The sequence below is a fragment of the Sphingomonas astragali genome, from assembly GCF_051400615.1.
In the GTDB taxonomy this organism is placed as follows: domain Bacteria; phylum Pseudomonadota; class Alphaproteobacteria; order Sphingomonadales; family Sphingomonadaceae; genus Sphingomonas.
Genome location: NZ_JBLFFH010000002.1, coordinates 451,931 through 507,434 on the forward strand (window position 1 = coordinate 451,931; position 55,504 = coordinate 507,434).

The 55,504-nt window shown below is 68.2% G+C and carries 58 protein-coding genes and 1 tRNA gene (2 of these 59 cut by a window edge); 16 read left to right on the forward strand and 43 right to left on the reverse strand.

The annotated features are described in order from the left end of the window. The 24 genes from ACMGER_RS10450 to thiE form a co-directional block, all read right to left on the reverse strand. Positions 1-478 carry the 5' end (the start) of a ribonuclease J gene (locus ACMGER_RS10450; protein WP_436812858.1) on the reverse strand. 1,106 nt of this gene lie to the left of the window's left edge, so only the first 478 of its 1,584 coding nucleotides appear in the window; the start codon lies at positions 476-478; its stop codon lies off the left edge, out of view. A gap of 201 nt (positions 479-679) precedes the next feature. Continuing rightward, entirely contained in the window at positions 680-1,474 is a 795-nt protein-coding gene (locus ACMGER_RS10455) for a type III pantothenate kinase (RefSeq protein WP_436812089.1), read from the reverse strand. A gap of 13 nt (positions 1,475-1,487) precedes the next feature. Then, positions 1,488-2,273, reverse strand: coding sequence for a biotin--[acetyl-CoA-carboxylase] ligase (locus ACMGER_RS10460; protein WP_436812859.1), 786 nt, complete (start codon positions 2,271-2,273; stop codon positions 1,488-1,490). 8 nt (positions 2,274-2,281) lie between these two features. Then, positions 2,282-3,724: an NADH-quinone oxidoreductase subunit NuoN gene (nuoN, locus tag ACMGER_RS10465; RefSeq protein WP_436812090.1), complete on the reverse strand. Its 1,443-nt coding sequence runs from the start codon at positions 3,722-3,724 to the stop codon at positions 2,282-2,284. Then, positions 3,724-5,280 (reverse strand): NADH-quinone oxidoreductase subunit M, encoded by a 1,557-nt coding sequence (locus ACMGER_RS10470; RefSeq protein WP_436812091.1) that lies wholly within the window; start codon positions 5,278-5,280, stop codon positions 3,724-3,726. Before ACMGER_RS10470 ends, nuoN begins: the two co-directional genes overlap by 1 nt. Continuing rightward, positions 5,277-7,352 carry an NADH-quinone oxidoreductase subunit L gene (nuoL, locus tag ACMGER_RS10475; RefSeq protein ID WP_436812092.1) on the reverse strand — a complete coding sequence of 692 codons (2,076 nt, stop codon included), beginning with the start codon at positions 7,350-7,352 and terminating at the stop codon, positions 5,277-5,279. The genes ACMGER_RS10470 and nuoL overlap by 4 nt, the downstream gene beginning before the upstream one ends. 103 nt (positions 7,353-7,455) lie before the next feature. Then, the gene (gene nuoK / locus ACMGER_RS10480; RefSeq protein ID WP_233782712.1) at positions 7,456-7,761 is read right to left on the reverse strand and encodes an NADH-quinone oxidoreductase subunit NuoK; all 306 of its coding nucleotides are present in this window, start codon (positions 7,759-7,761) and stop codon (positions 7,456-7,458) included. After that, positions 7,758-8,369: an NADH-quinone oxidoreductase subunit J gene (locus ACMGER_RS10485; protein WP_436812093.1), complete on the reverse strand. Its 612-nt coding sequence runs from the start codon at positions 8,367-8,369 to the stop codon at positions 7,758-7,760. Before ACMGER_RS10485 ends, nuoK begins: the two co-directional genes overlap by 4 nt. A 147-nt stretch (positions 8,370-8,516) precedes the next feature. Then, the gene (gene nuoI / locus ACMGER_RS10490; RefSeq protein ID WP_436812094.1) at positions 8,517-9,002 is read right to left on the reverse strand and encodes an NADH-quinone oxidoreductase subunit NuoI; all 486 of its coding nucleotides are present in this window, start codon (positions 9,000-9,002) and stop codon (positions 8,517-8,519) included. Further along, entirely contained in the window at positions 8,999-10,051 is a 1,053-nt protein-coding gene (gene nuoH / locus ACMGER_RS10495) for an NADH-quinone oxidoreductase subunit NuoH (protein ID WP_436812860.1), read from the reverse strand. The genes nuoI and nuoH overlap by 4 nt, the downstream gene beginning before the upstream one ends. 106 nt (positions 10,052-10,157) lie before the next feature. Further along, entirely contained in the window at positions 10,158-12,173 is a 2,016-nt protein-coding gene (gene nuoG / locus ACMGER_RS10500) for an NADH-quinone oxidoreductase subunit NuoG (protein WP_436812095.1), read from the reverse strand. After that, positions 12,173-13,477 (reverse strand): NADH-quinone oxidoreductase subunit NuoF, encoded by a 1,305-nt coding sequence (gene nuoF / locus ACMGER_RS10505; protein ID WP_436812096.1) that lies wholly within the window; start codon positions 13,475-13,477, stop codon positions 12,173-12,175. The genes nuoG and nuoF overlap by 1 nt, the downstream gene beginning before the upstream one ends. A gap of 3 nt (positions 13,478-13,480) precedes the next feature. Beyond that, positions 13,481-13,630 (reverse strand): hypothetical protein, encoded by a 150-nt coding sequence (locus tag ACMGER_RS10510; RefSeq protein WP_233782719.1) that lies wholly within the window; start codon positions 13,628-13,630, stop codon positions 13,481-13,483. Next, entirely contained in the window at positions 13,630-14,298 is a 669-nt protein-coding gene (locus tag ACMGER_RS10515) for a complex I 24 kDa subunit family protein (protein ID WP_436812097.1), read from the reverse strand. The genes ACMGER_RS10510 and ACMGER_RS10515 overlap by 1 nt, the downstream gene beginning before the upstream one ends. Next, positions 14,298-14,753, reverse strand: coding sequence for a hypothetical protein (locus ACMGER_RS10520; RefSeq protein ID WP_436812098.1), 456 nt, complete (start codon positions 14,751-14,753; stop codon positions 14,298-14,300). The genes ACMGER_RS10515 and ACMGER_RS10520 overlap by 1 nt, the downstream gene beginning before the upstream one ends. Then, positions 14,750-15,970 carry an NADH-quinone oxidoreductase subunit D gene (locus tag ACMGER_RS10525; protein ID WP_436812861.1) on the reverse strand — a complete coding sequence of 407 codons (1,221 nt, stop codon included), beginning with the start codon at positions 15,968-15,970 and terminating at the stop codon, positions 14,750-14,752. Before ACMGER_RS10525 ends, ACMGER_RS10520 begins: the two co-directional genes overlap by 4 nt. Before the next feature lie 33 nt (positions 15,971-16,003). Then, complete coding sequence (locus tag ACMGER_RS10530) at positions 16,004-16,903, reverse strand: NADH-quinone oxidoreductase subunit C (RefSeq protein ID WP_436812099.1); 900 nt, start codon at positions 16,901-16,903, stop codon at positions 16,004-16,006. Further along, complete coding sequence (locus tag ACMGER_RS10535; RefSeq protein ID WP_436812100.1) at positions 16,900-17,451, reverse strand: NuoB/complex I 20 kDa subunit family protein; 552 nt, start codon at positions 17,449-17,451, stop codon at positions 16,900-16,902. The genes ACMGER_RS10530 and ACMGER_RS10535 overlap by 4 nt, the downstream gene beginning before the upstream one ends. After that, entirely contained in the window at positions 17,442-17,816 is a 375-nt protein-coding gene (locus ACMGER_RS10540) for an NADH-quinone oxidoreductase subunit A (protein ID WP_436812101.1), read from the reverse strand. Before ACMGER_RS10540 ends, ACMGER_RS10535 begins: the two co-directional genes overlap by 10 nt. A 243-nt stretch (positions 17,817-18,059) precedes the next feature. Further along, the gene (locus ACMGER_RS10545; protein WP_436812102.1) at positions 18,060-18,875 is read right to left on the reverse strand and encodes an inositol monophosphatase family protein; all 816 of its coding nucleotides are present in this window, start codon (positions 18,873-18,875) and stop codon (positions 18,060-18,062) included. 128 nt (positions 18,876-19,003) lie between these two features. Then, complete coding sequence (gene efp, locus ACMGER_RS10550; RefSeq protein ID WP_436812103.1) at positions 19,004-19,567, reverse strand: elongation factor P; 564 nt, start codon at positions 19,565-19,567, stop codon at positions 19,004-19,006. Between the two features lie 55 nt (positions 19,568-19,622). Further along, positions 19,623-20,156, reverse strand: a complete 534-nt coding sequence (locus ACMGER_RS10555; RefSeq protein ID WP_436812862.1) for a M23 family metallopeptidase — start codon at positions 20,154-20,156, stop codon at positions 19,623-19,625. An 80-nt stretch (positions 20,157-20,236) separates the two neighbouring features. Next, on the reverse strand, positions 20,237-21,217 hold the full coding sequence (locus tag ACMGER_RS10560; RefSeq protein WP_436812104.1) for a L,D-transpeptidase family protein: 981 nt from the start codon (positions 21,215-21,217) through the stop codon (positions 20,237-20,239). 59 nt (positions 21,218-21,276) lie between these two features. Continuing rightward, positions 21,277-21,978, reverse strand: a complete 702-nt coding sequence (gene thiE / locus ACMGER_RS10565; RefSeq protein ID WP_436812105.1) for a thiamine phosphate synthase — start codon at positions 21,976-21,978, stop codon at positions 21,277-21,279. Here thiE and ACMGER_RS10570 point away from each other — a divergent pair. Continuing rightward, the gene (locus ACMGER_RS10570) at positions 21,977-22,720 is read left to right on the forward strand and encodes a DUF72 domain-containing protein (RefSeq protein WP_436812106.1); all 744 of its coding nucleotides are present in this window, start codon (positions 21,977-21,979) and stop codon (positions 22,718-22,720) included. The genes thiE and ACMGER_RS10570 overlap by 2 nt on opposite strands. A 16-nt stretch (positions 22,721-22,736) precedes the next feature. Here the strand turns inward: ACMGER_RS10570 and ACMGER_RS10575 are convergent, their stop codons facing one another. Then, on the reverse strand, positions 22,737-23,390 hold the full coding sequence (locus tag ACMGER_RS10575) for an O-methyltransferase (protein ID WP_436812107.1): 654 nt from the start codon (positions 23,388-23,390) through the stop codon (positions 22,737-22,739). A 7-nt stretch (positions 23,391-23,397) separates the two neighbouring features. Continuing rightward, the gene (locus tag ACMGER_RS10580) at positions 23,398-24,306 is read right to left on the reverse strand and encodes a class I fructose-bisphosphate aldolase (protein ID WP_436812108.1); all 909 of its coding nucleotides are present in this window, start codon (positions 24,304-24,306) and stop codon (positions 23,398-23,400) included. A 136-nt stretch (positions 24,307-24,442) separates the two neighbouring features. Between ACMGER_RS10580 and ACMGER_RS10585 the strand changes: the two genes are divergently transcribed. Together ACMGER_RS10585 and ACMGER_RS10590 are read left to right on the forward strand one after the other, a co-directional pair. Beyond that, positions 24,443-25,624, forward strand: a complete 1,182-nt coding sequence (locus tag ACMGER_RS10585; RefSeq protein WP_436812109.1) for an MFS transporter — start codon at positions 24,443-24,445, stop codon at positions 25,622-25,624. A 45-nt stretch (positions 25,625-25,669) separates the two neighbouring features. Then, positions 25,670-26,182, forward strand: a complete 513-nt coding sequence (locus ACMGER_RS10590) for a TlpA family protein disulfide reductase (protein WP_436812110.1) — start codon at positions 25,670-25,672, stop codon at positions 26,180-26,182. A gap of 13 nt (positions 26,183-26,195) precedes the next feature. On the opposite strand, the gene ACMGER_RS10595 is transcribed toward ACMGER_RS10590, so the two are convergent. The 6 genes from ACMGER_RS10595 to tkt are packed head-to-tail and all read right to left on the reverse strand — an operon-like array spanning position 26,196 to position 31,460. Then, a complete protein-coding gene (locus tag ACMGER_RS10595; RefSeq protein ID WP_436812111.1) occupies positions 26,196-26,522 on the reverse strand; it encodes a type II toxin-antitoxin system PemK/MazF family toxin in 327 nt (108 codons plus the stop codon). Then, complete coding sequence (locus ACMGER_RS10600; RefSeq protein ID WP_436812112.1) at positions 26,519-26,797, reverse strand: hypothetical protein; 279 nt, start codon at positions 26,795-26,797, stop codon at positions 26,519-26,521. Before ACMGER_RS10600 ends, ACMGER_RS10595 begins: the two co-directional genes overlap by 4 nt. A 40-nt stretch (positions 26,798-26,837) precedes the next feature. Further along, positions 26,838-28,028 (reverse strand): phosphoglycerate kinase, encoded by a 1,191-nt coding sequence (locus tag ACMGER_RS10605; RefSeq protein ID WP_436812113.1) that lies wholly within the window; start codon positions 28,026-28,028, stop codon positions 26,838-26,840. Next, positions 28,025-28,480: an MOSC domain-containing protein gene (locus ACMGER_RS10610; protein ID WP_436812114.1), complete on the reverse strand. Its 456-nt coding sequence runs from the start codon at positions 28,478-28,480 to the stop codon at positions 28,025-28,027. The genes ACMGER_RS10605 and ACMGER_RS10610 overlap by 4 nt, the downstream gene beginning before the upstream one ends. Beyond that, the gene (gap, locus tag ACMGER_RS10615) at positions 28,480-29,490 is read right to left on the reverse strand and encodes a type I glyceraldehyde-3-phosphate dehydrogenase (RefSeq protein ID WP_436812115.1); all 1,011 of its coding nucleotides are present in this window, start codon (positions 29,488-29,490) and stop codon (positions 28,480-28,482) included. Before gap ends, ACMGER_RS10610 begins: the two co-directional genes overlap by 1 nt. Further along, positions 29,487-31,460, reverse strand: coding sequence for a transketolase (gene tkt, locus ACMGER_RS10620; protein ID WP_436812116.1), 1,974 nt, complete (start codon positions 31,458-31,460; stop codon positions 29,487-29,489). The genes gap and tkt overlap by 4 nt, the downstream gene beginning before the upstream one ends. A gap of 124 nt (positions 31,461-31,584) precedes the next feature. On the opposite strand from tkt, the gene ACMGER_RS10625 reads away from it, so the two are divergent. The 4 genes from ACMGER_RS10625 to ACMGER_RS10640 all read left to right on the forward strand — a co-directional run bounded on the left by ACMGER_RS10625 (position 31,585) and on the right by ACMGER_RS10640 (position 33,032). Continuing rightward, the gene (locus ACMGER_RS10625) at positions 31,585-31,773 is read left to right on the forward strand and encodes a hypothetical protein (protein ID WP_436812117.1); all 189 of its coding nucleotides are present in this window, start codon (positions 31,585-31,587) and stop codon (positions 31,771-31,773) included. Further along, complete coding sequence (locus ACMGER_RS10630; RefSeq protein WP_436812118.1) at positions 31,773-32,081, forward strand: cell division protein ZapA; 309 nt, start codon at positions 31,773-31,775, stop codon at positions 32,079-32,081. Before ACMGER_RS10625 ends, ACMGER_RS10630 begins: the two co-directional genes overlap by 1 nt. A 190-nt stretch (positions 32,082-32,271) precedes the next feature. Continuing rightward, complete coding sequence (locus tag ACMGER_RS10635; RefSeq protein ID WP_436812119.1) at positions 32,272-32,814, forward strand: 5-formyltetrahydrofolate cyclo-ligase; 543 nt, start codon at positions 32,272-32,274, stop codon at positions 32,812-32,814. Then, positions 32,811-33,032, forward strand: a complete 222-nt coding sequence (locus tag ACMGER_RS10640; RefSeq protein WP_436812120.1) for a DUF2842 domain-containing protein — start codon at positions 32,811-32,813, stop codon at positions 33,030-33,032. The genes ACMGER_RS10635 and ACMGER_RS10640 overlap by 4 nt, the downstream gene beginning before the upstream one ends. A gap of 23 nt (positions 33,033-33,055) precedes the next feature. Here the strand turns inward: ACMGER_RS10640 and ACMGER_RS10645 are convergent. Together ACMGER_RS10645 and ACMGER_RS10650 are read right to left on the reverse strand one after the other, a co-directional pair. Then, positions 33,056-33,132: transfer RNA gene (locus ACMGER_RS10645), tRNA-Asp, on the reverse strand. A gap of 23 nt (positions 33,133-33,155) precedes the next feature. Beyond that, positions 33,156-34,304 carry an AI-2E family transporter gene (locus ACMGER_RS10650; RefSeq protein WP_436812863.1) on the reverse strand — a complete coding sequence of 383 codons (1,149 nt, stop codon included), beginning with the start codon at positions 34,302-34,304 and terminating at the stop codon, positions 33,156-33,158. Positions 34,305-34,489: 185 nt separating this feature from the next. Between ACMGER_RS10650 and ACMGER_RS10655 the strand changes: the two genes are divergently transcribed. Further along, positions 34,490-35,959, forward strand: a complete 1,470-nt coding sequence (locus ACMGER_RS10655) for an FGGY family carbohydrate kinase (protein ID WP_436812121.1) — start codon at positions 34,490-34,492, stop codon at positions 35,957-35,959. Between the two features lie 63 nt (positions 35,960-36,022). Then, complete coding sequence (locus tag ACMGER_RS10660; RefSeq protein ID WP_436812122.1) at positions 36,023-36,274, forward strand: hypothetical protein; 252 nt, start codon at positions 36,023-36,025, stop codon at positions 36,272-36,274. Positions 36,275-36,477: 203 nt separating this feature from the next. Here the strand turns inward: ACMGER_RS10660 and ACMGER_RS10665 are convergent, their stop codons facing one another. Beyond that, a complete protein-coding gene (locus ACMGER_RS10665; protein WP_436812864.1) occupies positions 36,478-38,184 on the reverse strand; it encodes a class I adenylate-forming enzyme family protein in 1,707 nt (568 codons plus the stop codon). 194 nt (positions 38,185-38,378) lie between these two features. Between ACMGER_RS10665 and ACMGER_RS10670 the strand changes: the two genes are divergently transcribed. From ACMGER_RS10670 to ACMGER_RS10695, 6 genes are all read left to right on the forward strand, one after another. Continuing rightward, on the forward strand, positions 38,379-39,599 hold the full coding sequence (locus ACMGER_RS10670) for a serine hydrolase domain-containing protein (protein ID WP_436812123.1): 1,221 nt from the start codon (positions 38,379-38,381) through the stop codon (positions 39,597-39,599). A 22-nt stretch (positions 39,600-39,621) separates the two neighbouring features. Next, on the forward strand, positions 39,622-41,649 hold the full coding sequence (locus ACMGER_RS10675; RefSeq protein ID WP_436812124.1) for a 3-hydroxyacyl-CoA dehydrogenase NAD-binding domain-containing protein: 2,028 nt from the start codon (positions 39,622-39,624) through the stop codon (positions 41,647-41,649). 41 nt (positions 41,650-41,690) lie between these two features. Continuing rightward, entirely contained in the window at positions 41,691-43,004 is a 1,314-nt protein-coding gene (locus tag ACMGER_RS10680) for an amidase family protein (protein ID WP_436812125.1), read from the forward strand. Positions 43,005-43,007: 3 nt separating this feature from the next. Further along, the gene (locus tag ACMGER_RS10685; RefSeq protein ID WP_436812126.1) at positions 43,008-44,195 is read left to right on the forward strand and encodes an acyl-CoA dehydrogenase family protein; all 1,188 of its coding nucleotides are present in this window, start codon (positions 43,008-43,010) and stop codon (positions 44,193-44,195) included. Between the two features lie 130 nt (positions 44,196-44,325). Further along, entirely contained in the window at positions 44,326-45,453 is a 1,128-nt protein-coding gene (locus ACMGER_RS10690; RefSeq protein WP_436812127.1) for an acyl-CoA dehydrogenase family protein, read from the forward strand. 101 nt (positions 45,454-45,554) lie between these two features. Continuing rightward, a complete protein-coding gene (locus ACMGER_RS10695; protein WP_436812128.1) occupies positions 45,555-46,463 on the forward strand; it encodes an acyl-CoA thioesterase in 909 nt (302 codons plus the stop codon). Between the two features lie 328 nt (positions 46,464-46,791). Here the strand turns inward: ACMGER_RS10695 and ACMGER_RS10700 are convergent, their stop codons facing one another. The 7 genes from ACMGER_RS10700 to ACMGER_RS10730 form a co-directional block, all read right to left on the reverse strand. Beyond that, a complete protein-coding gene (locus ACMGER_RS10700; RefSeq protein WP_436812129.1) occupies positions 46,792-47,037 on the reverse strand; it encodes a hypothetical protein in 246 nt (81 codons plus the stop codon). 251 nt (positions 47,038-47,288) lie between these two features. After that, a complete protein-coding gene (locus ACMGER_RS10705) occupies positions 47,289-47,489 on the reverse strand; it encodes a hypothetical protein (protein WP_436812130.1) in 201 nt (66 codons plus the stop codon). Between the two features lie 356 nt (positions 47,490-47,845). Continuing rightward, positions 47,846-48,646 carry an SDR family NAD(P)-dependent oxidoreductase gene (locus ACMGER_RS10710; RefSeq protein ID WP_436812131.1) on the reverse strand — a complete coding sequence of 267 codons (801 nt, stop codon included), beginning with the start codon at positions 48,644-48,646 and terminating at the stop codon, positions 47,846-47,848. Further along, positions 48,646-49,410: an SDR family oxidoreductase gene (locus tag ACMGER_RS10715; RefSeq protein WP_436812132.1), complete on the reverse strand. Its 765-nt coding sequence runs from the start codon at positions 49,408-49,410 to the stop codon at positions 48,646-48,648. Before ACMGER_RS10715 ends, ACMGER_RS10710 begins: the two co-directional genes overlap by 1 nt. 66 nt (positions 49,411-49,476) lie before the next feature. Next, entirely contained in the window at positions 49,477-50,523 is a 1,047-nt protein-coding gene (locus ACMGER_RS10720) for a phosphotransferase family protein (protein ID WP_436812133.1), read from the reverse strand. Then, positions 50,523-51,608: a Zn-dependent alcohol dehydrogenase gene (locus ACMGER_RS10725; RefSeq protein WP_436812134.1), complete on the reverse strand. Its 1,086-nt coding sequence runs from the start codon at positions 51,606-51,608 to the stop codon at positions 50,523-50,525. The genes ACMGER_RS10720 and ACMGER_RS10725 overlap by 1 nt, the downstream gene beginning before the upstream one ends. Before the next feature lie 71 nt (positions 51,609-51,679). After that, entirely contained in the window at positions 51,680-52,963 is a 1,284-nt protein-coding gene (locus ACMGER_RS10730; RefSeq protein ID WP_436812135.1) for an acyl-CoA dehydrogenase family protein, read from the reverse strand. 134 nt (positions 52,964-53,097) lie between these two features. Between ACMGER_RS10730 and ACMGER_RS10735 the strand changes: the two genes are divergently transcribed. Next, positions 53,098-54,339, forward strand: coding sequence for a TetR/AcrR family transcriptional regulator (locus ACMGER_RS10735; protein WP_436812136.1), 1,242 nt, complete (start codon positions 53,098-53,100; stop codon positions 54,337-54,339). Between the two features lie 157 nt (positions 54,340-54,496). Here ACMGER_RS10735 and ACMGER_RS10740 read toward each other — a convergent pair whose 3' ends face one another. After that, a protein-coding gene (locus ACMGER_RS10740; RefSeq protein ID WP_436812137.1) for a spinster family MFS transporter crosses the window boundary here: on the reverse strand, positions 54,497-55,504 show its 3' portion. It continues 297 nt past the right edge of the window; 1,008 of the gene's 1,305 nt are visible here — the last part of the coding sequence; its start codon lies off the right edge, out of view; it ends in the stop codon at positions 54,497-54,499.

Below are 55,504 nucleotides of genomic sequence, written 5' to 3' on the forward strand. Positions count from 1 at the left end.
CCTCCGCGGTCGAGGGCGAGCCGAGCAGCGGCGTCTCGTCGATCTTCCAGTCGCCGGTGTGGAAGATGCGGCCGTGCGGCGTCTCGATCAGCAGCGCGTTGCCTTCTGGGATCGAGTGCGCGAGCGGGACGTAGGTCACCGCGAACGGGCCGAGCTGAACCTTGCCGTCCTCGCGGACGACGTGGAGCTTGACCTGGTCGGAGATGCCCTCCTCATCGAGCTTCTCGCGGATCAGGCCGGCGGTGAACGGGGAGGCGTAGAGCGGAACGCCGAGGTCGGCGGCGAAATAGGGCAGCGCGCCGATATGATCCTCATGCCCGTGGGTCAGGAAGATGCCGACGAGGTCGTCGAGCCGCTCCTCGATGAAGCTGAGGTCGGGCAGTAGCACGTCGATGCCGGGATAGTCGGGGTCGGCGAAGGTCACGCCGCAATCGACCATCAGCCACTTGCCGTTACAGCCGTAGAGATTGACGTTCATGCCGATCTCGCCGGACCCGCCGAGCGCGACGAAGAGGAGTTCGTTGTTGGGATTGGTCACTGATATCCTTTTGGAATGTCGTCGCCCCGGCGCAGGCCGGGGTCGCTAAGTAATGCGCGAATACGCTGAAATCTGGCGGCCCCGGCCTCGGGTCCCATCAAAGTAGTACCTTGATGGGTGCCCTGCGCCGGGGCGACGGTGCTACTTCATATGGGCCCGCTGCCACACCAGCGCCAGCCCCTGGAGCGTGAGGTCGGGCTCGTAGACGTCGAACACGTCGATATGCTTCTCGAACAATATCGCGAGGCCGCCGGTGCTGATCACCTTGGCGGGGCGGCCGATCTCCGCCTTGGTGCGGGCGACCAGCCCCTCGATCATCGCGACATAGCCCCAGTAGATGCCGATGTTCATCTGGTCGACGGTGTTGCGGCCGATCACGGAAAGATTGCCCTTCGGCGCCTCGATCGCGATGCGGGGGAGCTTGGCAGCGGCGTTGACCAGCGCGTCGAGCGACAGGTTGATGCCCGGCGCGATGATCCCGCCCTTGTAGGCGCCCGAATAGTCGACCACGTCGAAGGTGGTGGCGGTGCCGAAGTCGATGATGATCGCATCGCCCGGATGGTGCCGGTGCGCGGCGATGCAGTTGAGCGCACGGTCGGCGCCGAGGTTCTGCGGCTCGTCGACGTCGAGCGCGAAGCCCCAGCCGCCCTCCCCCGCGATCATCGCCTCGCCGCCGAAATATTTGCTGGCGAGCATCTGGAGGTTGTGGAGCGCGCGCGGGACCACGGTGCCGATGATGACGCCGGTCACCGCCGACCGGTCGAGCCCCTCGAGCGCGAGGAGCTGGCTCAGCCACACGGCATATTCGTCGAAGGTGCGGCGCGGATCGGTGGCGATGCGCCAGCGCGCCCGGATCGCGTCCGGCCCCGGCGGCGCGTCGAGGTCGATCAGCGCGAAGACGACGTTGGTGTTGCCGGCATCGATCGCGAGCAGCATCTGGACCCTCTCGTCAAAGCAGGAAGACGTCGCCTGCGTGCATGACATGCCGGGCGCCGTCGGCCAAGCGCAGGATGAGCGCGCCCTGGCTGTCGAGCCCGTCGAACAGGCCGTCGACGGCGGTGCCGTCGGGCAGGCGCGCGGTGAGAGCGGTGCCGGCCGGATGGGCGCGCTCCAGCCAGCGCTGGCGGATCGGGGCGAGCCCCTCCCCCCGCCAGCGCGCGAGCCAGCGGGCGAAGGATTCGGCGAGCGTCTCGGCGAAGACGGCGGGGTCGACGGTGGTGCCGTGGTCGGCGAGGCTGGTGGTCGCCCGTTCGGCGAGGCCGGGGTGATGCGCGAGGTTGACGCCGCAGCCGATCACGACGGTGTCGCCGGCGCGCTCCAGCAGGATGCCTGCGAGCTTGGCGCCGTCGAGGAGCAGGTCGTTGGGCCATTTGAGATTCAGGCCACCCTCACCCTTCGCGCTCGGCTGCGCCGAGCGGGCCCCTTCCCTCTCCCAACGGGAGAGGGAGGAAGCGGCGAAGCCGCGGAAGGGTGAGGGTGATATGTGCGTCGAAACCGCCTCCTCCACCGCCACGCCTGCGACCAGCGCCAGCGTCGGAGGCGGCGGATCGGCGGGGCGCAGGCGGACCAGCGTGCTGCCGTAGAAATTGCCGGGTTCCGACACCCACGCCCGGCCCTGCCGCCCGCGTCCGGCGGTCTGGCGCTCGGCGCGGAGCCACCAGCCCTCCTCCGCCCCGCCGGTGGCGAGCGCGAGGAGGTCGGCGTTGGTCGATCCCGTCTCGGCGACGGTGCGGATCGTCGGCGTCAGAACAGCGAGCTCGCGGCCGCGCTCGTCCAGTGGCCGAGCGGCGCCAGCAGGAACCAGCCCACCGGCGACACCAGCACCGCCGCGACCACGATCAGCCCGCCCTCGATCACGCTGCCGCGCGGGAAGGCCTCGGCCGGCGCGTCGAAATACATGACCTTGACGATGCGCAGATAGTAATAGGCGCCGATCACCGAGGCGACGAAGCCGGCGACCGCGAGCGGGAACAGCCCCGCGCCGACCGCGGCGTCGAACACCGCCAGCTTGGCGTTGAACCCGAGCAGCGGCGGGATGCCGGCCAGGCTGAACATGAAGATCGCCATCGCCAGCGCCAGCCCCGGCCGCGTGCGCGACAGGCCGGCGAGGCTGTCGATCGCCTCGACCTGCTGCCCCTCGGCGTCGCGCATCTGCAGCACGACGATGAAGCTGCCGAGCGTCATGGTGATGTAGACCGTGAGGTAGAACAGCACCGCGGCGACGCCCTGCGGCGTGCCGGCGGCGAGCCCGACCAGCACGAAGCCGACGTTGTTGATCGACGAATAGGCGAGCAGCCGCTTGACGTTGCGCTGCCCGATCGCGGCGACCGCGCCGAAGATGATCGAGGCGAGCGCGGCGAAGATCACGATCTGGCGCCACTGGCTCTCGGCCGGGCCCATCGCCTCGATCGCGACGCGCACGCTGAGCGCCATCGCCGCCACCTTGGGCGCCGAGGCGAAGAAGGCGGTGACCGGCGTCGGCGCGCCTTCGTAGACGTCGGGCGTCCACATGTGGAACGGCACCGCGGCGAGCTTGAAGGCGAGGCCGGCGAACACGAACACCAGACCGATCAGCAGGCCGGTCGAATGGCCGCGCTCATAGGCGGCAGCGACCAACTCGAAATTGGTCGAGCCCGAGAAGCCGTAGACCAGCGAGATGCCGTAGAGCAGGATGCCCGAGGCGAGCGCGCCCAGCACGAAATATTTGAGGCCAGCTTCGGCCGAACGCCCGTCGCGGCGCATGAAGCTCGCCAGCACATAGGCGGCAAGACTCTGCAGCTCGAGCCCGATGTAGAGCGACAGCATGTCGCCCGCCGAGGCCATCACGCCCATGCCGATCGCCGACAACAGCATCAGCACCGGATATTCCGGGCGCAGGTCGTCACCGCTGGTGCGCTGGAAGAAACCGGGGGCGATGATGATCGACACCGCGGTGCCGGCGTAGATCAACACCTTGGCGAAGGCGGCGAAGCCATCGGCGCGGTAGAGGCCGTCGAAGGCGACCGCGCCGCTCGACGACGGGCCGATCAGCGCGATGCCGGCGCCGATCAGCACGGCGACCGCGGTCCAGCTCACCGCACGGGTCGAGGCCTGGCCGCCCCAGGCGGCGACCAGCATCAGCACGAGCGCGCCGATACCGAGCACGATCTCCGGCAGCGTCAGCAGGGTCTGGTGGGCGAGCGACATCAGTGCGCCTCCCCGTGCGAGGCTTCGGCCCCATGCGCAGCTTCAGCAGCGTGCGCGGCGGGCACGGCGGCGGGGTTGCCGGGGGTCGGCAGGGAATCACCGGCCGGCTTGGCGCGCTCGACGCGGGCGAGCAAAATGGTCACATCGTTGCGCATCGGCGCGAGGAAGCTCTCCGGATAGACGCCCATCCACAGCACCACCGCGGCCAGCGCGCCGAGCATCGCCAACTCGCGGCGGTTGAGGTCGGGCATGGCCTTGACGTCGTCGTGGACGAGCTCGCCGAACACGACGCGGCGGTAGAGATAGAGCATGTAGGCGGCGCCCAGGATGATGCCGGTGGTGCAGACGAGCGTGATCCAGGTCGACACCTGATAGGTGCCCATCAGGCTCAGCACCTCGCCGACGAAGTTGCTGGTGCCGGGCAGGCCGACCGAGGCCATGGTGAACAGCATGAACAATACGGCGTAGCGCGGCATGTTGATGGCGAGGCCGCCGTAGCGGGAAATCTCGCGGGTATGGAGCCGGTCGTAGATCACGCCGACGCACAGGAACAGCGCGCCCGAGACCAGGCCGTGGCCCAGCATCACCATCATCGCGCCCTCGATGCCCTGCTGGTTGAAGGCGAACAGGCCGATGGTGACGATCGCCATGTGCGCGACCGATGAATAGGCGATCAGCTTCTTCATGTCGCTCTGCACCAGCGCGACCAGCGAGGTGTATACCACCGCGATCGCCGACAGGCCGAAGATCAGCCAAATCAGCTCAGCCGACGCCTCCGGGAACATCGGCAGCGAGAAGCGCAGGAAGCCGTAGCCGCCGAGCTTCAGCAACACGCCCGCCAGGATCACCGAGCCCGCGGTCGGTGCCTGCACGTGCGCGTCGGGCAGCCAGGTGTGGACCGGCCACATCGGCATCTTGACGGCGAAGGAGGCGAAGAAGGCGAGCCACAGCCAGGTCTGCGCCTGGACCGGGAAATCGTGCGTCAGTAGCGTCGGGATGTAGGTGGTCCCCGCCTCCTGGCTCATCCACAGCATCGCCACCAGCATCAGCAGCGAGCCGAGCAGCGTGTAGAGGAAGAACTTGTACGACGCGTAGATGCGGTTGGCGCCCCCCCAGATGCCGATGATCAGGTACATCGGGATCAGGCCGCCTTCGAAGAAGATGTAGAACAGGAACAGGTCCTGCGCGGCGAAGGTGCCGATCATCAGCAGCTCGGTCGCGAGGAACGCGGCCATGTACTCGGGCACACGCTCCGCGATCGCGTCCCAGCTCGCGCCGATGCAGATCGGCATCAGGAACACGCTGAGCATGATCAAGAGCAGCGCGAAGCCGTCGATGCCGAGCGCCCAGGCGAAGCGCCCGAACAGCGGCACGTTCTCGACGAACTGCCACTGCGCGCCGCCGACGTCGAAATTGGCCCAGAGCACGATCCCGAGCGCGAGGTCGACGAAGGTCGCGATCAGCGCGATCCAGCGCGCGGTGCCGGCATTGACCAGCAGGCAGGCGACCGCGCCGAGCGCGGGCACCAGCAGCATGAGGGAAAGGATGCCGCTCATCGCGCCACCACCCAGGTCACCGCCGCGACCAGGCCGAGCAGCATCACGAACGCATAGGTGTAGAGATAGCCCGACTGGAGCCGCGCGGTGACGGTGCTGCCGCGCGCCACCGCCCAGGCGACGCCGTTGGGGCCGAAGCGGTCGATCGTGCCTTCGTCACCGCCCTTCCAGAACAGGCGGCCGATCGCGAATGCGGGCTTCACGAACAGCACGTTGTAGACCTCATCGAAGTACCATTTGTTGAGCAGGAAGCGGTAGAGGACGCGGAACATCTCCGCGAACTGCGCCGGGAACTCGGGCGCGCGGATGTAGGCGAGCCAGGCGATCAGCAGGCCGAGCAGCATCACGATCGTCGCCGAGAGCTTCACCAGCACCGGCACCTCGTGCATCGCGTGCATCAGATGCTCGTTGAACGCGACCGCGCCGTGCCAGAAGCTCTCGCCGGCGGTCGGCTCGATGAAGGCGCCGTGGAAGATGAAACCCGCGAGCACCGCGCCGACCGACAGCAGCGCCAGCGGCAGCAGCATCGTCCACGGGCTCTCGTGCGGGTGGTAGCCGGCGGTGCCCTCGTGCAGGTCGTGCGCGCCGGGTTCGTCGACATGCTGGTCGTGACCGGCACCCTCATCGACACCGTGATGGCCGTGACCCTGCGCGTCGTGGACGGCGTGCTGGATATGCTCGCTGTTCGCCCAGCGCGGCTTGCCCCAGAAGGTCAGGAACATCAGGCGCCAGGAGTAGAAGCTGGTGAGCAGCGCCGCGAACACGCCGACATAGTAGGCGAGCTGGCTGGTGCCGCCCGCGGCCCAGGCCGCCTCGATGATCGCGTCCTTCGAGTGGAAGCCGGCGAAGCCGATCGCGGGGTTGCCGAACACGGCGGGGATGCCGACGCCGGTGATCGCGAGCGTGCCCGCCATCATCGCCCAGAAGGTGATCGGGATGTGCTTCCGGAGACCCCCGTAGAAGCGCATGTCCTGCTCATGGTGCATGGCATGGATCACCGAGCCGGCGCCGAGGAACAGGAGCGCCTTGAAGAAGGCGTGGGTGAACAGGTGGAACATCGCCGCGCCGTACGCGCCGACGCCCGCCGCGAAGAACATGTAGCCGAGCTGCGAGCAGGTCGAATAGGCGATCACGCGCTTGATGTCGTTCTGCACCGTGCCGACGGTCGCGGCGAACAGGCAGGTCGCGGCGCCGATGAAGGTGACGAAGCCCATCGCCGCCGGCGAGGTCTCGAACATCGGCGACAGGCGGCAGACCATGAACACGCCCGCCGTCACCATCGTCGCGGCGTGGATCAGCGCCGACACCGGGGTCGGGCCCTCCATCGCGTCGGGAAGCCAGGTGTGGAGGCCGAGCTGCGCCGACTTGCCCATCGCGCCGATGAACAGGAGGATGCACAGCACCGTCATCGTGTCGAAGCGGTGGCCGAGGAAGCCGATCGTGCTGCCGGCCATGTCCGGCGCCGCCTCGAGGATCGCCGGGATCGAGATCGTCCCGAACACGAGGTAGGTGCCGAAGATGCCGAGCATGAAGCCGAGGTCGCCGACGCGGTTGACCACGAACGCCTTGATCGCGGCGGCGTTGGCGCTCGGCTTCCTGAACCAGAAGCCGATCAGCAGGTAGGAGGCCAGGCCGACGCCTTCCCAGCCGAAGAACATCTGGAGGAGATTGTCCGCCGTCACCAGCATCAGCATCGCGAAGGTGAACAGCGACAGATAGGCGAAGAACCGCGGCTGATCCGGGTCCTCGTCCATGTATCCCCAGCTGTAGAGGTGGACGAGCGCAGAGACGCTGGTGATCACCACCAGCATCACCGCCGTCAGCGCGTCGACCCGGAGCGCCCAGGCGACGTCGAGCGTGCCCGACCTGATCCAGGTGAACACCGGCTCGACATGCGCCTCGGCGTGACCGCCGAGGAAGCCGATGAAGATCGGCCAGGACAGCAGGCACGACACCAACAGCCCCGCGGTGGTGATCGCCTTGGGGAAGGTCGTGCCGAACGCGCGGTTGCTCAGCCCCGCGACGGCGGCGGCGAGCAGCGGCAGGAAGACTATGACGGCGATCGCACTCACTGCACGTCGCCCCAGCGGAGGCCGGGGCCGCCATCCACAGGCGTACCCCAAGCAACATGGCGGCCCCGGCCTACGCCGGGGCGACGGGTGGTATGGATCTGCATCACCCCTTCATCCGGTTGACGTCGTCGACCGAGATCGTGCCGCGGCCGCGGAAATAGATGACCAGGATCGCGAGACCGATCGCCGCCTCGCCCGCGGCGACGGTCAGCACGAACATCGCGAACACCTGCCCCACCAGGTCCTGGAGATACGCCGAGAAGGCGACCAGGTTGAGGTTCACGCTCAGGAGGATGAGCTCGATCGCCATCAGGATCAGGATCAGGTTCTTGCGGTTGGCGACGAGGCCGAACACGCCGAGCCCGAACAGGATCGCGGCGACGACCAGATAGTGCGTGAGGCCGATCACAGCTCCACCCCCTGCCCGACGGGCGCATCGACGTTGCGGACCGCGTCCCTGGAACGACGGTTGATCTGGCTCGAGACCTTCTGCGGACGCGTGTCGCGGCGCTCGCGGTGGGTCAGCACGATCGCGCCGATCATCGCCACCAGCAGCACCAGGCCGGCGCCCTCGAACACGAACAGGTAGCGCGTGTAGAGCAGCCGCCCGATCCCCTCGATGTTCGGCACCGCTGCGTCGATCGGGGCGGCGCGCGCGGCGAGGTCGACGCCGCCGGCGCTCCACGCGCCCGCGCCGATCACCACCTCGGCCGCGACCACCACCGCCAGCGCCAGTCCGAGCGCACCGTAGCGCACGAAGCCGGCGCGCAGCTCGGTGAAGTCGATGTCGAGCATCATCACCACGAACAGGAACAGGACCGCGACCGCGCCGACGTAGACGATCACCAGCAGCATCGCGATGAACTCGGCGCCGACGAGCACCATCAGCCCCGCCGCGTTGAAGAAGGCAAGGATCAGCCACAGCACCGAATGCACCGGGTTGCGCGACGTGATCGTCAGCGCAGCCGACACGATCACGATCGCGGCGAACAGGTAAAAGGCGATAGCCTGGATCACGAAATCACCTTGCCCCCTAGGCCCCGTTCGCCCTGAGCTTGCCGAAGGGCGGCCATCCGCGAGCGTTGCGCTTGGGGATGGGCGGGCTTCGACAGCCCCGGATCAAATCCGGGGCCGAACGGAAGAGAATCGAAAGTCACGGCGCGCTTACCGATAGGGCGCGTCGGCGGCAAGGTTCGCCGCGATCACGCTCTCCCAGCGGTCGCCGTTGGCGAGCAGCTTGGCCTTGTCGTAGATTAGCTCCTCGCGCGTCTCGGTCGCGAACTCGAAGTTCGGCCCCTCGACGATCGCGTCCACCGGGCACGCCTCCTGGCACAGGCCGCAGTAGATGCACTTGGTCATGTCGATGTCGTAGCGCGTGGTGCGGCGGCTGCCGTCGTCGCGCGGCTCGGCCTCGATCGTGATCGCCAGCGCCGGGCAGATCGCCTCGCACAGCTTGCACGCGATGCAGCGCTCCTCGCCGTTGGGATAGCGGCGCAGGGCGTGCTCGCCGCGGAAGCGGGGCGAGATCGGGTTCTTCTCGAACGGGTAGTTGATCGTCGCCTTGGGCTTGAAGAAATACTTCAAGGTCAGCCAGTGGGCTTTCATGAACTCCCACAGGGTGAACGAGCGGACGACTTGGGCGAGGCTCATGCCGCACCTCCGTAACGGGTCAGCATCAGGAATCCTGAGACGAGGACGACGAAGAACAGCGACAGCGGCAGGAATATCTTCCAGCCGAGACGCATCAGCTGGTCGTAGCGGTAGCGCGGCACCGTCGCCTTGACCCAGCTGAAGATGAAGAAGAAGCACCAGACCTTGATCAGGAACCAGATGATCCCCGGCACAAGATAGAGCGGCGCCCAGTCGAACGGCGGCAGCCAGCCGCCCCAGAACAGGATGGCGTTGAGCGCGCACATCAGGATGACGTTGGCGTATTCGCCGAGCCAGAACAGCGCGAAGCTCATCGACGAATATTCGGTCTGGTAACCGGCGACGAGCTCCGATTCCGCCTCGGTCAGGTCGAACGGCGGGCGCGCGGTCTCGGCCAGCGCCGAGATCAGGAACACCACCGCCATCGGAAACAGGAGGGGGTTGAAGCCGAAACCGTTGACGAAGCCGTACAGCCCCTTCTGCGCCATCACGATCTGGCTGAGGTTGAACGAGCCGGCCCACAGCACCACCGAGATGAGGACGAAGCCGATCGCGACCTCATAGCTCACCATCTGCGCGGCGGCGCGCAGCGACGAGTAGAAGGGATATTTGGAGTTCGACGACCAGCCCGCGATGATCACCCCGTAGACGCCCATCGACGAGGCGGCGAGCACGTAGAGCAGCCCGACGTTGATGTCGGCGAGCACGACGCCGGCCTGGAACGGGATCACCGCCCACACGATCAGCGCGACGGTGAAGGTGATGATCGGCGCGAGCAGGAACAGGCCGCGGTTGGCCGACGACGGGACGATCGTCTCCTGCAGGAAGACCTTGAGGCCGTCGGCGAAGCTCTGCAGCAGGCCGAACGGGCCGACGACGTTGGGGCCGCGGCGCAGCGCCATCGCCGCCCAGATCTTGCGGTCGGCATAGATGATCATCGCCACCGCCAGCATCAGCGGCAGCGCGATCACCAGGATGCCGACGATCGTGGAGACGAACCACGCCCAGCCGAACGGCAGGCCGATGGTGTTCTGGAAGAAGGCGGTCATTGAATGCACCTATGTGCTCCTGCGAAAGCAGGAGCCCAGGATTGCGGAGCGGATCGCGCGAGGCTCAGGGCTCCTGCTTTCGCAGGAGCACGGGTCATCTGTTCAGTCACTCCGCCGCCTCCGCGAACTCTTGGCCGTGGATCAGCTCGGCCGAGCAGCGCTGCATCGTCGGGCTCGCGCGGCAGATGGCGTTGGTGAGGTAGAAGTCGGCGATCGGATAAGTCACCGGGCCGCTCGCCTTGGCGGCGAGCTTCGGCGGCGCCCAGTCGTAGCGGACGAGACCTTCCTGTCCCAGCGCCGGCACCGCCTCGGCCATCGCCGCGCGCAACTCGTCGAAGCTGTCGAACGGCAGCGTCGCGCCGAGCTTCTCCGACAGCGCGCGCAGGATCGCCCAGTCCTCGCGGGCATCGCCCGGCGGGAAGACGGCGCGGTCGCCGCGCTGCACCCGGCCCTCGAGGTTGACGTAGGTGCCCGGCTTCTCGGCATAGCTGGCGCCGGGCAGCACCACGTCGGCGTGATGCGCGCCATTGTCGCCGTGATGGCCGATGAAGACCTTGAACGTCCCCTCGAACGCCGAATAGTCGACCTCGTCGGCGCCGAGGAAGAAGGCGAGCTGCGGCTTGGCCGCGACCACATCGGCGATCCCGCCCTTCTGCGCAAAGCCGAGCATCAGCCCGCCCATCCGCGCCGCGGCGGTGTGGATCACGCCGAAGCCGTTCCACGCCGTGCCGTCCTCGAGCGTGCGGACTAGCTTCATCGGCCCGGCCAGTGCGAGCGCCGCGCCTTGCGCCGTCTTGAGCGAACCCGGACCGGCGATGACCAGCGGCCGCTTGGCGTTCTCGAACGCCTGCACCACCTGCTCCGGCAGCTTGGCCAGCAGGCCGAGGTCGTCGCCCAGCCATTCGAGCCTGTAGGTGAGATCGACCTCGGGGCCGATCGCGAACACCTTCGCGCCCTTCTTGATCGCCTTGCGCACGCGCGTGTTGATCAGCGGAGCCTCCCAGCGGAGGTTCGAACCGACCAGCAGGATCGCGTCCGCCTCCTCGACCCCGGCGATGGTGGGGTTGAAGGCGACGGCACCGAGGTTGGTCACGTCATAGGATAGCCCGGTCTGCCGCCCTTCGAGCAGGGTCGAGCCGAGCTGATTGACTAGCACCTTGGCCGCGAACATCGTCTCGCAGTCGACCTGGTCGCCGGCGATCGCGGCGACGCTGCTGCCGGCCTGGATCGCGGCGATCGCGTCGAACGCCTCTTCCCAGCTCGCCGGCTGGAGCTTGCCCTCGCGGCGGACATAGGGCCGGTCGAGCCGGTGCCGGACGAGCCCGTCGACGGCGTGGCGCGTCTTGTCGTGCGCCCACTCCTCGTTGACGTCCTCGTTGATCCGCGGCAGCGCGCGCAGCACCTGGCGGCCGCGGCTGTCGAGGCGGATATTGGTGCCGACGCCGTCCATCACGTCGATCGCAAGCGTCTTCTTGAGCTCCCACGGCCGCGCCTCGAACGCATAGGGCTTCGAGGTCAGCGCGCCGACCGGGCAGAGGTCGACGATGTTGCCCGACAGCTCGCTCTTGAACGCCTCTTCGAGATAGGTCGTGATCTGCATGTCCTCGCCGCGATAGATCGCGCCGACTTCCTCGACCCCGGCGACCTCCTCGGCGAAGCGCACGCAGCGGGTGCACTGGATGCAGCGGGTCATGACCGTCTTGACGATCGGGCCCATGTATTTCTCGGTGACCGCGCGCTTGTTCTCGTCGTAGCGCGAATGGCCGCGGCCATAGGCGATCGACTGGTCCTGCAGGTCGCACTCGCCGCCCTGGTCGCAGATCGGGCAGTCGAGCGGATGGTTGATGAGCAGGAACTCCATCACCCCTTCGCGCGCGGCCTTGACCATCGGCGAGGTGGTGAACACCTCCTGATTGTCGGCGGCGGGCAGCGCGCACGACGCCTGCGGCTTCGGCGGCCCCGGCTTTACCTCGACCAGGCACATGCGGCAGTTGCCGGCGATCGACAGCCGCTCATGGTAGCAGAAGCGCGGGATCTCCTTCCCCGCGGCCTCGCACGCCTGGAGCACGGTCGCCCCGGCGGGGACCTCGACTTCGATACCGTCTACTTTCAGCTTGGGCATTACTCGGCAGCCTCTTGCATCGGGGCAGCGCCGGCGCCCTGATGCTCGGCGATGCGGCGCTCCAGCTCAGGGCGGAAATGGCGGATCAGGCCCTGGATCGGCCAGGCCGCCGCGTCGCCGAGCGCGCAGATGGTGTGGCCTTCGACCTGCTTGGTGACCTGCTGAAGCGTGTCGATCTCGCTGACGTCGGCGTCGCCGGTGCGCAGCCGCTCCATCACGCGCCACATCCAGCCGGTGCCCTCACGGCACGGCGTGCACTGGCCGCAGCTCTCGTGCTTGTAGAAATAGCTGATGCGGCTGATCGCGCGGACGATGTCGGTCGACTTGTCCATGACGATCACGGCCGCGGTGCCGAGGCCCGAGCCGACGCCGCGCAGCCCGTCGAAGTCCATCGGGCAATCCATGATCTGCTCCGCCGGCACCAGCGGCACCGACGATCCCCCCGGGATCACCGCCAGCAGATTGTCCCAGCCGCCGCGGATGCCGCCGCAATGCTCCTCGATGAGCTGGCGGAACGGGATCGACATCGCGTCCTCGACCACGCACGGCTTGTTCACATGGCCGCTGATCTGGAAGAGCTTGGTGCCCTTGTTGTTCTCGGCGCCGAAGCTCGCGAACCATTCGGGGCCGCGGCGCAGGATGGTCGGCGCGACCGCGATCGATTCGACGTTGTTGACCGTGGTCGGGCAGCCGTAGAGGCCCGCGCCCGCCGGGAACGGCGGCTTGAGGCGCGGCTGGCCCTTCTTGCCCTCCAGGCTCTCCAGCATCGCGGTCTCTTCGCCGCAGATATAGGCGCCGGCGCCGCGGTGGACGAACACGTCGAAGTCGTAGCCCGACCCGCACGCGTTCTTGCCGATGAAGCCGCGGTCATAGGCCTCGGCGACGGCGGCGAACAGCGTCTCCGCCTCGCGGATATATTCGCCGCGGATGTAGATGTAGGCCGCCCGCGCGCGCATCGCGAAACCGGCGACCAGCGCGCCCTCGATCAGCTTGTGCGGATCGTGGCGGATGATCTCGCGGTCCTTGCACGACCCCGGCTCGGATTCGTCGGCGTTGATGACCAGGAAGCTCGGCCGGTCGGGACGCGGCTCCTTGGGCATGAACGACCATTTGGTGCCGGTCGGGAAGCCCGCCCCGCCCCGCCCGCGCAGGCCCGAGGCCTTGATGCGGTCGATGATCGTGTCCTGCCCGAGCGCGAGCAGCGCCTTGGTGTTGTCCCAGTCGCCGCGCTTGATGGCGGCGTCGACGTTCCACGGCTGGTAGCCGTAGAGGTTGGTGAAGATGCGGTCCTTGTCTGCCAGCATGGCCTAGCGTCCCTGCCCCACCAGCTTCTCGGCGAGGAAATAGGCGATCACCGCGACCGCGAGGCCGACGACGATGCCGAGGATGGCGCCGATCACCTTGATCGCGAACACGACCACGATGATGCCGATGATGATCGCGATGATCGCGCCCATCACCATTCGCTCCGATAGTCGTGGTTCTCGGTGACCATCGCCTTGAGCGTGGTCGGACCGCCGAGCGGCTCGACGGTGTGGCGGCCCGGCTCCTGCGTGCCGGTCTTGGGCTGCTCGCCCCGCGCCAGCGCGTCGAGGATCGCGGTCATGCGGTCGTAATCGAGGTCCTCGTAATTGTCATCGTTGATCTGCACCATCGGCGCCGACGCGCAATTGCCCATGCACTCGACCTCGGTGAGCGTGAACAGCCCGTCCGGCGTGGTCCTGCCCTTGGCGAGGCCGTAGTTGCGGCAGGCGGCGAGCACGTCGTCCGACCCGCGCAACATGCACGGCGTCGTGCCGCACACCTGGACGTGGAAGCGGCCGACCGGCGCCAGGTTGAACATGGTGTAGAAGGTCGCGACCTCGAACACGCGGATGTAGGGCATCCCGAGCTCGCGCGCGACGAACTCGATCACCGGGACCGGCAGCCAGCCCTGGGTGTCGGTCTCGGCGCCGACCTGGCGCTGGGCGAGGTCGAGGAACGGGATCGACGCCGACTGCTGGCGGCCCGGCGGATAGCGGCCGACGATCTCGGCGGCCTTGGCGCGGTTTTCCTCGGTCCACGCGAACGCGCCCCAGCGCGCGCGGGTCTCGGATTCGTCGGGGATATGGGCGGCTTCAGCCATCAACGCGGTTCCGTGGGAGCTGCCGGCGGCACGGGCGGCGTCGCCGGTCGATAGATCGTCTGGGCGGCGCTGACCTTCGCGATCAGCTCGCCGGCGAAATCGATCTCGGTGGTCGTATCGGCCGGAAGGCCGCCGGTGCAGCGCATGGTGAGCACCACCGCATCCTCGTTCACCTCGAACGGCTTGACCCGCGTGCAGCCCTTGAGCGGCGCGATCGTCTCGGGCTTGAGCAGGCCCATGATGCCGTTGATGTCGGTGGTGGCCCCCGGCGCGACGATCGGCGTGAGCGCCGCGGCATTGCCGTTGGCGGCGACCGCGAGCAGCGTCTTGACCTTGGCGACGCGCGCGCGGGCGACGTCCATCGACACCGACGGCGGCGGCGGAGCGGGTGGTGCAGGCGGGATCGCCCGCTGCTGCCCGATGGCGAATGCGGCAAATGCGACGAGGCCGATCACCGGTCGCACTCCCCGAACACCACATCGATCGCGCCCAGGATCGCGGTGGTGTCCGCGAGCATGTGGCCCTTCGACATGAAGTCCATCGCCTGGAGGTGGCTGAACGCGGTCGGGCGGATCTTGCAGCGGTAGGGCTTGTTCGAGCCGTCGGCGACCAGATAGACGCCGAACTCGCCCTTGGGGCTCTCCGTCGCGACATACACCTCGCCCGCCGGCACGTGATAGCCCTCGGTGTAGAGCTTGAAGTGGTGGATGAGCGCTTCCATCGAGCGCTTCATCTCGCCGCGCTTGGGCGGCACCACCTTGCGGTCGGTGCTGGCGATCGGGCCCTCGGGCATCTCATTGAGGCACTGCTTCATGATCCGCGCGGACTGGCGGACCTCCTCGACGCGCACCATGAAGCGGTCGTAGCAGTCGCCGCGCGTGCCGACCGGCACGTCGAAGGTCATCCGGTCGTAGACGTCGTAGGGCTGCGACTTGCGCAGGTCCCAGGGGATGCCCGAGCCGCGGATCATCGGGCCGGAGAAGCCCCAGCGCACCGCGTCCTCGCGGCTCACCACGGCGATATCGACGTTGCGCTGCTTGAAGATGCGGTTCTCGGCGACCAGGCTGATCGCGTCCTCGAACAGGCGCGGCAGGCGGGTGTCGAGCCAGTCGGCGATGTCGGTCAGCAGCTTCAGCGGCACGTCCTGGTGGACGCCGCCGGGGCGCAGGTAATTGTGGTGCATCCGCGCGCCGGACGCACGCTCGAAGAAGTTGAGGCAGTCCTCGCGCAGCTCGAACAGCCACAGGTTCGGCGTCATCGCGCCGACGTCCATGACGTGGCTGCCGAGGTTGAGCATGTGGTTCGAGATGCGGGTCAGCTCGGCGAAGAACACGCGGAGATACTGCGCGCGGATCGGCACCTCGAGGTCGAGCAGCTTCTCCACCGCGAGCACGAAGCTGTGCTCCATGCACATCGGCGAGCAGTAATCGAGCCGGTCGAAATAGGGCAGCGCCTGGGCGTAGGTCTTGTATTCGATCAGCTTCTCGGTGCCGCGGTGGAGCAGGCCGACGTGCGGATCGACGCGCTCGACGATCTCGCCGTCGAGCTCCAGCACCAGCCGCAGCACGCCGTGCGCCGCCGGATGCTGCGGGCCGAAGTTGATCGTGTAGTTCTGGATGGCGACGTCGCCTTCGCTCTCCGGCTCGCGCACGGAAGCGGCGGTCTGCTCCATCATCTGGTCGACGGTATCAGCCATGGGCTACGCTCACTGGTTCTGCCCCTTGCCCTTGGTCGGCACGACGGCGCGCTTGCGAGGCTTCGGCTTGGCGTCGGCCTCGGGCTTGCCGGCGCCGGTGTCGGCGGTGCTGTCCTTGGTCTTGGCGCGCTTGGCCCTGGGGGTGACGGGCTTGGAGGCCTTCGAACCCGCCTTCCGGATCTCGTCGGCGGTCACCGGCGAGGGCGCGCCCTTCTCCTGCGGCACCGCGGGCGCGGGAGGCGGCGGCGGGGTCGGCGCGGGCTTGCCCTGCGGCGTGTCGCCGGGGCCGGGGCCGGTCGCCTTCTCGTCGCCCGGCAGCACATAGGCCGCGCCTTCCCACGGGCTCATGAAGTCGAAGTTGCGGAAGTCCTGCGCCAAGCTGACCGGCTGGTAGACGACACGCTTCGCCTCCTCGGAATAGCGCAGCTCGACATAGCCCGAGAGCGGGAAGTCCTTGCGCTGCGGATGGCCGCGGAAACCGTAGTCGGTGAGGATGCGCCTGAGGTCCGGATTGCCCGAGAACAGCACGCCGTACATGTCGTACACCTCGCGCTCGAGCCAGCCGGCGTTGGGCCACAGCGAGGTGACCGACGGCACCGGCTTCACCTCGTCGGTGGTGACGCGGACCTGGATGCGATGATTGCGGGTGAGGCTCAGCAGGCAGTAGACCACCTCGAACCGCTCCGGGCGGCTCGGATAGTCGACGCCGGCGATCTCCATGCACTGCTGATATTCGAGGCCGGGCGTGTCGTGCAGCGCGGTCATCGCCGGCACCAGCGCCTCGCGATCGACATAGAGCGCGACCTCGCCGACGCGGTCCTGCGCGTGCAGCAGCTTGTCGCCGAGCGTGGCGGCAGCCGCCTCGATCACGCCGTCGTTGGTCAGATAACGGGGTGCCGGCGCCCTCACCGCTCCAGGCTCCCGATGCGGCGGATCTTCCGCTGGAGCTGCATCACGCCGTAGAGCAAAGCCTCGGCGGTCGGCGGGCAGCCGGGGACATAGATGTCGACCGGCACGATGCGGTCGCAGCCGCGCACGACGCTGTAGCTATAGTGGTAATAGCCGCCGCCGTTGGCGCAGGAACCCATCGAGATGACGTACTTGGGCTCCGACATCTGGTCGTAGACCTTGCGCAGCGCCGGCGCCATCTTGTTGCAGAGCGTGCCGGCGACGATCATCACGTCCGACTGGCGCGGAGACGCGCGCGGCGCGGCGCCGAAGCGCTCCATGTCGTAGCGCGGCATGTTGACGTGGATCATCTCGACCGCGCAGCAGGCGAGGCCGAAGGTCATCCACCACAGCGAGCCGGTGCGCGCCCACTGGAACAGCTCCTCGGTCGAGGTGACCAGGAAGCCCTTGTCGGTGAGCTCGGTGTTGATGTCGTCGAAGAACGCCTGATCCGGTGCGGCGTTCTCGGTCGGGAACGCATTCTCCGACGGCGACAGGATCACTCCCATTCGAGCGCTCCCTTCTTCCAGGCGTAGATAAGACCGAGCGCGAGCTCGGCGATGAAGATCATCATCGATACCCAGGCGACCCAGCCGAGGTCGAACACGGTGACCGCCCAGGGATAGAGGAACGCCGCTTCCAGATCGAAGACGATGAACAGGATCGCGACCAGATAGAAGCGCACGTCGAACTGGCTGCGCGAATCCTCGAAGGCGGGGAAGCCGCACTCATATTCGCTGAGCTTCTCCGGTGTCGGCTGGTGCGTGCCGGTCAGGCGGGCGACCAGCATCGGCAGGACCACGAAGGCGCCGGACAGCAGGATCGCCACTCCCAGAAACAGGAGGATCGGAAGATATTGCGACAGGTCGACCAAGGGCGTTGCTCGCAGGTGCGAAATGGATGGGGGGCTCCTAGACCCTGACCCCTAGCCGGGCAAGGGTTTGAGGGGTGAGAATGACTCGCAATTAGATCGCTTTGTTCCCTCTCCCATCGGGAGAGAGAGGGAGCCACGAAGCGGCGGAAGGGTGAGGGTGACTGCGCCACGTGAAGTCACCCTCACCCTTCCCACTCGGCTACGCCGAGCGGGCCCCTTCCCTCTCCCAGAGGGAGAGGGAGCTTATCGCAGCGCGTTGGCGAGCAGCTTGTGGAGCCGCGAATGGAGCACGTCGTTGCCGGCGAGCACCTGGCCACGCTCGAGCGCGCGGTCCTGGCCGCGGAAGTCGGTGATGAAACCGCCGGCTTCCTTGATCAGGATCACCCCGGCCGCGATGTCCCACGGCTGGAGACCGCTTTCCCAGAAACCGTCGTAGCGGCCGGCGGCCACCCAGGCGAGGTCGAGCGTGGCCGAGCCGAAGCGCCGGATGCCGGCCACCTCGGGCGCGATTGCGCCGAAAATGCGGCTCCACTCGGCGAAGTCGCCGTGGCCGAGGAACGGAATGCCGGTCGCGATCAGCGCCTCGGAGAGGTCGCGCCGCGCCGACACGCGCAGCCGCTGGCCTTGCAGCCAGGCGCCGCGCCCCTTCTCGGCCCAGAAGCCTTCGTCGGTGAGCGGCTGATAGACCATGCCGTGGGTGATCTCGGGCCTGCCGCCGGCGCTGCGCGGATCCTCGACCGCGATCGCGATCGCGAAATGCGGGATGCCGTGCAGGAAGTTCGAGGTGCCGTCGAGCGGGTCGACGATCCAGCGCGGCTTGTCGGGATCGCCCTCGATCGTGCCGCCCTCTTCGGCGAGAATACCCCAGTCGGGCCGGGCCTTGCGCAGTTCCTCGATGATCGTCTCCTCGGCCCGCTGGTCGGCGAGGCTGACGAAGTCGGCGGGCCCCTTGCGGCTCACCTGGAGGTGCTGGACCTCGTTGAAGTCACGGCGAAGCCGCGGCGCCGCCTTGCGGACCGCGCGCTCCATGATCGTGATGAGGCCGGAATGACTAACCAAGACGATGCTCCAAAACCCCTCTCCCATCGGGAGAGGGAGGGGCCCAAAGCGTCAGCTTTGGGAGGGTGAGGGTGAGTACGGACCGTCCGATCGCCCTCACCCAACCCTCTCCCAAAGGGAGAGGGCTTTTAGTCCGCCCTACGGACGTAGGTCTGCTCGTACACGTCGACGATGATGCGCGTGCCCGAGGTGATGTGCGGCGGCACCATCACACGGACGCCGTTGTCGAGCAGCGCCGGCTTGTAGCTGGACGAAGCCGTCTGGCCCTTCACAACCGCGTCGGCCTCGACGATCGTCGCCTCGATCGTGTCGGGCAGCTGGACGTTGATCGGCTCCTCGTCATAGAGCTCCATCACCACGTCCATGCCGTCCTGCAGGAAAGCGGCGGCATCGCCGAGCAGGTCGCGCGGCAGCGTGATCTGGTCGTAGGTGTCCTTGTCCATGAACACGAGGCTGTCGCCGTCGGCGAACAGGAACTGGAAGTCCTTGGTGTCCAGCCGCACGCGCTCCACCGTCTCGGCCGAGCGGAAGCGAACGTTGTTCTTGCGGCCGTCGCGCAGGTTCTTGAGCTCGACCTGCATATAGGCGCCGCCCTTGCCGGGCTGGGTGTGCTGGATCTTCACGGCGCGCCAGATGCCGCCTTCATATTCGATAATGTTGCCGGGACGGATGTCCACGCCGCTGATCTTCATGGGGATCTACCTGATGGAAAGAGCGAAGGCGCCCGCGAGCGCCGTGGCGCGCCCCTTAGCGTCCCGGCCGGTTTCCGACAAGCAGCGGATAGGGATCGACCGGCTCGCCCTGCCACCAGCCGTCCTCCGGTCTCATCCGCGAGATGCCGAAATGGAGATGGTAGTTGCCGGCCCCGGCATTGCCGGTGTCGCCGACGAAGGCGATCCGTTCGCCCGCGCGCACCTGCTTCCCTTCGGCGATGCCCGGCGCATAGCCGGCGAGGTGGGCGTAGTAATAGCTCCAGCGCCCGTCCGGCGAGCGGATGTAGAGGGTATGGCCGCCCGCGCTGCTGTCGAACAGCTTCTCGACCGTCCCGGCCGCCGCGGCGAGCACCGGCGTGCCGGCCGGCGCCGTGATGTCCGTGCCCTGGTGCGGCCGCCCGCCGCCGTCACGCGACTGGCCCCAGGTGTCGGTGATCTCGGCCAGCGAGACGCCGGCGACCGGCACGACAAGCGCCGGCGCGCCTTCCGATGGGGCGGGCGCGGGCGGCGCGGGCGCGATCGTTCCGTCGGTGAAGTTCACCATCAGGGCCAGCGCGAGTCCCAGCATCAGCACGAACGCCAGGATGAGGCGCAGCACCGCCTTGCGTCGAGTCCCGAGCCGGTCCCGATCCGAGAGCGGCGTCGCGGTCACGGCCGGAACTCCACCGGCGTGCCCGGCTTCACCATCAGCGCCAGCCGCGCGGCATCCCAGTTGGTCAGGCGGATGCAGCCATGGCTCTCGGTGCGGCCGATGTTCTGCGGCTCCGGCGTGCCGTGGATGCCGTAGTGCGGCTTCGACAGGTCGAGCCACACCACGCCGACCGGCCCGTTCGGCCCCGGCGGCAGCATCTCGGCGTCGTCGCCCTTCTTCGCATCCCAGAACAGCCTGGGATTGTAGTGGAACCGGGGATTGGTGTCGGCGCCGTTGATCTTCCACCTGCCGATCGGCAGCGGATCATGCTCCGATCCCATGGTGGCGCCGAACTGCGCGACGAGCCGGTCGCCGCCGTCGAACACTTTGAGCACGCCCTCCGACTTGTCGACGACGATCTTCGCGGCGCTCGGCTGGCGCGCGTCGACGTTGAGGTCATTGAGCGTGCGGCGCCATTCGGGCTTGAGGTCGGCGGGATAGTCGCGCGACATGGGGAGCACGTTGGGCACGACGATCGGCGTCCCCGGCCGCAGCATCGTCTCGCGGCTGTTGAGCTCGAGCAGCACCTCCGGCGCGGTGTGGAACATCTCCGCCAGCTTCTCCATCGGCGAACGATAGGCGAGCGAGGGCATCTTCGCCTGCTCACCATAGTCCTTCGGCGTCGGATTGATGAACGGCCCGGCGAGCATCTCGGCGGTGAGCGCGATCCGCTTCTCCGGCCGGATTGCCCGATGCGGGTAGAGCGCGCGGAGCGTCGCCTGGTCGATCCTGCCGGTGATCTTGAGCCTGCGCGATTGCTGGAAGCCGCGCAGCGCCGCCTTGAGCGACTGCCCCTCCCGGCCGTCGAGGATACCCGACGAGAAGCCGAGATGGTCGAGGATCACCTGGATATGGAGGATGCTGCGATCGAGCGGCGGAGTCCGGGCGGCCGCGGGCGTTGCGAACAACAGGGCCAAGATCGCCGCAAACATCCGCATCCAATTGACTCCGTTCAACAATAGGAGTCGTTGAACGCCCGAAACCAACCTATGTTGCGTCAGGTCGAACCAAGTATCTCGGCCAAAGCTCGCATCGCCGCGACTTCATCGCCGCCCCAAACCGCGTGCGAGACGGCGAGAAAATCGGCGCCGGCCGCGACCAGCGGCGCCGCATTAGCCGGCGTGATCCCGCCGATCGCGACGCAGGGGATTTCGAACAGGGTCGACCACCAGGACAGAATGGAGGGGTCGGGCCGATGCCGCGTCTCCTTGGTCGCGGTCGGATAGAAGGCGCCGAACGCGACATAGTCCGCCCCCGCCTCCCCCGCTTCCATCGCGAGATGACGGCTGTCGTGGCAGGTCACCCCGATCTGCGCCGACGGGCCGAGCACCTGCCGCGCCTCGCGCGGATCGCCGTCCTCCTGCCCGAGATGCACGCCGTCGGCGCCGAGCCGCCTGGCGAGGCTGATGCTGTCGTTGACGATGAAGGCGACCTCGCGGTCGGCGCAAATGCGCTGGAGCGGCTCGGCGAGGCGGGCGGCCTCATGCTGGTCGACGTCCTTCACCCGGAACTGGAAGGCCGCGACCGGGCCCGCCTCCAGCGCACGGGCGAGGCGGTCGGGAAAGGCGCCCGTCACGTCGAGCGGGGAGATCAGGTAGAGCTGGCACGGCGGCTTCCTGTCGTCGCGTTCGAAGCGCGCGGCGAAATCCGGGTCGAGTGCGTTGTCGAAACCATCGTCGTCTTCGCCAAGGGCCTGCATGTCGCGCTCCGAGATCCGTATCGGCTGCTCCGGCTGGATGTACCGGCACTGGCGGGGCGCCTTCTATCCCGAGACGCTCGCCGTCAACCGCTGGTTCGGCTTCTATGCCGAACATTTCGATACGGTCGAGATCAACAACAGCTTCTACCGCCTGCCCACGGCCGAGACCTTCGTCAAATGGAAGGACCAGGCGCCGAGGGACTTCCGCTATGCGGTGAAGGCCAACCGCTATATCACCCAGGCCAAGCGGCTGAGGGACTGCAAGGAGCCGCTCGCGCGGATGATCGCGCCGACGCGCAGGCTCGGCGACCGGCTCGGCCCGATCCTCTACCAGCTGCCGCCGCGGTTCCGGGTCAATCTCGAGCGGCTGGAGAGCTTTCTCAAGCTCCTGCCGCGCGATCTCATTCACGCCTTCGAGTTCCGCGACAAGAGCTGGCTCACCGAGGAGGTGTTGAAGCTCCTGGAGCGCTACGGCGCTTCGTTCTGCGCGCACGACATGCCCGATCTGGCGACACCGCGGTGGGCGGTCGGGCCGATTGCCTATGTCCGATTCCACGGCGGCGGCGGCAAATATTGGGGGCGCTATTCCGACGAAGCGCTGCTCGGCTGGACCGACTGGATGATCGCCCGGACGCGCGAGGGCCGCAGCGTCTGGGCCTATTTCAACAACGACGCCCACGCCGACGCCATCCACGACGCACAGACGCTGAAGGCGACGGTGCGGCAGGCGATAGATCAGTGATAAACCGTCATCCCGGCTAATCGACCACCGCGATCAGGAAGCCGTCCCATTTCTTCGCACCCACCGTCTGGATCGCGGTGGCGGAGAGGCGCGGTTCGGCGGCGACGGTTTCGAACAGGCGACGGGTGCCGACGATCCTCTCGTCACGACTGTCCGCATCGAGCAGCCCGCCCTCGCGCACGACATTGTCGACCACGATCGTCGTGCCGGGCCGCGACAGGCCGATCGCCGCCTGCACATAGGCGGCGTTGTTGACCTTGTCGGCGTCGATGAAGACGAAGTCGAACGGGCCGGTGAGCCCCTTCAGACCGTCGAGTGCCGGGCCGACGATCACCTCCACCTTGTCCGCCAGGCCCGCACCCGCGATGTTCGCGCGGGCGACGTCGGCATGATGCGCATCGACCTCGAGCGTGGTCAGCCGCCCGCCCTCCGGCAGCGCGCGGGCGAGCCAAATCGTCGAATAGCCGCCGAGCGTGCCGACCTCGAGGATGCGCCGCGCTCCCGCCATCCGCGCGAGCAGGTGGAGGAACTTGCCCTGCACCGGCGCGACGTCGATCGCCGGGAGCCCGCCCGCCCGGTTCGCCGCCAGCGCGGCGTCGAGGACCGGATCGGGGCCGAGCAGCTGCCCGGCGATATAGTCGTCGACGTCGCGCCAGCGGTCTTCGGCCATGCCGCGGTCACTCCTCGTTCCTGTAGATGCGCACCAGCTTGTCGAGCATCGCCAGCGCATCCTCGCGCTTGCGCTGGAAGGTGTTGCGGCCGATGATCGAGCCGTTGCCGCCGCCGTCGCGGATGTCGCGCGCGTCCTGGTAGACCGCGTCCTCGCCCTTGGCGGCGCCGCCCGAGAAGACGACGATGCGGCGGCCGTTGAAGCAGGCCTTCACGACATGCTTCACCCGGTCCGACTGCTTCGACCAGTCTGCACTCTCATAAGCCTTCTGCGCATCCTTCTGCTCGATGTGCGCGGAGGGCAGCTTGACCTTGATAACGTGCGCGCCGAGCAGCGCCGCCATGTGCGCGGCATAGGCGCCGACGTCGAGCGCGAGCTCGCCGTCCTTGGTGAGCTTGCCGCCGCGCGGGTACGACCAGATCACGGTGGCGATGCCGACCGACTTGGCCTCGGCGGAGAGCTCCTTGATCTCCTCCATCATCTCGAAGATGTCGTCGGCGCCGGGGTAGATGGTGAAGCCGATCGCCGAGCAGCCGAGCCGCAGCGCGTCGTCGACGCCGCCGGTCACCGCCTGGTTGATCGAGGTCGCCCACGAGTTCGAGGAATTGAGCTTGAGGATCGTCGGGATCTGCCCGGCGAAGGTGTCCGCCCCCGCCTCCAGCATCCCGAGCGGGGCGGCATAGGCCGAGAGGCCCGCGTCGATCGCGAGCTGGTAATGATAGTGCGGGTCGTAAGCCGGCTCGTTGATCGCGAAGCTGCGCGCGGGACCATGCTCGAAGCCCTGGTCGACCGGCAGGATGATGAGCTTGCCGGTGCCGCCGAGGCGTCCCTGCATCAGGATACGGGCCAGATTGGCCTTCACGCCCGGATTGTCGGATTCGTAGTTGGCGAGAATGGCCCTCACGATCGGCGTCATCATTGTCTCCCCTCTATGTTCCTTGCCGCGGCTGATAGTCAGCGCCTCGCCCGTCCGCAACGCGCCTAAACCGGAAATTCCGCGCTACCGGCAAGCTTCGGCTTGATTTTGCTGCAACGCAGCGCATCTGCGAGCGATGCACGCGCCGCCCCATCGACTTTCGCCCGGCCTCACCCTGCTGATGGCGATCGCCTGCGGCGTGATGGTGGCCAATCTCTACTATGCCCAGACTTTGATCGACATGATCGCGCCCGACGTCGGCCTGTCGCCGGCGGTCGCGGGCGGCATCGTCACGCTGACGCAGCTCGGCTACGGGCTCGGGCTGGCGCTGATCGTGCCGCTGTCGGACATCGTCGAGAACAAGCGGCTGGTGATCGTCGCCACCGTCGGCGCCGTGCTCGGGGCGATCGGCGTGGCGGCTTCGGGCAACGCCGGGCTGTTCCTGCTGGCGTCGCTGATCGTCGGCACCTGCTCGGTCGGCGTGCAGGTGCTGATCCCGTTCGCCTCCCATCTCAGCAGCCACGAGCGGCAGGGGCGCACGATCGGCATGGTGATGAGCGGCCTTTTGACCGGCATCATGCTCGCGCGGCCGGTGGCGGGCTTCATCGCCGCGATCGCGGGGTGGCGCGCGGTGTTCGTCGTCTCGGCGATCGCGATGGCGACGATCGGCGCGGTGCTCGCGGCGAAGCTGCCGCAGCGCCGGCCGGCGGTACGGATGAGCTATGGCGCGATCCTGGCCTCCAGCTTCGGGACCTTCGGCCGCTATCGCCAGCTGAGGCTGCGCACTGCCTATCAGTCGCTGCTGTTCCTGGCCTTCAACCTGTTCTGGACCGCCGCGCCGCTCACCCTCTACCGCGAGTTCGGCGCGAACCACGCCGAGGTGGCGCTGTTCGCCCTCGCCGGCGCCGGCGGTGCGCTGGCGGCGCCGATCGCCGGACACCTCGCCGACCATGGCAAGCTCAAGGCGACCACCTTCGCCGCGCTGCTGCTGCTCACCCTCTCCTTCCTCGCCGCCGACCTGGTGGTGGCGGCGGGCAGCGTCATCGCCTTCGCGGTGACGGCGGTGCTGATCGACGCGGCGGTGCAGCTCAACCAGATCACCGGCCAGCGCATCATCTTCGGCCTCGCGCCCGAAGCGCGCGGGCGTATCAACGCCGCCTATATGACGGTAATGTTCCTGATCGGCGCGATGGGCTCGCTGATCGGCTCTGCAAGCTACGAGCGCGGCGGCTGGGGCCTCTCGGCGCTGATCGGGGCCGGGATAGGCGCCGTGCTGCTGGCACTGTTCCTGACCTTCGACCGCCGCGCCGACGCTTGACGGCTGCCGGGCCCCCGCTCACAAACGGCGGCGGAGGGGGGCCTCATGAAGACATTGTCGATGCTCGGGCTGGCGCTGCCTGCCGCCCTGTTCGCCACGGCGGCGTCGCCGGAACGCGTGCCTTCGCAGCCCAAGGTCGGGATGCTCGCGCCGAATTTCGAGCTCAAGCTGGTCGACGGCAGCAAGGTGACGCTCGACGAGCTGCGCGGCAACGTCATCGTGCTCAACTTCTGGGCGACCTGGTGCGTGCCATGCCGGGAGGAGCTGCCGCTGCTCGACCGCTATTACAACCTCCAGCGCTCGCACGGCCTCAAGGTCTTCGCGATCACGACCGAAGGATCGGTGCCGCTCTACAAGCTCAAGCCGTTGTTTGCGAAGATGACAATCCCTTCGGCGCGCGGCATCAAGGGACCTTACGACTCGCTCGGCGGCGTGCCGACCAACTTCGTGATCGGCCGCGACGGCCGCGTGCGTTACGCCAGGGCCGGGGCGTTCGACCTGGATGCGCTCAACGCGATCCTCGTCCCGCTGCTCAACGAACGCGCGCCGTCGAGCTGACGCGGCGCGCGCGTCAGAGATCGAGCCAGCGACGCAGTGCTTCGTCCACCAGCCTGAGCATATCTTCGTCGAGGGATCCGATCGTGCCCAGCACCCTGTCCAGCGAGAAGGTGTAGATCCAGTCGATCTCGACCTCGCTTGGACGTGCAAGGCCGTTTTCAGGTGTTGGCAGGATCAGCGGACGTCCGCCCTGCGGACCTCGTACCGTGGAGGTGACCGGACACACCGTCACCTTGTTCGCGATGGACAAGGTGCTGTCGCGCTGAACGACGATGCAAGGGCGCTGCTTGCCGGCAGGCGTGTTCGGCTGTCGAACGATGACGACGTCGCCGCGCCTCACAGCGGGGGGCCCTTCGGCCCCCAGTCATAGCCGCCGTCTTCCTCGTCCAGCGTCGCCAGCCACGCGTCCGTATCGGAGTCGCGCGCGATGCGGTCGACGTCGGTCTCGTGCGCCGCGATCACGGCGGCGGCGCGGCGCATCTGCTCATCGATCGAATCGCGATCGAGCCGCTCGACGATCCAGTCACGGACGATCATGCTCTTGGTGCGACCGACTGCGCGCGCGTACCGGTCGAGCTTGCGTTCGACATCTTCCGGCAATCGCACGCCCAGCATGGCAGCCTCCGTTAAACAAGTTTAACATAGGCCTCGCGGATCAATGCGTCAATGCCGCCACGCCGGGCAGCTCCTTGCCCTCCATCCACTCCAGGAACGCGCCGCCGGCGGTCGAGACGAAGCTGAACTGGTCGGCGACGCCGGCCTGGTTGAGCGCGGCCACCGTGTCGCCGCCGCCCGCGACCGAAACCAAAGACCCTTCCTTGGTCAACGCCGCCGCGGTCTTGGCGAGGCTGACCGTCGCGGTGTCGAACGGCGGCGTCTCGAACGCGCCGAGCGGGCCGTTCCACACCAGCGTGCGGCAGGTCTTGAGCACGTCGGCCAGCGCCTCGGTCGCGGCCGGACCGACATCGAGGATCATCTCGTCTGCGGCGACTTCGTGCACGTTGACAGTGCGCGTCGGCGGGTTGGCCCTGAACTCCTTCGCCACCACCACGTCATAGGGCAGGTGCACGGTACAGCCGGCGCGGTCGGCGGCCTCCATGATCTCCTCGGCGGTGCCGGTGAGGTCGTGCTCGGCGAGCGACTTGCCGACGTCGACGCCGCGCGCTGCGAGGAAGGTGTTGGCCATGCCGCCGCCGATGATGAGATGATCGACCCTGGCGACCAGATGCTTGAGCACGTCGAGCTTGGTCGAGACCTTCGCCCCGCCGACCACCGCCGCCACCGGATGCTCGGGGCTGCCGAGCGCCTTGTCGAGCGCATCGAGCTCGGCCTCCATCTGCCGGCCGGCATAGGCGGGCAGCTTGTGCGCCAGCCCCTCGGTCGAGGCATGGGCGCGGTGCGCGGCGGAGAAGGCGTCGTTGACGTAGAGGTCGCCGAGCGCGGCGAGACGGTCGATCGTCTCCGGCGCGTTCTTCTCCTCGCCGGGGTCGAAGCGGGTGTTCTCGAGCACGCCGATGTCGCCGGGCTGCATCGTCGCGATCGCCTCGGCCGCGTCCTGGTCGTCGATGAAGCGGACCGGGCGGCCCAGCACCTGCTCATAGGGCTTGGTGACCAGCGCCAGCGACATCTCGGGATTGCGCAGCCCCTTGGGCCGGCCGAAGTGCGCGAGCACGATCACGATCGCGCCCTTGTCGGCGAGCTCGGTGACAGTGGGAATGGTGGCGCGCAGCCGCGTGTCGTCGGTCACCGTGCCGCCGTCCATCGGCACGTTGAGATCCTCGCGCACCAGCACGCGCTTGGCCGTGACGTCGCCGAGATCGTCGAGGGTCTTGAAGGGTCGGGTCATGATTCGATCCTGATCGGGTCACCGACGACGATGATGCCGCCGGCGACGACAAAGGCTGAGACGCCGCCGCGCCAGTCCGGCCTCAGCGCGGCAAAGAGCCCCGGCGCAACCGCATCCATCCGCTCGCACGGGTCGGTCTCGCCGGTGACTTCGAGCACCACGTCGGCGCCGATGCGCAGCCGCGTGCCGCTGGCCTGCGGCAGGTCGAAACCGTCCACCAGCAGGTTGGCGCGCCGTTCCTGCCAGGGAATGCTCGCGCCGACCTCGGCGGTCGCCGCCTGCCAGTCGCCGCGCTCGATCAGCGTCACCTGGCGCTTGTAGGGTCGTCCCTTCACGCCGCCGCGGTGATCGCCGGCGATGCCGCCCTCGATCGACACCTCGATGCGGTCGAGCGTCTCCATCGGCGCCTTGGGCGCCGCGTGGCGGGCGATGCCGGCGAGCACGCCGGTCATCACATCAGCTTCGCCATCGCGCCCGCGGTGTCGACCATGCGGTTGGAGAAGCCCCACTCATTGTCGTACCAGCTGACGACGCGGACGAGCTTGCCCTCGATCACCGCCGTCTCCAGGCTGTCGACGGTCGACGAGGCCGGCGTATGGACGATATCGACCGAGACCAGCGGGTCCTCTGAATAGACCAGCACGCCCTTGAGCGGCCCGCTCTCCGCCGCGGCCTTGAGGATCGCATTGACCTCCTCCTTGGTCGTGTCCCGCTTGGGCACGAAGGTGAGGTCGATCAGGCTGCCGTCCGGCACCGGCACGCGCACCGACGATCCGTCGAGCCGGCCCTTCAGTTCGGGCAGCACCTCGCCCACCGCGCGCGCGGCGCCGGTGGTGGTCGGAATGATCGACATGGCGGCGGCGCGGGCGCGGCGCAGGTCCTTGTGGATCTGGTCGAGGATCTTCTGGTCGTTGGTATAGGCGTGGACCGTCGTCATCAGGCCGCGCTCGATGCCGATCGAATCGTTCATCACCTTGGCGACCGGCGCCAGGCAATTGGTGGTGCACGAGGCGTTGGAGACGATCGTATGCTCCGCGGTGAGCTTGTCGTGGTTGACGCCATAGACGACGGTCAGGTCCGCACCCTTGGCCGGGGCGGAGATCAGCACCTTCTTCGCGCCTGCGTCGATATGCTTCTGCGCGCTGTCGCGATCGGTGAAGAAGCCGGTGCATTCGAGCACCAGGTCGATGCCGTTGGCCGCGTGCGGCAGCTTGGCCGGGTCGCGCTCGGCGGTGACGTGGATGCGCTTGCCGTCGATGATCAGGTCGTTGCCGTCGGCCGCGACCTCGCCCGGGTACTTGCCGTGGACCGAATCGCGGCTGAACAGCCAGGCGTTCGACTTGGCGTCGGCGAGGTCGTTGATCGACACCAGCTCGAGCCCCGTGTCGCCGCGCTCCAGCATCGCGCGCGCGACGAGGCGGCCGATGCGTCCGAAACCGTTGATGGCAACCTTCACCGTCATGCCGTCCACTCCTTCACCTTGGCGAGGACCTGGGGCGCGATCTTGTCGGCCGTCAGTCCGAAATAATCGTAGAGCGCCTCCGCCGGCGCCGAGGCGCCGAAGCGGTCAATGCCGAAGCGCAGCCCGTCGAGGCCGGTATAGCGTTCCCACCCCATCGTCGTTCCAGCCTCGATCGATACGCGGAGCGGGCCCTGGGGTAGGATGTCAGCGCGGTACTCGGGCGATTGCGCATCGAAGCGCGACCAGCAAGGCATGGACACGACATCGGCACCGATGCCCGCCGCTTCAAGCCTTTCGGCGACCACGACCGCGATCTCGACTTCCGAGCCGGTGGCGATCAGGACCACCTTGCGGTCCGCCTCGGCGGCTTTCAGGCGATAGGCGCCCTTCGCCGCCAGCATCTCGCCGTCGCGGCGAAGCTGCGGCAGGTTCTGCCGGGTCAGCGCGAGCAGCGACGGCCCGTCCTCGTTCTCCAGGCTCGCCGCCCAGGCCTCCGCGGTCTCGACGACGTCGCAGGGGCGCCACACCTCCAGGTTCGGGATCGCGCGCAGCGCCATGAGATGCTCGACCGGCTGGTGGGTCGGCCCGTCCTCGCCGAGCCCGATCGAATCATGCGTCATCACATAGACGACGCGCGCGCGCTGCAGCGCCGACAGGCGGATCGCCGGGCGGGCATAGTCGGAGAAGACCAGGAAGGTGCCGCCATAGGGAATCACGCCCCCATGCAGCGCCATCCCGTTCATCGCCGCGCCCATCCCGAACTCGCGGATGCCGTAATAGATGTAACGGCCCGCATAGTCGTCGCGGGTCAGCGGCCCGGTCGCGGCGGTCTTGGTGTTGTTGGAGCCGGTGAGGTCGGCCGAGCCGCCGACCAGCTCGGGCACCGCCACGGTGAGCGCGTCCAGCGCCAGCTCGGAGGCCTTGCGCGTCGCGACCTTCTGCGGCTCGGCGAACAGCTTGGCGATATGGCCGGCGATGCCGGTGTCGCCGGGAAGATCGCCCGCGATCCGGCGCTGGAATTCAACCCGTTTGTCGTAGCTTGCGAGTCGCTTCTGCCATTCAGCGCGAGGCTCGGCGCCACGCCTGCCCGCAGCAAGCCAGGCTTCGCGCACGTCCTCCGGCACCTCGAACGGTGCCGCGGTCCAGCCGAGCTCGACGCGTGCGGCCGCCACTTCGTCCTTCCCGAGCGGCGAGCCGTGCGTCTTGGAGGTGCCCTGCTTGTTCGGCGCGCCCTTGCCGATGATCGTGCGGCAGCGGACCAGCGACGGCCGCGGATCGGCGAGCGCCGCGTCGAAGGCGGCGGCGATGCTCGCCGGATCGTGTCCGTCGCACGCGACCGTATGCCAGCCGGTCGCGGCATAGCGCGCCGGAATGTCCTCGTCGGTCGACAGCGAGGTCGGGCCGTCGATGGTGATCCTGTTGTCGTCCCACAGCACGATCAGCCGTCCGAGCTTCAGATGCCCGGCCAGCCCGATCGCCTCATGGTTGACGCCCTCCATCAGGCAGCCGTCGCCGGCGATCACCCAGGTGCGGTGGTCGACCAGATCGTCGCCGAACCCGGCATTGAGGTGCCGCTCCGCGATCGCCATGCCGACCGCCATCGCCAGCCCCTGCCCCAGCGGGCCGGTGGTGCATTCGACGCCCGGCAGCTCGAAATTCTCCGGATGGCCTGCGCAAGGGCTGCCGAGCTGCCGGAAATTGCGGATATCCTCGATGGTGGGGCGCGCGTAGCCGGTCAGGTACAGCAGCGAGTAGATCAGCATCGATCCATGCCCCGCCGACAGCACGAAACGGTCGCGGTCCGGCCATTTGGGATCGGCGGGATCGAACTTGAGATAGCGGGTGAACAGCACCGTCGCGACGTCGGCCATGCCCATCGGCATCCCCGGGTGGCCGGAGTTGGCCGCCTCGACCGCATCCATCGAGAGCGCGCGGATGGCGTTGGCCTGGGCGGTGAAGATCTGATCCATGCGCGGTCCTGGCAGCGGGTGACACCGGCGACTCGCCGGCCGCGCTGCCTTTGCGCGGGCAGACCCCGCCGCGTCAACCGCGGCCGAACTTGCCGCGCCGCAATCCTGGGGCTACATCTCCGGAATGGCGGACCAAGCGCCTGAAATTGCACTGCGCAGGATCGAGGACGCGCTGGCGCGGATCGAAACCGCCGCGGCACGGCTGCGTACCGGAACGCCGGGGCTCGAACGTCGGCACGAGCGCCTGCGCGAACGCGTCCAGGCCGCGATCGCCGCGCTCGACGAGATCATCGCGCGGGAAGACGAAGGCTGATGGCCGAGGTCCAGCTCATCATCGGCGGCCGCAGCCACGTCGTCGCCTGCCGCGACGGCGAGGAAGCCGAGCTCGAGGCGCTGGGCCGCCGGCTCGACCGCCACGCCGACGCCGCCGCCCGCGCGGCCGGGTCGCCCGGCGGCGAGCGGATGATGCTGTTCGTCGCGCTGATGCTCGCCGACGAGCTCGTCGAGACCGAGCGCACCCGCAGCCGCGGCGACGGAGACGTGGCCGCCGTGCTGGAACATATCGCCAAACGGCTGGAATCCCTCGCGACAGCCCTTGAGAATGGTCCCGTGCAGGTCTAGATAGGGCAATGGCGGGCACTGCCCGGTACGAGCCTCCAAATATCCCTGAGGCTATTCATCATCCATGGGGGCTGTCCCTGCGCAGATCCTGGTCTGTCGTACATGGTCCCCACCTGACGTACCGTGCGTCAGAGGATATCGTGGCACACGGCCACGGCGGTCCCGCCACCCCTTCCCGAGAGCATTTCCGATGAGCGATGGGAAGCGCGCCCTGCGCGCCCGGATGCGTGCCGAGCGCGACGCCTTCGCGATGGCGAGCGACGCGGTGATCGCGCCGCCGCCCGAATATCTCGCGCGCCTGGCGCCAGGGGTGATCGTCGCCTCCTACATCCCGATCGGCAGCGAGGCGGACCCTTCCCCGCTCGCCGCCGCCGCGCGCGACGCCGGCGCCACGCTGGCGCTGCCGCACGTCGTCGACCGGCAGGGCGAGCTGCGGTTCTTCGCCTGGCGCGACGGCGACCCTCTCCACCCCGGCCCGTTCGGCCTGCGCCAGCCCGCCTGCGGCGGCGAGGCGCTGGCGCCGGCGATCATCCTGACCCCGCTGGTCGCGTTCGACGATTCGCTCAACCGGCTGGGCCAGGGCGCCGGCCATTACGACCGCGCCTTCGCCCGCTATCCCGATGCGTGGCGGCTCGGCATCGCCTGGTCGGTGCAGCGCCTGCTCGCGATCGACACCGATCCCTGGGACGTCCCGCTCCACGCGGTCGTCACCGAACAAGGACTTCTGCCGTGACTCCCGAAACCAAGCCGAGCTGGCGCAAGCCCGCCGGCATGTTCGCCCTGCTCGCCTATATCGCCGTCTGGGTGGTGCTGGTCACCAGCTTCTCCGGCGCGATCGGCGCGCTCGCCTGGCCGCTGCAGCTGGTCATCTATCTCGTCGCCGGGATCGTCTGGATCGCACCGCTGAAGCCGCTGCTGATGTGGATGGAGACGGGGCGGTGGCGCGCCTGATTCCCGGTATCCAATGCCGGGAATGGCGCGAGTGACGGGGCTCGAACCCGCGACCTCCGGCGTGACAGGCCGGCGCTCTAACCAACTGAGCTACACCCGCGTATCGCTGCGAGAGCGCGGCACCTAGAGCCCGCCCTGACCCCTGTCAACCGGTGTTTGGCCCCCTTTTCTCACGCGCAGCCGCGGCCCCTCGCTGTCGCCGTGCACCAGCGTGCCGTGCTCGAACAGGAAGCCGGCGATGTCCGGCTTGCCGGCGGCGTTCAGGATCGTCTGGATGATGATGAGCAGCGGCACCGCGAGCAGCGCCCCCGGCGTCCCCCATACCCAGCCCCAGAAGCTCAGCGAGATCAGGATCAGGATCGGGTTGATGGTCAGCCGGTGCCCGACGACGAACGGCGTCACCGCATTCGCCTCGAGCAGATGGCAGCCGACCATGACGGCGGCGGGCAGCAGCGCCCACCACAGGTCGTCGAAGGTCATCAGCCCGCCGAGCGCGAGCAGCGCCGCCGCCAGGATCGGCCCGAAATAGGGGATGTAGTTGAGCAGCGCGACCACCCCGCCCCACATCAGCGGCGTCGGCATCCCGATCAGGTAGAGCGCCGCCGCGACGATCAGTCCTAGCGACACGTTGATCGCGGTGATCGTGCCGAGATAGGCGGAGGTGTCGTCGACCACGTCCTGGATCACCCGCGCCGTCGCGAGCGCGCCGCCGAAGCTCGTCCGGCTGGTGATCCACTTGCGCCGCGTGCGCGTCCAGCCCGCCAGGAAGAAATAGACCACCAGCACGCCGTAGAACATCTCGATGAACGCCGACGGCGCCGAGGTTGCGAACAGCTCGACCACCGAGCGCGGCGGCGCGGTCGGCGCCACCACCGGCTGGCGCGAGGGCACCTGCGCCATCTGCCTGAGCGTCTTGTTCACCAGCTTCTCGAGGTTCGAGTAGAAGTCGATCACCGGCGCGATGTTGGTCTGGATCTGGTCGAGCCGCTCGGGAAGGATGCGTACCCACTGCCAAGCCGGCACCACGATCGAGGCGAGCGCGATGTTGACCGCGATCAGGAACAGCAGGACGCAGATCAGTGCGGCGACGCCGGAAGGGACATGGTGCTCCTCCAGCCATTCGAGCAGCGGCACCAGCGCGATCGCGACGACGATCGCGGCGGTGGTGGGAAGGAAGAACGACGACCCGGACTGAAGCGCGAAGGGCACGGCGATGACCAGGCCGACCCCGGCGATCAGCGTCAGCCCGGCGAGCAGGCGGTCGCGCCGCAGGACCTCGACCTCCTCGGCGTCTCCCTTGCCGTGCGGCGGAGACGGCGCTGCCGCGGCGGTCGCCTCGACGATCGCGTCGGCCTCGGCTTTGCTGATCTTCGCCGGCTTTTCGTCCACGCAACGCACCTTTCGGCCGGACTGTAGCGGCAATTCCCCCTCGGAGAAAAGCGGGCTAGCCTCACGCCATGACCGAACACCTGCTCGTCATCGACGAAGGCACCACCTCCACCCGCGCGATGCTGTTCGCCGCCGACGGCCGCTGCCTCGCCACGGCGCAGGAGGAATTGGAGCAGCATTACCCCCGCCCCGGCTGGGTCGAGCACGACGCGGCGGAGATCTGGGACAGGAGCGCCCGCTGCGCCGCGGCGATGGTCGAGCGCGCCGGCGGAGCGGAGCGGATCGCGGCGATCGGCATCACCAACCAGCGCGAGACGGTGGTGTTCTGGGACAGGAGCACCGGCGAGCCGCTCGCCCCCGCGATCGTCTGGCAGGACCGGCGCACCGCCGATCTCTGCCGCCGGCTCAAGGATCGCGGCGAGGAACCCGGCGTGCAGGCGCGCACGGGGCTGCTGCTCGATCCCTATTTCTCCGGCACCAAGATCGCCTGGGCGTGCGGGCATTGGCCGGCGCTGCGCGAGGCAGGCGAGCGCCTGGCGGTCGGGACGGTCGAGAGCTGGCTCGTCTGGAAGCTGACCGGCGGTCTCCATGTCACCGACGCCACCAACGCCTCGCGCACGCTGCTGATGGGCCTCGGCAGCGGCCAATGGGACGACGGCCTCACCGAGCTGTTCGACGTGCCGCGCCGGGCCTTGCCGGAGATCGTCGACTGCGCCGGCCGCTTCGGCACCACGGCGCTGTTCGGCGGCGCGATCCCGGTCTGCGGCCTCGCCGGCGACCAACAGGCGGCGACGATCGGCCAAGCCTGCCTCGCCCCCGGCGACAGCAAGGGCACGTTCGGTACCGGCGCCTTCGTGCTCACCCAGTACGGCGCGCGCGTGCCCGTCTCGCGCCACCGGCTGCTCGCGACCGTCGCATGGCAGCTCGGCGGGCGCCGCGCCTATGCGCTGGAGGGATCGGTGTTCGTCGCCGGCAGCCTGATCAAATGGCTGCGCGACAGCCTCGGCCTGATCGCGACGGCGGAGGAGACCGCGGCGCTGGCCGCGAGCGTCGCGGACAATGCCGGCGTCTACTGCGTCCCCGCCCTCTCCGGGCTCGGCGCGCCGTGGTGGGAGCCGGACGCGCGCGGCAGCCTCTCCGGCCTGTCCTTCACCGCGACGCGCGCGCACGTCGTCCGCGCCGCGCTGGAGGCGATGGCGCACCAGGCGCACGACCTCAAGACCGCCTTCGCCGCCGACGGCGCCGACTGGTCGTGCCTCCGCATCGACGGCGGCATGGTCGCCAACGACTGGATGGCGCAGGACATGGCCGACATGCTGGGGATCGAGGTTGAGCGCCCGGCGTTCGCCGAAACCACCGCGCTGGGCGCGGCGATGCTCGCGGGCGTCGGCTGCGGCCTGTTCGCGAGCCTCGAGGAGGCGGCGGCGATGCGCGGCCGCGTCGAGACCTTCACGCCCCGGCTCGGCGCTGACGAGCGACAGGCGCGGCTCGACGGCTGGGCACGCGCGGTGCGGAGCGTCGTCGAAGGAGCGCGCTGACGCGCTTCAGCGCCGGTTCAGCCGGAAAGGCGTTCGCTGCCCCCAGCTTCGGGAGTCAAGCGCATGATCGTCCTGACCGCCTTGCTGTTCAGCTTCGCACCGACCCAAAGCGCGCACTTCACCCGCACCGGCTCGCCGGTCTTCGCCCCGCCCCCGCCGATCGCGACATCGCCACCGCCGCGCCGCTCACCGACGTCGCGCGTGCGCGAGTGGACTATCGAACAGCGCTATTGCGAGAAGCGCCGCCACGGCTCGTGCATGATGAGCGCGCCGGACCTGCTCAAGCCCGACGTGGCGCCGAAGTTCGAACGGTAAGGAGGTCGCTCTCCGGAAGCGATTGCCATTGGCAACTCGAGGCACCGTCGCTCCATCCGTCATGCCGGACTTGTCCGGGATCCAGGGTCACGAGCGGCGTCGCTTGCAACTCTGGATCCCGGATCAAGCCCGGGATGACGCCGGAGTTTGGCTGCAGGATCCGACCAATCCGTCCAGACCGTTGGCGGCATTGAGCCTACACCCTAAGCCGCTTCCTGCCCCGCGAACATCGCCTTCAGCTCCTTCTTCAGGATCTTGCCGTTGGCGTTGCGCGGCAGCGTCTCCTTCACGAAGCGGACCGCCACCGGCACCTTGAATGCCGCCAGCCGGTCGCGGACCCATTGCTGGAGCTCGGCCTCGCCCGCCTGCATCCCCGGCGCGAGGTGCACCACCGCCACCGGCTCCTCGCCGAGCGTGCGGTGCGGCACGCCGATCAGCGCCGCGTCGGTCACCGCCGGATGCGCGTAGAGCACGTCCTCGACCTCCGACGAATAGATGTTCTCGCCGCCCCGGATGATGATGTCCTTGGCGCGGTCGACGATGTAGCAGAAGCCCTCCTCGTCGAGCCGCGCGAGGTCGCCCGTGCGGACCCAACCGTCGATGAAGGTCGCCGCGGTCGCCTCGGGCTTGTTCCAATAGCCCTTCACCACCATCGGCCCCCTGGCCCACAGCTCGCCGACCTCGCCGACCGGCAGCTCGCGCGGATTCTCGTCGTCGACGGTCATGATCCTGAGGTCGGCCACCGCGACCGGCGGGCCGCAGCTCGTCGGCCGGTTGAGATAGTCCTCGGCGCTGTGGCCGGTGACGGTCGCCATCGTTTCGGTCATGCCCCAGCCATTGCCCGGCAGCGCGCCGAATTCGGTGTAGATGCGCTTCACCAGCTCCGGCGCCGAAGGGGCGCCGCCATAGGCGATCGATTCGAGCGACGAGAGATCGTACTTGTGGCGATCGGGATGCTCGAGCAGCTGCCACGCGATCGTCGGCACGCCGCCGGTCACGTGGACCTTTTCGCGCTCGATGATCTCCATCGCCGCGACGGGGTCCCATTTGCGCATGAAGATCAGCGTGTTGCCGACGGCGACACAGCCCATCAGCGCCGCGCTGCAAGCCGTCACATGAAACAGCGGGATCACTGCCAGCACCGTGCGCGGCTCCGGCAGCGCAGGCTCCTCGCCACGCCTGAGCGACGAGCGCGCCGCCGAATAGCCGCTGGAGAGGATGTTGGTGCAGATGTTGCGGTGGGTGCCGAGCGCCCCCTTGGGGTGGCCCGTGGTGCCGCTGGTGTAAAAGATCGTGGCGTCGTCGTCGGGTGCGAGCTCGACCTGGGGCAGCGCCGCCGGCGGCAGGTCGGCCCACGCCGAGGTCGGGCCGATCAGGTCTCCGAGCGACGCCGCGATCCCGTCCAGCGGTCCGCGTGCGCGGGTGACGACCACGCGCTCCAGATCGGGCAGCCGCTCATAGCAGTCCTTGAGCCGCTCGTGCCGCTCGCCGTCGACGAACAGGATCCTCGATCCGGAGTCGCTCAGGCCGTATTCGAGTTCGCCGCCCGTCCACCAGGCGTTGAGCGGCACACAGATCGCGCCGATGGCGGTGATCGCGAAGAAGATCGTCGGCCATTCGGGCAGGTTGCGCGCGGCCAGTGCCACCCGGTCGCCCTTCCCGACCCCCATCTCCCGAAGCTTCGCGGCAAGGTGCGTGACCGCCTTGAAGTTGGCGGCGTAGGTGACGCGTTCGCCTTCGTAGATGGTGAAGACGCGGTCGCCATGCAGCTGCGACGCCATGATCAGCAGGGCGAGCGTCGGCGGCGAATGCTTCCACACCCGCGTCGGCACGCCGCGGATGTCGACCGTCTCCATCTCGAACTTGGCGCCGGGCGCAGTGAGCAGCGCCTCGGCCTGCTCCATGCTCATCTTCGGCCAGCCGGGGGGAAGCGGGATCAGGGGCTCGGTCGTCACATCACTCTCCACTCGAAAGTCGGGTTTGGGCGTGGTCACCTCTTGCCAAGAAGGTTAGTGTTGATTCGCGCCGCGCTCAAGGCAATAGAAGCGCCTCGTCGGCCGGATACGGCTAGAGCAATGATTCGAAACACTGGTATGGAGGGAAGATGGAGCTGGCGCGGCCCGAGGATCATGGCTTCGACCGCACCCGCCTGGCGCGAATCGATGCGCTGCTCGACGAGCGCTACGTCGCCTCGGGCAAGCTTCCCAACGCCCAGATCCTGATCGGCCGCGACGGCGGGATCGTCCATTTCGCCAGCCTCGGCGCCGCGCGCGAGGGCGGTCCGCCGATCGACGAGACCAGCCTGTTCCGCATCGCCAGCATGACCAAGCCGATCACCTCGATCGCCCTCATGATGCTGGTCGAGGAGGGCAAGGTCGCGCTCGACACGCCGGTCCACCACGTCCTGCCCGAGTTCAAGGGCATCGGCGTCTACGACGGCGGCGGCGCCGGCGTGCCCTTCGTCACCCGCCCCACCGCCGAGCCGATGCGGGTAGTCGACCTGCTACGCCATACCTCGGGCCTCACCTACGGCTTCCAGAACCGCTCGAACGTCGACGCCGCCTATCGCGAGGGCAAGATCGAGGCGTGGCACGGCAACCTCGACCTCGACGGCTTCGTCGCGGCGCTGGCCAAGCTGCCGCTCGAATTCTCGCCCGGCGAGGCATGGAACTATTCGGTGTCGACCGACGTGCTCGGCGCGATCGTCCAGCGCCTCGCCGGCAAGCCGCTGCCGGAGGTGTTCCGCGAGCGCATCTTCGCGCCGCTCGGCATGGACGACACCTTCTTCCACGTTCCCGAGGACAAGCTCCACCGGCTGACCGACTGCTACACCTTCGTCGCCGGCAAGGGCCGTATCATGTACGACCGCGCCGACGCCTCGGCCTGGGCCAAGCCGCCGACCCTGGCATCGGGTGGCGGCGGGCTGGTGTCGACCGCGCTCGACTATCACCGCTTCTGCCGCATGTGCCTGAACGGCGGCGAGCTCGACGGCACCCGCCTCGTCTCGCGCAAGACGATCGAGCTGATGACGCTCAACCATCTCCCCGACAAGTCCGACCTCGCCACCATGTCGCGCTCGCTGTTCAGCGAGACCACCAACGCCGGCACCGGCTTCGGCCTCGGCTTCGCCGTCACCCAGGACGTCGCAAAGTCGATGATCCCCGGCAGCGTCGGCGAATATTATTGGGGCGGCATGTTCTCGACCGCCTTCTTCATCGATCCGGTCGAGCGCATCACCATGGTGTTCATGACCCAGATGTCGCCCTCCAACACCTACCCGATCCGGCGCGAGCTCAAGACGCTGATCTACTCGGCGCTGGCCTGACCTTTTGAGGAGAGAAGAACCGATGACCTCCCTGATCCGCACCGAACGCCACAACGACGTCCTCGTCATCATCTCGGACAACCCGCCGGTGAACGCGCTCGGCGCCGCGGTGCGCCAGGGCCTCGACGCCGGCATCAAGGAAGCCGCCGCTGATCCGGCGATCAAGGCGGTGGTGATCCGCTGCGACGGCAGGACCTTCTTCGCCGGCGCCGACATCACCGAGTTCGGCAAGCCGCCGGTCGAGCCCTGGCTGCCCGCCGTGGTCGACGCGATCGAGGCGCTCGACAAGCCGGTGGTGGCGGCGATCCACGGCACCGCGTTCGGCGGCGGTTGCGAGGTGGCGCTCGGCTGCCACTACCGCATCGCCGTGCCGTCGGCGAAGCTCGGCACGCCCGAGGTGAAGCTCGGCCTGCTTCCCGGCGCGGGCGGCACCCAGCGCATCCCGCGCGTCGCCGGCGTCAAGCTGGCGCTGGAGATGACCGCGCTCGGCGACCCGATCTCCGCCGAGCGTGCGCTCGATGCCGGGCTGATCGATCGCCTCGCCGGCGAGGACAGCCTGGAGCCCGATGCGGTCACCTTCGCCCGCGAGGTCGCCGACTGGCGCCCCCTGCCCCGTGCTTCCGAGAAGAGCGTGACGCCCGATCCGGAAGCGGTCGAAGCCTTCAAGAAGGCCAACGCCCGACGCTTCCGCGGCTTCGAGGCGCCGTTCGCCAACATCGCCTGCGTCGAGAAGGCGGCCTCGGGCGCGAGCTTCGCCGACGGCATCGCCTTCGAGCGCCAGGAATTCATGAAGCTGATGATGGGCACCCAATCGGCCGCCCAGCGCCACATCTTCTTCGCCGAGCGCAAGGCGGCGAGGATCGACGGCATCCCCGAGGATATCGAGCTGCGCGACATCCGCCGGGTCGGCGTGATCGGCGCCGGCACGATGGGCGGCGGCATCAGCATGAACTTCCTGTCGGTGGGTATCCCGGTGACGATCGTCGAGATGGCGCAGGAGGCGCTCGACCGCGGCACGGCCACGATCCGCAAGAACTACGAGGCCACCGCCGCCAAGGGCCGCCTCACTGCCGCACAGGTCGAGAAGGCGATCGGCCTCCTCACTCCCACGCTCGATTTCGACGCCCTCGCCGACTGCGACCTCATCATCGAGGCGGTCTATGAGAGCATGGACGTCAAGAAGGAGGTGTTCGGCAGGCTCGACAGGATTGCGAAGCCCGGCGCGATCCTCGCCTCCAACACCAGCTATCTCGACATCGACGAGATCGCCGCGGCGACCTCGCGGCCGCAGGACGTGCTGGGAATGCACTTCTTCTCGCCGGCGAACGTGATGAAGCTGCTGGAGGTGGTGCGCGGCGCGAAGACCGCACCCGACGTGCTGGCGACGGTGATGGCGCTCGCCAAGACGATCCGCAAGGTCGCGGTGGTCGCCGGCGTCTGCTTCGGCTTCATCGGCAACCGGATGCTGATGCCGCGGCAGGTCGAGGCCAACAAGCTGCTGATGGAGGGCGCCGGCCCCGAGCAGATCGACAAGGTCCATGTCGGGTTCGGGATGCCGATGGGCCCTTTCCAGATGAGCGACCTCGCCGGCGTCGACATCGGCTGGCACCGCGATCCCACGCGCATCGAGAGCATCCGCGACGCGCTCTGCGCCGAGGGCCGCTGGGGACAGAAGAAGGGCGCGGGCTTCTACGACTATGACGAGAAGCGCAATCCGACGCCGTCCCCACGCGTCGCCGAGATCATCGAGGAGTTCCGCAAGAAGACCGGCACGCCCCAGCACGCGGTGACCGACGAGGAGATCGTCGAGCGCACGCTCTACCCGATGGTCAACGAGGGTGCGAAGATCCTCGCCGAGGGCATGGCCCAGCGCGCGTCCGACATCGATGTGGTGTGGATCTACGGCTACGGCTGGCCGGTCTACCGCGGCGGGCCGATGTTCTGGGCGAACACGGTGGGGCTCAAGACGATCGTCGAGGGGCTGGAGAAGCACGGCTTCGAGGTGGCCCCACTGCTGCGCGAGAAGGCGGAGAAGGGGGAAGGATTTTGATGGAAACCCAAATCTCTCTCTCCCCTCTGGGGAGAGGGCTAATGATCCGCACCGCCCAAGAAACCGTCGCCGCCATTGCGGCAGGCGAAACCTCCGCCCGCGCCGAGGTCGAATCCGCGATCGCCCGCATCGAATCCGGCGACGCCGTCATCAACGCCGTCGTCGTCCGCGACTTCGACCGCGCCCGCGCCGCCGCCGACGAGGCCGACCGCCGCATCATGGAAGGCGAGCGCACCCCGCTGCTCGGCCTGCCGATGACGGTGAAGGAAAGCTTCGACGTCGCCGGCCTGCCGACGAGCTGGGGCTTCGTCGAGCACCGCGACTATGTGGCGACGGCCGACGCGGAGGCGGTGAAGCGACTCAGGAATGCCGGCGCGATCATCCTCGGCAAGACCAACGTCCCGCCCGCGCTCGCAGACCTGCAGGCGGACAATCCCGTTTACGGACGCACCAACAACCCCCACAACCCCGACCGGGTCGCCGGCGGCTCCTCGGGCGGCTCGGCCGCGGCGCTGGCGGCCGGCTATGTCGCGCTCGAGCTGGGCTCCGACATCGGCGGTTCGATCCGCGTCCCCGCCGCCTTCAATGGCGTCTGGGGCCACAAGCCGACCTATGCCGCCCTCTCCTCCGAAGGCCATCGCTTCCCCCGCACCGACGGCGCCCGCGCGGCGATGGCGGTGATCGGCCCGATGGCGCGCGATCCCGACGATCTGGCACTGGCGCTAGACATCCTGGCCAGCCAGCCGCTCCCCAGGCCCGCCCAGCGCGAGCCCGGCGAATGGCGCTTGCTGGTACTCGACGGCCATCCGTCGGCCAAGGTCGCCGCGCCGATCCGCGCCGCGCTCGACGCCCTCGCCCGCGCCTTCGAGCGCGCCGGCGCGCATGTCGACCGCGACAGCCCGCTGCTGCCCGACCTCGCCGAGCAGCACCGCCACTACATGCACATGCTGAACATCGCGATCACCCGCGGCGTCCCGCCGGAAGGAAAGCCGGCGCCGACGCTGGCCGAATGGTTCGACCTCCACGACCACCAGGCCCGCAACCGCCGCCGCTGGAACCACCTGTTCGCCGACTATGACGCGGTGATCACCCCCACGCTCGGCGTCACCGCCTTCCCGCACGACCCGACTCCGCTCGCCGAACGCCAGCTGGTGATCGATGGCGAACCCACCCCGTTCGGAGCGCAGTTCGCCTTCCCGGGCCTCGCCACCTTCCCGATGCTGCCCGCGACCAGCGTGCCGATCGCCGTCGACCCCGATGGCCTGCCGATCGGCGTCCAGCTGATCGCCGACACGCTCGCCGACCACACCGCGATCGCCGTGGCCAAGGCGGCGCACGACCTGATGAGGACCTGAGAGATGACCGACCTCGACACCTTCCGCGCGGAGACCCGAGCCTGGCTGGAGGCGAACTGCCCGCCCTCGATGCGCCAGCCGGCACGCGGTGAAGCGGACATCAACTGGGGCGGCCGCAAGGCGGATTACTCGAAGAACCCCGACCAGAAGCTCTGGATGGACCGCATGGCCGATCGCGGCTGGACGGTCCCCGACTGGCCGAAGGACTATGGCGGCGGCGGGCTCTCCCCGGCCGAGACGAAAATCCTCCGCGAGGAGATGGCCCGCCTCAAATGCCGCAATCCGCTCAACAGCTTCGGCATCTCGATGCTCGGCCCGGCGCTGCTCAAATACGGCACCGAGGACCAGAAGCTCGAGCACCTGCCGAAGATCGCCCGCGGCGAGATCCGCTGGTGCCAGGGCTATTCCGAACCCAACGCCGGCTCCGACCTCGCCGGCCTCCAGACCTCGGCAGAGGATGCCGGCGACCACTATGTCGTCAACGGCCAGAAGGTGTGGACCAGCTACGCCGACAAGGCCGACTGGATCTTCTGCCTCGTCCGCACCTCGAAGGAGTCGAAGCAGGGCGGCATCAGCTTCCTCCTGTTCGACATGGAGAGCCCGGGCGTCTCGACCAAGCCGATCCTGCTGATCTCCGGCTATTCGCCCTTCTGCGAGACCTTCTTCGACAATGTGAAGGTGCCTAAGGCGAACCGCGTCCACGACGAGAACAAGGGCTGGGACGTCGCCAAATACCTGCTCGGCCACGAGCGCGAGATGATCTCGAGCATGGGCCTCGGCTCGGCCGCCGGCAACCCGCTGGTCGAGGGCGCGATCGCGACCATCGGCCTCGACGCCGACGGCCGCCTCGCCGACCCGCTGCTGCGCGCCCAGATCGCGCTGTTCGAGGTGCGGGCCAAGGCCTTCACGGCGATGTCCGAGCGGTTCGTCGACGAGCTCAAGGCCGGCAAGGCGCATCCCGCCCAGCCCTCGATGATGAAATACTACGGCACCGAGCTGAACAAGGCGCGCCACGAGCTGATGATGGTGGCCGGCGGCTCCGACGCGCTCGAATGGGAAAGCGACGCATCGCACCATGGCGGGGCGGCACGGGCGTGGCTCAGGACCAAGGCCAACTCGATCGAAGGCGGCACCAGTGAGATCCAGCTCAACATCGTCGCCAAACGGATCCTGGAACTGCCCGGAGCCTGACAAACTTTAGCCCTCCCCCCTTTGGGGAGAGGGTTGGGAGAGGGGATGAGGTCTCACCGAGACCGGCGCCTGCGGCACCGCCCCTCTCCCCAACCCTCTCCCCGGTGGGGAGAGGGAGCAGGAGACGACAATGCCCCTCTACCTCAACGACGAACAGACGATGCTCCGCGACACCGCGAAGGATTTCGTCGCCGAGCACGCTCCGGTCAGCCATCTGCGCAGCCTGCGCGATGCAAACGACCCGACCGGCTTCAGCCGCGATCTGTGGAAGCAGTTCGCCGAAATGGGCTTCACCGGCATTCTCATCCCGGAGGCGGACAACGGCGTAGGCCTCGGCCATGTCGAGGCCGGCGTGGTGTTGGAGGAGATCGGCCGCAACCTGTCGCCTTCACCTTTCCTCACGACCGCCGTCGCGGCGGTCGAAGCGTTGAAGGGCACCGTCCACGCCGCCCGCTGGTTCCCCGGCATCATCGCCGGCGACGCCGTCGCCGCCCTCGCGATCGACGAAGGTCCAAAGCATCTCAATTATTTCGCCATGAAAGCAGAGCGTTCGGGTAATGGCTTCAAATTGAATGGCAGGAAACAGTTCGTCACCCACGGCCACGTCGCCGACGTCATCATCGTCGCCGCCCGCACCGCCGGCGCCCCTGCGGACATGGACGGCCTCACCCTGTTCGCCGTGCCGAAGGACGCCGCCGGCCTCGCCGCCACGCCCGAGCGCCTTGCCGATGCGAGCCTCGCCGCCCGCCTGGAGTTCGATAACGTCGAGGTCGACGCCGACGCCGTGATCGGCGAGGTCGACGCCGGCCGCGATCCGCTCCGCCGGCTGATGCGCGCCGCCCGCGCCGGCGCCGCGGCCGAGCTGCTCGGCGTCGGCGGCGGCGCGATGGACATGACGGTCGGCTATCTGAAGGAGCGCAAGCAGTTCGGCGTCGCGATCGGCAGCTTCCAGGCGCTCCAGCACCGCGCCGCCCATCTCTATGCGGAGATGGAGGTCGCCCGTGCCGCCACCCTCAAGGCGCAGCAGCTGCTCGACGCCGGCGACGAGCGTGCGGCGGAGGCGGTCGCGGTCGCCAAGGCGATGACGGGGCTTGCCACCACGCTCGCGGTGCAGGAAGGCATCCAGATGCACGGCGGCATCGGCATGACCGACGAGTTCGACATCGGCTTCTACATGAAGCGCGCCCGCGTGCTCGCGGAGATGTTCGGCGACGTCAATTTCCATGCCGACATGCTCGCCAGGAACGCCGGCTATTGACCTCTCCCCGTTCGCCCTGAGCTTGCCGAAGGGCCGTCCTCCTTCCTATCGAGGGCGCGAAAGAACGGTGCTTCGACAAGCTCAGCACGAACGGATTGTGGATGGCAGACCCCGAAATCTCTGACGAAACCCCGAAACCCCGCCGCACCGACGCGGAGATCGTCGCCGAGCTGGTCGTCCTGCTCGACGTGGAGGAACTCGACACCGATCTCTATCGCGGCTCGCGCCAGCCGGGCGGTCGCGGCCGCGTATTCGGCGGTCAGGTGATCGCGCAGGCGCTGCAATCGGCGCAGCGCTCGGTCGGCGAGGGCAAGATCGCCCACTCGCTCCACGCCTATTTCATGCGCCCCGGCGACGAGGATTTCCCGATCATCTACCGTGTCGTGCGCGATTTCGAGGGCCGCAGCTTCGCCACCCGCCGGATCATCGCGATGCAGCGCGGCCAGCCGATCCTCAACATGGCGGCCTCGTTCCAGCTTCCCGAGGACGGGCTCCACCACCAGGATCCGATGCCGGACGTGCCGCCGCCCGAGGATCTCAGGAACGAGCAGGCGCTGCGCCGCGAGGCGATCGACGAGATCCCGGAGCGGATGCGCCCCTTCTTCCTGCGCCGCCGCCCGATCGAGATCCGTCCGGTGACGCCGCGGCTATGGCATAAGCCCGAGAAATCCGCGCCCGTCTATCAGAGCTGGTTCCGCGCGATCGCACCGCTGCCCGACGATCCGGCGCTGCACCGCGCGGTGATCTCCTATGCCTCGGACATGGCGCTGCTCGGCACGGCGATGCTGCCGCACGGCGTCACCTGGATGTCGCACAACATGCAGACCGCCAGCCTCGACCATGCCGTATGGCTGCATGAGCCGGCGCGGGCGGACGAGTGGCTGCTCTACGTTACCGACAGCCCCTGGGCCGGCCACGCCCGCGGCTTCAACCGCGGGAAGATCTACAGCCGCGACGGCCGCCTCGTCGCGGGCACCGCCCAAGAGGGCCTCATCCGGCTGCGCGGTTAGCCTGTCCGGATGAAACCGATCGTGCTCCTGCGAACGATCACGGACACACCGCCAGTCGCGTGAGCTCCTGCTTTCGCAGAGGCACTTTCACTATTGTAAACCGGAGAGGACGGATCTTTGGCGGCATTGGGTACACACCCTAAGGCGTGATCACGTTATCGTCATCCCCGCGAAAGCCGGAATCCAGGGTCGCGAGCGAGGGCCCATTTGGCTCTCGATCCCCGCTTTCGCGTGGATGACGACTCAATCTCAGTTGATCCTGCTCTAGCCCCAAGAAAAAGGCCGCCGGAGAACCGGCGGCCCGCAAACCGGCTAGCAGCCGGAATTCTCAGTTGCTGTCGGAATCGTCGTCGTCGTCATCGACCGCGAGGATGATCGCACCGGCGCCGATGGCGAGAGCGCCGACGACGGCGGCCCAGGCTCCGGGAGCAAGCCGCGACTTGCCGTCGATCTGCGAGGACGCGCGAACCTGCGGCGCATTGGCAACCGAAAGCTTCGCTGCCGGATTGGCAAGCGCCGGCGTCGCGATCAAAGACAGCGCGATCGCAGCGGATGTCATAAGCCTGATACGCATAATGAAGTAACCCCTTCGACGGTTTAACCCTCAGGCGATTCGTAACGCAACTCACCCGCTTGGGTTCCATAAGGTCCATGCGAGCATGGGTGCAATCATCTTCTGCACCGCACAAAGCTATCCCAACAACGACGACCGCGCAAGTTCACTGGGCAAAAGAAAATCGCCCGGCGATTGAAGGATGACCTTCACCACCGGACGATCCCTCAGGCCGCGTCCACGGACGCGGCCGAATTCATGCAACCGTCGGATCAGTTGCTGTCCGCGTCGTCGTCGTCATCGGCGATGATGACGATGCCGGCGATGATCGCCACAGCCGCGAGGCCGATCCACACGCCCGACGCAAGGTGCGACGCCTTGTCGGCGGGCGACGACGCGCGAACCTGCGACGCCTTGGCGACCGACAGGCGAGCCGCCGGATTCGCGAGCGCCGGAGCGGCGATGAGAGACATGGCAATGGCGGCTGACGTCAGAAGTCTGGCGCGCATAGAAAACAGCCCCTTTCGAGAGAGATAACTCGGATGATGATCGCGTACACAGTTACAGGCTCGGATCCTGCCGGACCGTCGCGTCGACGCCCGGCCTCGGCCGAACGACGCAGTCCGCTTAACGCAAAGCAGCTTCCACCACAAGCTTGCTAGGGATCGACATCCCGAATTCGACACGACCGGTCGCGAAATCGCCACTTGGCGCTGTATCCTGTGAGAGATCGACGCGCGACTTGCCGGTATTAGTGCGGAGAATAACCTTCGATCGTTACTGTCCTTTAATAATCGGCGCCGAATCGGATCGATCCGTCGGATCGACCCTACACCGCCGGCTTGCCGAATTCCTGCCGCGTCACCGGATGGCTCGACGAGAGACCGCCATCGACGATGATCGCCTGGCCGTTGACGTAGCCGGCGTCGTCGGACGCGAGGAACAGTGCGGCGCGCGCGATCTCCTCGGGCACGCCATAGCGCCTGAGCGGATTGAGCCGCCCGACCTTGTCGAGCTTGCCGGCCTCGCGCGCATAGTCGAACACGCGCTGCGTCATCCCGGTCTCGATCAGGCCCGGACAGATCGCGTTGACGCGTACGTTGGTGCCCGTGAGCTGCTGCGCCGCGGTCTGGACCAGATTGATCACCCCCGCCTTGGACGCCGAATAGGCCGGCCCGCCCGCCCCCGAGCGGATGCCGGCGACGCTGGCGGTGCAGACGATCGCGCCCCTGCCGCGCTTGATGATCTCCGGAGCGCCATGCTTGATCGCCAGGAACGGCCCGATCAGATTGACGCGCAGCACCTCGGTCCACAGTTCGACCGAGGATTCGAAGATGCCGGCCATGCCGCCGGCAATGCCGGCATTGGCGTAGATCACGTCGAGCCCGCCATACCGCTCGACCGCCAGCGCGACGGTGCGCGCGACGTCGCCTTCGCTGCCGGCGTCCATCCGGATCGCCGTTGCCGTCCCGCCCGCGGCCGCGATCAGCTCGACCGTCTCGTCCACCGCCTCGGTCCGGTCGGCGGCGACCACCTGCCCGCCTTCCGCCGCGAACAGCCGGGCCGAGGCGCGGCCGATGCCCGATCCCGCGCCGGTGACGATGATCGACCTGCCCGTGAAGCGCGCCATCAGATCGTTACCCCGCCGTCGACTACCACCGCCTGCCCCGTCATGTAGCGGCTCGCGGGCGAGGCGAGATAGACCACCGCGCCGGCGATATCCTCCGGCTCGCCCAGCCGGCGCAGCGGCGTCTGCTCGGAGCTGCGCTTCTCCGCCTCGGGCGTGTCCCACAGCGCGCGGGCGAAGTCGGTCTTGATCAGTCCCGGCGCGATGCAGTTCACCCGGACATTGTCCGGCCCATATTCGACCGCATAGTTGCGCGCGAGCTGGAAGTCGGCCGCCTTGGAGACGTTATAGGCCCCGATCGCCGGCGATCCGCGCAGGCCGCCGATCGACGAGACGATGACGATCGACCCGTCGCGGCGCTCGCGCATCTCGGGCGCGACCATCTGGATCAGCCAGTGGTTCGACAGGATGTTGTTGTCCAGGATCTTGCGGAACTGCTCGTCGGCGATCCCCGCCAGCGGTCCGTAATAGGGATTGGACGCGGCGTTGCAGACGAGCACGTCGATCCGGCCGAACGCCTGCCGCGTCCGGTCGACGAGGGTCTGCAGCGCAACCTTGTCGGAGATGCTGGCCGCGACGGCGATCGCGGTGCCTGCACCATGCTCGGCGTCGATCGCGGCGGCGACGGGATCGCAGGCGTCCTGCTTGCGGCTCGAGATCACCACCTTTGCGCCATGGGCGGCCAGCGCCTCGGCCGAGGCCCTGCCGATGCCGCGCGACGATCCGGTGACGATCGCGACCTTGCCGGTCAGGTCGAATAATCTCATCCTGTTCGTCCCTCTCCTTCTCCCTCCGTCATCACGCTTTCGCTGGGATGACGGATGCCGGTTCCGTCAAACCGCCCCCGCCTTCTCGGCGAAGCCCCACGCGCTCCGCGCCAGCTCCGGCACGCGCGTCGCCGCCAGCGCCGCCTGTGCGTTCGAGGCGTTGCCGTCGAGGAAGCGCTTCTTGATCCCCTGGACGATGCCCATCAGCCGGAACTGGCCGAACGCGAAATACCAGTTGAGGTCGGGCACGCCGTCGAGCCCCGCCTTCCCGCAATAGCGCGCGGCCATCGCGTCCATCGTCGGAATGCCGTCCCGGCCCGCCAGCCCGCCGATGTTGGCGGCGCCGTTGGCCGGCATCTCCCAGCTGATCAGGAAATAGCTCAGGTCCGCCATCGGATCGCCGAGCGTCGACAGCTCCCAGTCGAGCACCGCCTTCACCCGCGGCGCGTCGGCGGCGAAGACCAGGTTGTCGATGCGCAGGTCGCCGTGGACGATCGACGTGCGCCGCTGCTCGGGAATGGTGCGCGGCAGCCATTCGATCAGGCGTTCGGCCTCGGGGATGTCGTCGGTCTGCGCCAGCCGGTACTGCTTGGTCCAGCGCGTGACCTGGCGCTCGAAATAATTGCCCGGCCTGCCGTAATCGCCGAGGCCTGCCACCTCATAGTCGATCAGATGGAGCTGGGCGAGCCGGTCGACGATCTCGCCGTAGATCGCGGTGCGCTGCTCGGGGGTGCGGTCGGGCAACGCACCGTTCCAATAGGTGACGCCCTCCACCAGCTCCATCACGTAGAAGGCGGAGCCGATGACATCCTCGTCCTCGCACAGCCCATGGGGCCGCGCGACCGGGAAGCCGGTCGGATGCAGGCCGGAGATCAGCCGATACTCGCGGTCGACCGCATGGGCGGACGGCAGCAGCGGCCCGAACGGCTTGCGGCGCAGCACATAGGGTCCGCTGGGTGAATCAATGCGATAGGTCGGATTGCTCTGACCACCTGGGAACTTGGCATAGGTGAGCGGCCCCTCGAACCCCGTCACGTTCGCTGCCATCCAGGCGGCCAGCCGCGCCGCATCGAGATCGCTGACCTGCTCGAGCTCGGTCCGCCGCTCCGCCATCACGCGAACTCGATCACCGACCGCACGCTGTCGCCCTGGCGCAGCTTGTCGAACGCGTCGTTCACCTCCTCCAGCCCGATCCGCTCGGCGACCATCGTGTCGAGGTCGAGCTTGCCGTCGAGGTAGAGCCGCACCAGCCGCGGCATGTCGATCGGGAAGCGGGTCGATCCGGCCAGCGAGCCCTGGATCTTCTTGGCGCTGAGGAAGGTCGGCCCCGGCAGGTTCACCGTCACCCCCGGCGCGATCATGCCGAGGATCGTCGCCGTGCCCCCGCGGCGCAGGATCGTCCAGGCAAGCTCGGCGGTGTTGCCGCGCCCGACCGCCTCGATCGCATAATCGACCCCGCCGTCGGTCAGCCTCAGCACCTGCCCGACCAGGTCGCCGGCATTGGCGTCGAGCGCGTGCGTCGCCCCCATCTTCAAGGCGATCTCGCGCTTCTCCGCCACGGGATCGATCGCGACGATCGTCTGCGCGCCCGCGATCTTGGCGGCGTTGATCGCGCTGAGCCCGATGCCGCCCGCCCCCACCACCGCGACGCTGTCGCCGGGCCGCACGTCGCTGTCGCGGAAGATCGCGCCGGCGCCCGTCATCACCGCACAGCCGAGCAGCGCCGCGCGGTCGAGCGGCATCGCCTTGTCGATCGCGACGCAGGCGTTCTCGTGGATCAGCATCCGCTCGGCGAAGGCGGAGAGGTTGAGGTAATGCGCGATCGGCGTCCCGTCGGCGAGCTTCAGCCGCGCCTCGGCGCCCTCCGGCCGGCGCACCGAGGCGTCGATGCACAGCGACGGCCGGCCCGAGACGCAGAACTCGCAGCTCCCGCAGAAGGCGGTGAAGAAGCTGACGACATGGTCGCCCGGCTTCAGCCGCGCGACGTCGCTGCCGACCGCGAGCACCACGCCCGCCGCCTCGTGCCCCGGCACCGTCGGCAGCGCGTGCGGATAGACGCCGTCGACGAAGTGGAGGTCGGACCGGCACACCCCGCACGCCGCGGTCTGCACCAGCACCTCGCGCGGGCCGGGGTCGGCGACGATCACCTCCTCGATCACGAGAGGCTGCTTCGGCTCGAACAGGACGGCTGCTTTCATGTGTCTCTCCTATCCGTGCTCCCGCGAAGGCGGGAGCCTAGGCCGCGGGCGACAGCCTTCGTGACCCTGGGCTACCGACTCACCCCCACGTCCCCGCTCGACACCGCATCCGCCCGATACTCCCCGTACTTCCCGAACTCGTGCCGCGCGATCGCCCGGTTGTGCACCTCGTCGGGCCCGTCGGCGAAGCGCAGCGTCCGCACGCTCGCCCAGGCGCTCGCCAATCCGAAATCGTCGGACACCCCGCCCCCCCCATGCGCCTGGATGGCGTCATCGAGGATCTGCAGCGCCATCGACGGCGCCTGCACCTTGATCATCGCGATCTCGAGCTGCGCCGACTTGTTGCCCGCCTTGTCCATCATGTCCGCCGCCTTGAGGCACAGCAGCCGCGTCATCTCGATGTCGATCCGCGCCCGCGCGATGCGCTGCTCCCAGACCGAATGGTCGGCGATGCGCTTGCCGAAGGCGACGCGCGACAAGAGCCGCTTCGCCATCGCCTCGATCGCCGTCTCGGCCACGCCGATCGTGCGCATACAGTGATGGATGCGCCCCGGCCCCAGCCGCCCCTGCGCGATCTCGAACCCCCGCCCCTCGCCGAGGAGGACGTTCTCGACCGGCACGCGCACATTCTCCAGCACCACCTCGCCGTGCCCGTGCGGCGCATGGTCGTAGCCGAACACCGACAGCATCCGCTCGATCCGGACCCCCGGCGCGTCGAGCGGCACCAGGATCTGGCTCTGCTGGGCATGGCGCTTGGCGTCGGGGTTGGTCTTGCCCATCACGATCGCGATCTTGCAGCGCGAATCGCCCACCCCCGACGACCACCATTTCCGTCCGTTGATGACGTAATGGTCGCCATCCCGGACCATCGAAGTCTCGATGTTGGTCGCGTCCGACGATGCCACCGCCGGCTCGGTCATCAGGAAGGCCGAGCGGATCTCCCCGTCCATCAGCGGCCTCAGCCACCGTTCCTTCTGCTCGCGCGTGCCGTAGCGATGCAGCACCTCCATGTTGCCGGTGTCGGGCGCCGAACAGTTGAAGCATTCGCTCGCCCAGCCGATCCTGCCCATCTCCTCGGCGCATAACGCATATTCGAGATTGGTGAGCTGCGTGCCCTCGAACGCGAAGCTGTCGTCGACATGAGCCTGCCCCGAATGCGGCGGCATGAAGAAGTTCCACAACCCCTGCGCCCGTGCGATCGCCTTCACCTCCTCGACGACGGGGATCACCTTCCAGCGGTCGCCTTCGTCGTGCTGGCGGCGGTATTCTTCCTGGCGCGGCCGGATGTGCCGGTCGATGAAGTCCTTCACGCGATCACGGAAATAGGTCTCGCGCTCGCTCAGCGTGAAGTCCATGGCGCCTCTCCTCAAAGCTCGCGTCGTTCTCGTGAACGGCCATACCCGATTTTCGGTAACGCCTGTCAAGCGTCCCGAACGCTCCCGCGGAAAAAGACGCTTTGGTTTCAAAAAACCCCTGCTAGATTGAGGAGATGAACGCCCCGGACCCGATCCGCGCGGCCGAGGAGGGGGGAACGAAGCGGTTCCGCGCCAAGCGTGACGCCATCCTCGCCGCGGCCGCCGAAGCCATCAACGAGCAGAGCGCGAAGGGCATGACCTTCGCTGACGTCGCCGCGCGCGTCGGGCTCAACACCACCAGCGTCACCTATTATTTCCGCCGCAAGGAGGACCTGGCCACCGCCTGCTTTGAGCATACGCTCGAGCGGCTGCAGGACATGCTGGCGACCTCGATGGCGGAGCCGACGCCCGAGCGCCGCGTCGCCAGGTTCCTCGCCATCAACATGACCCGCCTCGCCGCGATCCGCCGCGAGGAGGAGAAGCCGCTGGCGGTGCTGTCGGACCTGCGCGCGATGGAGGGCCCGGGCCGCGACCAGCTCCTCGCCGGCTGGCGCGAGGTGTTCAGCCGCACCCGCCTGCTCTGGGGCGAGCCGGCCACCCGCGCGATCAAGGACCTCAACGGCGCCCGCGCGCATGTGCTGCTGGAGAACAGCTTCTGGCTGTCGGCCTGGCTCGCCCGTTACGAGCTCGACGAATATCCGCGCGTCGAGCAACGTATCATGGACGTGTTCCGCACCGGCCTCGCCCGGCCGGACGCCGCCTGGGCGCCGACGCTGCTCGACCTGACCCACGACGAGAGCGAGCCCGGCCGCGCCGCCTTCCTGACGGCGGCGACGCGCCTCATCAACGAGCTCGGCTATCGCGGTGCCTCGGTGCACAGGATCGCGAGCGAGCTCAACGTCACCAAGGGCAGCTTCTACCACCATCTCGACGCCAAGGACGAGCTGGTCACCGCCTGCTACAAGCGCAGCTTCGACACCATCGCCGACGCCCAGCGCCTGGTGCACGAGCGCGGCGGCACCTTGTGGCAGATGTTGCAGGACGTGATCGCGACGCTGCTCGACGTGCAGTTCTCGGAGCACGGCCCGCTGCTGCGCACCACCGCGCTCTCCGGCCTGCCCCCGCGCGAGCGGCAGACGATGATCGACCGCTCGAACCGCATCGCGCGCCGTTTCGCCGGCATGATCTCCGACGGCATCGCCGAAGGCTCGGTCCGCCCGGTCGACCCGCTGGTCGCCAGCCAGCTGCTGATGGCGCTGCAGAACGCCGCGTTCGACATGCGCAAATGGGCCGGCACCATGCCCCGCGAACGCGCGGTGGCGATGTACGCCTCGACGCTGGCGTTCGGCCTGTTCGACGATCGGGCGGCGGGATAGCCTTCACGCCCTCAGCAACGCAAGGACAGTGCTCCTGCGAAGGCAGGAGCCCAGGAGGCAGACGAGACGCTTGAGGCCTGGACTCCTGCCTTCACAGGAGCACGAACGCCAGCGCCCGGAGCCGCCAGTTGGAAAAGGACAGGCGCGCCTCCCCGAACTACGACTTCGCCGCCTCCTGCCGCTTCAACAACACGCCCGCGCGCCAATAGTGGAAGATCGCCCACGGCGTGATCGCCGCGAAGAAGAACATCGCGTACCGCAGCGATTCCGCGCCGAAATGCGGCTTCAGCGCATCGCTGATCGCTCCCACCAGCGGCGGCCCGAGCCCCAGCCCGATCAGGTTGTTGACCAGCAGCGCGATCGCCGCCCACAACGCGCGCTGCCGCAGCGGCGCCTCCGCCTGGATCAGCGCGAAGGTGGGGCCTAGGTAACAGGCCCCGAACGTCACGCCGACGAGATAGATCGCCACCGCCACCACCGGATCGCTCGACAGATAGAAGGCGACGGTGAACGGCAGCGCCACGGTCTTGAGCGCCGCCACCATCCACGCCTGGCTGTGCAGCCCGTGTCGCCGCGCCAGCCGGTCGGCCAGCTTGCCGCTCGCCAATGCGCCGACCGCGACCAGCACCGCCGCCACCGGCGCGATCATCGTCGCGATCTGGAGCTTGTCGAACCCGTAGGAGCGGATGAGGAAGCTCGGCCCGAACGCGGTATGGCCGTAGCCGATCGTCGAGGTGATGGTGAACGCCGCCACCAGATGCAGCGCCGCGCGGTTGCGCAGCAGCGAGGTGAAGCCCTCGACGAGCGTCGGCCTGGCGCCCGGCTCCATCGCGAGCTGCGCGTCGGACAGGCCGCGCTTGGGCTCCGGCACCACCAGCCACACCACCAGCGCGAGCAGCAGCCCGGGCAGCCCGATCACGAACATCGCGGTCCGCCAGCCGTAGAAATGCGCGACGGTGCCGCCGATGATCGTCCCGAACGCCGCCCCCAGCCCGACGCCGAGCGAATAGACCGCCATCGCCCCCGCGCGCTTCTCGGGCGGATAGAGGTCGGCGATGATCGAATGGCTCGGCGGGCTCGACCCCGCCTCGCCGATGCCGACGCCGATCCGTGCCGCGAGCAGCTGCCAGAAGTTCATCGCCAGCCCGCCGAGCGCGGTGAACCC

Bases quoted from the DNA above. Each gene is read 5' to 3' on its own strand.
- ACMGER_RS10455 (WP_436812089.1), bottom strand. From the start codon at position 1,474: ATGCTGCTCGCGATCGATGCCGGCAACACCAACGTCGTCTTCGCGCTG.
- nuoN (WP_436812090.1), bottom strand. From the start codon at position 3,724: ATGTCGCTCGCCCACCAGACCCTGCTGACGCTGCCGGAGATCGTGCTC.
- ACMGER_RS10470 (WP_436812091.1), bottom strand. From the start codon at position 5,280: ATGAGCGGCATCCTTTCCCTCATGCTGCTGGTGCCCGCGCTCGGCGCG.
- nuoI (WP_436812094.1), bottom strand. From the start codon at position 9,002: ATGAGCCTCGCCCAAGTCGTCCGCTCGTTCACCCTGTGGGAGTTCATG.
- nuoH (WP_436812860.1), bottom strand. From the start codon at position 10,051: ATGACCGCCTTCTTCCAGAACACCATCGGCCTGCCGTTCGGCTGGGCG.
- nuoG (WP_436812095.1), bottom strand. From the start codon at position 12,173: ATGCCCAAGCTGAAAGTAGACGGTATCGAAGTCGAGGTCCCCGCCGGG.
- nuoF (WP_436812096.1), bottom strand. From the start codon at position 13,477: ATGCTGGCAGACAAGGACCGCATCTTCACCAACCTCTACGGCTACCAG.
- ACMGER_RS10510 (WP_233782719.1), bottom strand. From the start codon at position 13,630: ATGGGCGCGATCATCGCGATCATCATCGGCATCATCGTGGTCGTGTTC.
- ACMGER_RS10515 (WP_436812097.1), bottom strand. From the start codon at position 14,298: ATGGCTGAAGCCGCCCATATCCCCGACGAATCCGAGACCCGCGCGCGC.
- ACMGER_RS10525 (WP_436812861.1), bottom strand. From the start codon at position 15,970: ATGGAGCAGACCGCCGCTTCCGTGCGCGAGCCGGAGAGCGAAGGCGAC.
- ACMGER_RS10535 (WP_436812100.1), bottom strand. From the start codon at position 17,451: ATGGGAGTGATCCTGTCGCCGTCGGAGAATGCGTTCCCGACCGAGAAC.
- efp (WP_436812103.1), bottom strand. From the start codon at position 19,567: ATGAAGATCAGCGGCGTGGACATCCGTCCCGGCAACATTATCGAATAT.
- ACMGER_RS10555 (WP_436812862.1), bottom strand. From the start codon at position 20,156: ATGCTGGGACTCGCGCTGGCCCTGATGGTGAACTTCACCGACGGAACG.
- ACMGER_RS10560 (WP_436812104.1), bottom strand. From the start codon at position 21,217: ATGCGGATGTTTGCGGCGATCTTGGCCCTGTTGTTCGCAACGCCCGCG.
- ACMGER_RS10570 (WP_436812106.1), top strand. From the start codon at position 21,977: ATGTCGCGCTCCGAGATCCGTATCGGCTGCTCCGGCTGGATGTACCGG.
- thiE (WP_436812105.1), bottom strand. From the start codon at position 21,978: ATGCAGGCCCTTGGCGAAGACGACGATGGTTTCGACAACGCACTCGAC.
- ACMGER_RS10575 (WP_436812107.1), bottom strand. From the start codon at position 23,390: ATGGCCGAAGACCGCTGGCGCGACGTCGACGACTATATCGCCGGGCAG.
- ACMGER_RS10580 (WP_436812108.1), bottom strand. From the start codon at position 24,306: ATGACGCCGATCGTGAGGGCCATTCTCGCCAACTACGAATCCGACAAT.
- ACMGER_RS10585 (WP_436812109.1), top strand. From the start codon at position 24,443: ATGCACGCGCCGCCCCATCGACTTTCGCCCGGCCTCACCCTGCTGATG.
- ACMGER_RS10590 (WP_436812110.1), top strand. From the start codon at position 25,670: ATGAAGACATTGTCGATGCTCGGGCTGGCGCTGCCTGCCGCCCTGTTC.
- ACMGER_RS10600 (WP_436812112.1), bottom strand. From the start codon at position 26,797: ATGCTGGGCGTGCGATTGCCGGAAGATGTCGAACGCAAGCTCGACCGG.
- ACMGER_RS10605 (WP_436812113.1), bottom strand. From the start codon at position 28,028: ATGACCCGACCCTTCAAGACCCTCGACGATCTCGGCGACGTCACGGCC.
- ACMGER_RS10610 (WP_436812114.1), bottom strand. From the start codon at position 28,480: ATGACCGGCGTGCTCGCCGGCATCGCCCGCCACGCGGCGCCCAAGGCG.
- gap (WP_436812115.1), bottom strand. From the start codon at position 29,490: ATGACGGTGAAGGTTGCCATCAACGGTTTCGGACGCATCGGCCGCCTC.
- tkt (WP_436812116.1), bottom strand. From the start codon at position 31,460: ATGGATCAGATCTTCACCGCCCAGGCCAACGCCATCCGCGCGCTCTCG.
- ACMGER_RS10625 (WP_436812117.1), top strand. From the start codon at position 31,585: ATGGCGGACCAAGCGCCTGAAATTGCACTGCGCAGGATCGAGGACGCG.
- ACMGER_RS10630 (WP_436812118.1), top strand. From the start codon at position 31,773: ATGGCCGAGGTCCAGCTCATCATCGGCGGCCGCAGCCACGTCGTCGCC.
- ACMGER_RS10635 (WP_436812119.1), top strand. From the start codon at position 32,272: ATGAGCGATGGGAAGCGCGCCCTGCGCGCCCGGATGCGTGCCGAGCGC.
- ACMGER_RS10655 (WP_436812121.1), top strand. From the start codon at position 34,490: ATGACCGAACACCTGCTCGTCATCGACGAAGGCACCACCTCCACCCGC.
- ACMGER_RS10660 (WP_436812122.1), top strand. From the start codon at position 36,023: ATGATCGTCCTGACCGCCTTGCTGTTCAGCTTCGCACCGACCCAAAGC.
- ACMGER_RS10665 (WP_436812864.1), bottom strand. From the start codon at position 38,184: ATGAGCATGGAGCAGGCCGAGGCGCTGCTCACTGCGCCCGGCGCCAAG.
- ACMGER_RS10670 (WP_436812123.1), top strand. From the start codon at position 38,379: ATGGAGCTGGCGCGGCCCGAGGATCATGGCTTCGACCGCACCCGCCTG.
- ACMGER_RS10675 (WP_436812124.1), top strand. From the start codon at position 39,622: ATGACCTCCCTGATCCGCACCGAACGCCACAACGACGTCCTCGTCATC.
- ACMGER_RS10680 (WP_436812125.1), top strand. From the start codon at position 41,691: ATGATCCGCACCGCCCAAGAAACCGTCGCCGCCATTGCGGCAGGCGAA.
- ACMGER_RS10685 (WP_436812126.1), top strand. From the start codon at position 43,008: ATGACCGACCTCGACACCTTCCGCGCGGAGACCCGAGCCTGGCTGGAG.
- ACMGER_RS10690 (WP_436812127.1), top strand. From the start codon at position 44,326: ATGCCCCTCTACCTCAACGACGAACAGACGATGCTCCGCGACACCGCG.
- ACMGER_RS10695 (WP_436812128.1), top strand. From the start codon at position 45,555: ATGGCAGACCCCGAAATCTCTGACGAAACCCCGAAACCCCGCCGCACC.
- ACMGER_RS10700 (WP_436812129.1), bottom strand. From the start codon at position 47,037: ATGCGTATCAGGCTTATGACATCCGCTGCGATCGCGCTGTCTTTGATC.
- ACMGER_RS10705 (WP_436812130.1), bottom strand. From the start codon at position 47,489: ATGTCTCTCATCGCCGCTCCGGCGCTCGCGAATCCGGCGGCTCGCCTG.
- ACMGER_RS10710 (WP_436812131.1), bottom strand. From the start codon at position 48,646: ATGGCGCGCTTCACGGGCAGGTCGATCATCGTCACCGGCGCGGGATCG.
- ACMGER_RS10715 (WP_436812132.1), bottom strand. From the start codon at position 49,410: ATGAGATTATTCGACCTGACCGGCAAGGTCGCGATCGTCACCGGATCG.
- ACMGER_RS10720 (WP_436812133.1), bottom strand. From the start codon at position 50,523: ATGGCGGAGCGGCGGACCGAGCTCGAGCAGGTCAGCGATCTCGATGCG.
- ACMGER_RS10725 (WP_436812134.1), bottom strand. From the start codon at position 51,608: ATGAAAGCAGCCGTCCTGTTCGAGCCGAAGCAGCCTCTCGTGATCGAG.
- ACMGER_RS10730 (WP_436812135.1), bottom strand. From the start codon at position 52,963: ATGGACTTCACGCTGAGCGAGCGCGAGACCTATTTCCGTGATCGCGTG.
- ACMGER_RS10735 (WP_436812136.1), top strand. From the start codon at position 53,098: ATGAACGCCCCGGACCCGATCCGCGCGGCCGAGGAGGGGGGAACGAAG.